Here is a 54,885-nt window from a genome sequence, read left to right on the forward strand (position 1 = left end):
CCGCCGGCGCGAAGCGGGTGGTCGAGCTGCACGGCGGGCTGGACCGGGTGATCTGCCTGGACTGCGGCGAGGTCGGCCCGCGCGAGGCGCTCGACGCCCGGCTGGCCGCGGCGAACCCGGCGTTCACGGCCGAGGCGATCGAGATCAAACCGGACGGCGACGTCGAGATCGACGAGGAGTTGGAGGCGGGCTTCCGCGTGCCGCCGTGCGAGTCGTGCGGCGACGGGCTGCTCAAGCCGGACGTGGTGTTCTTCGGCGAGACCGTGCCGCGCGAGCGCGTGCAGGAGTGCTTCGCGCTGGTCGAGTCGGCCCGGTCGCTGCTGGTCCTCGGCTCGTCGTTGACGGTCATGTCCGGCCGCCGATTCGTGCTGCGCGCGGCCAAGCGGGGCATCCCGGTGGCGATCGTGAACCGCGGGGTGACCAGAGGGGACGCGTACGCGCAGCTGCGCCTGGACGCGCCGCTGGGCAGCACGCTGAGCACGCTGGCCCGTCAATTTCAGCCTTGACTTATATAAGCCGCAACGCTAGAAATGCGATGGTACGCATGTTCTAGCGAGGGGAAACGGCACATGATCGACGTAACGGCCGAGGTCAGCGCGGTGCGGCGGCGGGTCGGCGGGCGCACGCTGGAGGCGGGGGAGGCGCGCGTGGTCAGCGCCAGCCGGGTCTACGAGGCGCCCCTGGACGACGTGTGGGAGGCGTGCACCTCGGCCGAGCGGCTCGCGCGCTGGTTCCTGCCGGTCAGCGGCGACCTGACGCTGCACGGGCGGTACGAGTTGCGGGGCAACGCGTCCGGCACGGTCACCGCGTGCGACCCGCCCAAGGGCTTCGACGCCACCTGGGAGTTCGGCGGCGAGGTGTCCTGGATCGAGCTGCGGCTGACGCCGGAGTCGGCGCAGCGCACCCGTTTCACGCTCGACCACATCGCGCACGTGGACGACGAGCGGTGGACGCAGTTCGGCCCGGGCGCGGTCGGCGTCGGCTGGGACCTCAGCCTGATGGGCCTCGGCCTGCACCTGGCGGCGCCGGACTCGATCAACGACCCGGCCGAGATGGAGGCGTGGTCGCAGTCACCGGAGGGGCGGCGGTTCATCACGCTGGCCAGCGAGGACTGGGGCCGGGCGAGCACGGAGGCGGGCACGCCGGCCGCCGAGGCGACCGAGGCGGCGGCGCGCACGACCGGCTTCTACGCCCCGCCGGCGTAGCGCGCCGCCGGGCCGCGGAGGCCGGCGACCGGGCGGCACCGCCCGCCGCCGATGGTCCGGACGTGCCGGCCGGCGAGCGGCGGTTCCGGGGTCGCGGCGGGGAGCGTGGCCCACGGCGGACGTCGCGTGGGTTGTGGCGCGACCATCCGCGGGACCGGTGCCCGCTCCGAGCATGCGGGCCGCACCACGCCGGAAGCGGGAAGATGACGGTCTTCGTCCTGAAAGGACGGAACCGCCGCACCGCCGGCGCCCCGGTCGGGTCGCCCGGAGCGCCGGCGGACTGTGCGGCGGTTGCAGCGGCTGGTCTGGTGGGGACACGCTACCCGGGCGCGGAGATCGTTCTCTATTGGACGGAACGTGAACGCTATGCCAACTTCCGCAGGCGCTGGTAGGCCGCGAGCCCGTCCGGTACCCACTCCCACTCCGGCAGGCGAGCGTCCAACTCGGACTGCGTGAGAAACGCGTGCCAGGCCACCTCCTCCGGCTGCGGCGCGACCGGGGAGGTGCAGCGCACCTGGTAGACGGCGGACCACCAGGTGTGCTCGGGCGTCTCGTAGAGGAACCTGAACAGCGGCTCCGGCTGCGGCAGATCGGTCACGCCCAGGTCCTCCGACGCCTCGCGGTGCGCGGCGAGGTCGTAGGACTCGCCCGCCCCGACCACGCCGCCGACGAACATGTCGTAGTGCGACGGGAAGACCAGCTTCTGCGCGGTGCGCCGGTGCACGAAGATCCGGTCCTCGGCGTCCCGGGCCAGGATGAAGACGGCGCGGTGCCGCAGCCGCCGCGCGTACGCCTCCGCGCGCGGCGCCTGGCCGACCACCACGTCGTTCTCGTCGACGATGTCCAGAATCTCGTCCTCGTTCACGCCCTCCATCCTCTGCCATCCGCAGAAACCGTGGCCCGCCGGGTACGGATGGGCCACGCTGGGCCGGTGACGACGTTCTCGCTGCAGGCCGTGCCGCGCGACGGCGCGAAGGCCTGGCTCGACCTGGCCCGCCGCGCCGAGGAGGCCGGGTTCGACACGCTGCTCACCGCGGACCACCCGGGCGTGTGCCCGGACCCGTACCCGGTGCTCGCCGCGGCCGCCGCGGTCACGTCCCGGATCCGGCTCGGCGTCTACGTCTCCAACGCCGGCATCCGCGAGCCGATGCCGCTCGCCTCCGCGGTCGCCACGCTGGACCTGCTCTCCGGCGGGCGGGCCCGGTTCGGCATCGGCGCGGGGCACACGCCCGCGGAGTGGGCCGCGGTCGGCCGGTCGCGGCCCGGCGTCGCGGGCCGGGTGCGGCGCTGCATCGCGGTCGCCGAGGCCGTGCGGCGCCTGCTCGACGGCGAGGAGGTCACGGTCGACTCGCCGGAGCTGACCATGACCGGCGCCCGGCTGGACGACCCGCGGCCGGTGCAGGACCGGATCCCGATGACGTTCGGCGGCGGCAACACCGAACTGTTGCGCTGGGCCGGCCGGCACGCGGACGTGGTCGGGCTGAGCGGGCTCGGCCGCACGCTGCCGGACGGCCACCGGCACACCGCGCGCTGGTCGCTCGACGAGATCGACGCGCAGGTGGCGCTGGCGCCCGGCGCGGTGCTGGAGGCGCTGGTCCAGATCGCGGTGGTGACCGACGACGCGGACTCGGTGCTGGCGGAGAGCGCCGCGGAGCTCGGCCTGTCCGTGCCGCAGTTGCTGCGGACGCCGTTCGTCCTGGTGGGAACGGAGGACGAGATCGCCGCCGCGATCGCGCGCCACCGGGAGCGCTGGGGCATCGACCGGTACGTGATCCGCGCCCCCGCGCTGGAGTCCTTCACCCCGATCGTGGCGCGGCTGTCCTGCTAGGCTGCCGCCCGTGGAACCGATGCTGTGGTCGTTCGTGCTGGTCGTGGGGCTGTTGACGATCACGCCGGGGCTGGATACCGCGCTCATCCTGCGCACCGCCGCGGTCGGCCACGTCCGCCGCGCCTGGGGCACCGCCGCGGGCATTCAGCTGGGCACGCTGACCTGGGGCGTGCTCACGTCCGCGGGCGTGACCGCGCTGCTGACCGCGTCCCGGCTGGCGTACGACGTGCTGCGCTGGGCCGGTGCGGCGTACCTGCTGTGGATGGGCCTGCGCATGATCTGGGCCGCGCGGCGCGGGCACGGTCTCGACACCACCGGTCCCGCCGCGGGCGGCGGTCTTCTCTCCGGGGTACGGCAGGGAGCGCTGACCAACCTGCTCAACCCCAAGGTGGGCGTGTTCTACGTGGCGCTGCTGCCGCAGTTCATCCCGGAGTCGGCGCCGCACTTCGCCTGGGGCGTGCTGCTGGCGGGCATCCACATCGCACTGGGCACGGTGTGGTCCGCGCTGCTGATCGCGTTCGCGGCGCGCATTCGCGTGCTGCTCCGCGCGCCGTCGGCGACCCGCGTCCTGGACCGGATCACCGGCACGGTCATCGCCGCCTTCGGCCTCCGCCTGGCCCTCACCGACTGACCGCGCGCGGGGGAGCGTCAGATCCAGCCGAAGCCCTGGGCGATGCGGGCGGCCTCGTGGCGGTTGGCGGCGTTGAGCTTGCCGGCGGCGGAGGAGAGGTAGTTGCGGACCGTGCCGGGGGAGAGGGAGGCGCGGCGGGCGATCTCGTCGATCGGGGCGCCGGCGGCGGCCAGGGACAGCACCTCGGACTCGCGGGCGGTGAGCGGGCTGTCGCCGACGCTGATCGCCTCGGCGGCCAGTTGCGGATCGACGTAGCGGCCGCCGTCGTGGACGGTGCGGACCACGGTGGCCAGGATGTCGGCGGAGACGGTCTTGGAGAGGAAGCCGCGCACGCCGGCGGAGAGCGCGCGCTTGAGGTGGCCGGGCAGTCCGTGGCTGGTGACGATCACCGTACGGCAGATGGGGTGGATCTGTTCGGCCACGGCGACGCCGTCGGTGTCCGGCAACTGGAGGTCCAGCAGCGCGACGTCCGGCTTGAGCGCGCGCGCCATCCGGATCGCCTCCGCGCCGGTGGCCGCCTGGCCGGCGACGGTCAGGTCGTCCTCGAGCGAGAGCAGCGCGGCCATCGCGCCGCGGATCAGGTGTTCGTCGTCGGCGAGCAGGACGCTGATCATCCGCGCGGCACCGTCGCGGTGAGCCGGAACCGGCCGGGGGTCTCGCCGTCCGCGGTGAGCGCGCCGCCGAGCGCGCCGACGCGCTCGGTCAGGCCGAGCAGGCCGCCGCCGAAGCGGACGCGGCCGGTGGTGCGGGTGCCGTCGTTGTCCATGGTGAGGGTAACGGTATCGGGTGCGTCCGCGCGCAGCGTGATGGTGCAGCAGCGGGCGTCGCTGTGCCGCAGCACGTTCGTCACCCCCTCGCGCACCACCCAGCCGAGCGTGGCCTGGTTGCTCTCCGGCAGGTCGCGGCCCTCGCCGATCACGCGGCACTCGATGCCGGCGGAGGCGAGGAGCGCGCGGGCACCGGCCAGTTCGTCGCCGAGGCCGGCGCTGCGGTAGCCGCCGACCACGGCGCGGACGTCGGTGAGCGCGTCCTGGGCGATCCGGCGTACCTCCAGCATCTCGTCCACGGCCTGGTCACGGCCGCGCCGGGCGAGCTGCGCGGCCAGCTCCGCCTTGAGCGCGATCACGGACAGGTTGCGGCCGATCACGTCGTGCATGTCCCGGGCGATGCGCAGCCGCTCCTCGGTGACCGCGAGGCTCGCCTGTACGGTCCGGGAGCGGTCGAGCTCCCACACCACCGCGAGCATCCAGAGCGACGACCGGTAGCCCACGAACAGCATGCTCGCCCCGAACAGCAGCGACAGCGCGTGCGGCACCGTGTCCGCGGGGTCGTCCACGATGCCGAGCACGAGCAGGGTCAGGAAGCCGATGACGGTCACCACCAGCGACGGCCACAGGCTGCGCAGGGCGGCGGCCCCGACGAGGTACGAGCAGGTCAGCCCCGCGATGACCGGGCCGGCGTCCATGCCGCCCGGGAACCAGACGATCGAGGCCGCCGCGCAGAGCACCGTGGCCGCACCGGCGGCCACGAGCAGCCGGACCGGGCGGCCACGTCGGCCGAGGTAGTGCTCGATGCCCGCGTGCATCAGCAGCGAGACGAGCGCGGTGTAGCCGATGGCGACCAGCACGAAGGTGACCGCGGCCCGCGCGTCGCCGTCGGCCGACACGGCGCCGCTGAACAGCAGCGGCAACGCCAGCAGCGCCACGTAGAACGAGGTGCGGAACGAGATGTCGAACCGTTCCGCCTGGCTGCGTGCGTGCCACCACGCCAGCGGGTTCATCGGCGGGCCTCTCTAGCGTCGCGGTTCCCAGCGGAACCACCGCTGGATGATCGTGATGCCGGCCGCGGTCCAGGCCGCGAGCAGCAGCAGCGGGCGGAACGCGTCCGACAGCGTCTCCGTACCGGCCCAGCCTAGAGTGATCAACTCGATCACCGGTCCGAGCGGTAGCAGTTCGAAGACGGTCCGCACCGGGGCGGGCAGGTCGTCCAGCGGGAACCACAGGCCGGCACCGAGGAAGCAGGCGAGCAGCATCGGCGTGGTGGTGATCTGCGCGAGCTCGATCGTGCTGGTGACGATCGCGGACGCGGCGGCCAGCACCACGAACACCGCGACGCCGCCGAACAGGCCCACGGCCAGCAGCAGCGGGTTCGCCGGTACGGGCAGCTCCAGGTACACGGCCGCGACCACCACCGTGAGCAGCGACTGGGCCAGCGCGATCGAGACCGCGGGGCTGGCGGTGCCGGCCAGGATCTCCGCCGCGTTCGGCGTGCCGGCACGCAGCCGCTTGAGCGTCAGCTCCTCGCGGCGGGCCACGTACGCGCCGACCAGGTTGTGGTAGACGACGATCGCCAGGATGACGCCGATCATGCCGCCGATCAGCGTCGCGGCGGCCGCGGGCGAGATTCCGGTCCCGGACATCCTCGGGACGAACAGCAGGCCGAAGACCGGCGGCAGCAGCAGCGCGTTGAACAGGGCGAGGCGGTTGCGCCAGAGCAGCAGCAGCTCGGCGCCGCCGATCGAGACGACGCGGTTCATCGGTGTCCTCCGGCGATGGTCAGGAACGCCTCTTCGAGCGAGGCGGAGCGGGCGTCGAGGTCGCGCAGCGTGACGTCGTGGTCGTCGGCCCAGCGGAGCAGCGCACTCAGCGTGGCCTGCAACTCGTCCGTCTTGATCACCACGTCCGGGCCGTCGCGGTCGATCGTCGGCGCGCCCGGCAGGTCCGGGATGTCGGTAGGGTCGCCGAGCCGGAAGATGATCCGCGCCGGGTACGCGCCGACCACCTGCGCCACCGTGCCGGACGTGACGATCGATCCGGCGTCCATGATGGCCAGCCGGTCCGCCAGCGCCTGCGCCTCGTCCAGGTAGTGCGTGGTGAGCAGCACCGTGGTCCCGGCCACCAGCAGGTCGCGGATCACCCGCCAGGTGTTCTGCCGGCTCTCCGGGTCGAGCCCGGTGGTCGGCTCGTCCAGGAACAGCACGTCCGGCCGGCCCAGCACCGCCAGCGCCAGGTCCAGCCGGCGGCGCTCGCCGCCGGAGAGCTGCTTGACCCGGACCCGGGCGCGGTGCCCGATCCCGGCGAGCTCCAGCGCCTCCGGCACCGGCCGCGCGTCGGGCAGCGTGCCGGCCCACATCCGCGCGGTCTCGGCCACGGTCAGGTCGGCCGGGAAGCCCGCGTCCTGGAGCATCACGCCGATCCTGGCGCGCACCGCGGCACGCTCCGCGAACGGGTCGTGGCCGAGGAGCCGGACCGTGCCGCCGCTCGGCCGGTCCAGCCCCTCCACCAGCTCCATCGTGGACGTCTTGCCGGCGCCGTTCGTGCCCAGCAGCGCGAACAGCTCGCCGCGCGCGACGTCGAAGGAGATGCCCTTCACCGCCTCGAACCCGCGGGGTCCGCCGTACCGGCGGCTGAGGCCCCGCACCTCGATCGCCTGTGTCATGCCGATGAGTCTGGTCGGCGCGGCGGCCCGGGATCAGTACGCCGGATCATCGGTATTCACGGCGCCGTCACGGCCGGGCGATGACAAATGTCAGTCGCTCACGTCCCGCCGGGCGAGCAGCACGGAGCCGAGCAGCGCGCCGGCCCCGGCGCCGACCACCCGGCCGCGCGAGATCACCACCACGTCGTCGACCAACTGGGACAGCTCGGCGAGCAGGTGGCTGGAGATCAGCACGGTGCCGCCCGCGTCCGCGTGCCCGCGCGGCAGCCCGCGCATCCAGGCGATGCCCTCCTGGTCGAGGCCGTTCGCGGGCTCGTCCAGGATCGGCACCGGTGGCTCGGTGAGCGGCGCGGTCGCGACCGACAGCCGCTGCCGCATGCCGAGCGAGGAACCGGCAGTGTGCCGCCGGCCCGCGGCCGTGAAGCTCGCCCCGTCCACGGCGGTGGTACTCCCGTACCACGTGGTCGGCCCGACTGCCTCGATCATCGCGCCGTCATGCCGGTTCCGAGGATCGCGCGGGGACGCGCCGTAGGATCGTCACCGTGAATCTTGATCTTGTTGCGGTAGTGGTGTCGGACTATGACGAGGCGATCCGGTTCTTCGTGGAGGTGCTGGGGTTCGCCCTGGTGGAGGACTCGCCGTCGGTGACGAACGACGGGCGGGCGAAGCGGTGGGTGGTGGTGCGGCCGCCGTCGGGCGGAACCGGGCTGCTGCTGGCCAAGGCGGACGGGGCGGCGCAGCAGGCGGCGGTGGGGAACCAGACCGGTGGGCGGGTCGGGTTCTTCCTGCGGGTGGACGACTTCGACGCGACGCTGGCGCGGCTGCGGGCGTACGGCGCGGAGATCCTGGGCGAGCCGCGGCACGAGGAGTACGGGACGGTCGTGGTGTTCCGGGACCTCGCCGGGAATCGATGGGATCTGCTGGGGCCGCGGCCCGCCTAGCGGCGGATGTTCCACTGTAGGCGATTCCCGCGCGAGCCTGCGCGCTGCGCAGACGTGCCTTAGATTGATGGGCACTGGTGCGCGCGGAGGGGGATCGGCATGGATCGGACGCGGATCGGCCGGCGGAGTCTGCTGGCGCTCGGGGCGGGGGCGGCGGCCGCGCCGTTGCTCACCGCCTGCGCGGGCGCCTCGACCACCGGCGCGGGCGGGGAGGGCACGGTCACGCTGCTGTCCAACCAGTTCAGCCCGGTGGAGGAGCGGCAGCGGTTCGAGGCGATCCTGAAGGCGCGGGTGACGGCGGCGCCGGTCGCGTTCAACCAGGTGGAGACCGGGTCTTCGCGTCGACGGTGCAGAGTCAGGTGGATTCCGGCAAGCCGCAGATCAGCCTGGTCGGCGCGCAGCACGGCGACCTGGCGCCGCACGCGAGCCGGCTGATCGACCTGGACGACGTGCTCATCGGGCTCGCCGACCGCGGCTTCTCCGCGGAGCTGAGCGGCCTGGCCAAGCTGGGCGGCGCCACCACGAAGTACATCCCGTGGATGCAGGCCAGCTACGTGCTCGCGGTGAACAAGCGGGCGCTGGAGTGGCTGCCGTCCGGCGCGGACGTGTGGAAGCTGACCTACGACCAGCTGCTCGACTGGGCCACGGCCGGCCGGCAGGGCAACGGCGGCAAGCCGATCTTCGGGCTGCCGGCCGGCGCCAAGGGCCTCTACCACCGGTTCCTTCAGGGATACCTGGTGCCGAGCTTCTCCGGCGGGCAGATCACCACGTTCCGGTCCGCGGACGCGGTGGCCGGCTGGCGGTACCTCAAGGAGCTGTGGGCGCAGACCGCGCCGGCCTCCACCGGCTGGGACAACATGCAGGACCCGCTGCAGCGCGGCGAGGTGCTGGTCGGCTTCGACCACTCGGCCCGGCTGGTCGGCGCGCCCGCGGACAAGCCCGGCGACTGGCTGATGGTGCCGGCGCCCACCGGGCCGAAGGGGCTCGGTTACATGGCGGTCGTGGTCGGCCTCGGCATCCCGAACGGCGCGCCGGAGACCGACCGGGCCAAGGAGGTCATCAAGGCGCTCACCGCGCCGGAGACCCAGCTCGACGTGCTCCGCCAGAACGCGTTCTTCCCGGTGACGAACGCGCAGGTGCCGGCGGACCTGCCGGGCGCGGTGGCGCTGGCGGACGCGGCGATCCGGGCCCAGCGCGAGGCGCCGGACGCGATCCTCTCGCTGCCGCCGGTCGGGCTCGGCGCGCGCGACGGCGAGGTGGCGCAGGTCTTCAAGGACACGTTCAAGGAGGTCCTGATCGACGGCCGGGACGCGCAGCAGGTGGTCGGCGCGCAGGGGGCCAGGCTGGACGGGATCGTGGCGGAGGCGAACGTGCCGTGCTGGCAGCCGGACCCGGCCGGAGCACCGTGCCGTGTCGCGTGAGCCCACCCGGAGCCCGGCGATCTGGCTGATCCTGCCGTCACTGGTCTTCATGACGCTGCTGTTCCTCTGGCCGCTGCTCACCGGCCTGGCGCAGGCGTTCAGCGGCGCGGACGGGCCCACCACCGCGCACGTCCAGCGCATGATCGAGGACTCCTACTTCTGGGAGGCGATGCGCAACACCGCGCTGCTGATCGTGGTGCTGATCCCGCTGCAGTTCGCGCTCGCGATCACCATGGCGCTGCTGCTGCGGCAGAACCCGCGCTTCGCCGGCCTGTACTTCTACGTCTGGGTGGTGCCGCTCGCGATCAGCGACCTGGCGGCCGGGCTGATCTGGCTGTCCATCTTCACCGACCGCGGCTACCTGAACTCGGTGCTGGAGCTGCTCGGCATCGCGCCGTACGCGTGGCTGTCCTACGAGAACCCGGCCACCATGTTCCTGGCGATCCTGCTGGCCGAGCTGTGGCGGGCCACCGCGCTGGTCTTCGTGATCCTGGTGGCCGGCATGCAGGGCATCCCGCGCGACTACGAGGAGGCGGCCGAGGTGCTCGGCGCCGGTTACTGGAAGCGGCTGCGGTACGTGATCCTGCCTCAGCTGCGGCCCAGCCTCCAGGTCGCGCTGATCCTGCGGACCATCCTGGCGCTGGAGACGTTCGCGGTCGCGCAGGCGCTCACCGCGCGCAGCTTCCCGCTGCTCGTCGGCGAGACGTACCAGTGGTACTACTTCCTGCAGAATCCGAACGTCGCCACCGCGATCGCGCTGGTGGTGCTGCTGCTGTCGCTGACCGCCGCGTTCGGTTACCTGCGGCTGATGCGGGGAGCGGCGCGATGACCCGGCAGCGGGTGCTGGTGCAGGCCGGCTGCGTGCTGGTCACGCTCTTCATGGGCGTGCCGCTCTACCTGATCGCGCTGGCCTCGTTCACGTCGCGGGAGGCGCTCAACCGCTTCCCGCTGCCGATGCTGCCGACCGCGGTCTCCGGCGAGACCATGAACACGTTCCTGCAGACCACGGGCATCGTCGGCGGCATGATCAACTCGCTGACGGTGGGGCTGAGCACGGTCGCGCTGGCCACGCTGCTCGGCGTGCCGGGCGGGTACGCGCTGGCCCGGTTCGCGTTCCGGGGCCGGGACGCGTACCAGATCGTCATGCTGCTGACTCGGGCGCTGCCGATCGTCGTGCTCTCCGTACCGCTCGCGACGATCTTCATCGACGCCGGGCTGTACGACACGACGTACGCGGTCACGCTGCTGCACACGGCGCTGGCGCTGCCCAGCACCATCCTGATCACCTCCGCGGTGTTCGCCGGCGTCTCGGTCGAGCAGGAGGAGGCCGCGATGGTCTTCGGCGCACGCCGGTGGACCGCGTTCCTGCGGGTGGTCGCGCCGCAGGCGCTGCCCGGCATCGCGGCCGCCGCGGTGTTCACGTTCGTCACCTCGTGGAACGAGGTGCTCGGCGCCAGCATCCTCACGCTCAACCGGCGCACGCTGCCCGCCCACCTGCTCGCCACGCTGGCCGACTCCCCGCTGGCCTTCCGGTTCGCCGGCGGCCTGGTGCTGGTCGTGCCCGCGCTCGTCTTCATCGCCCTGGTACGCCGATACCTGCTCAACATGTGGGGGACGACGCTTCGATGAACGTCACCATCACCAACCTGGTGAAGAGCTACCCCGCGCGCCGCGCCACCGACGACGTCTCGCTGACCGTCGAGGAGGGCGAGTTCCTGGTGCTGGTCGGGCCCAGCGGCTGCGGCAAGACCACGCTGCTGCGCATGGTGGCCGGCCTGGAGACCCCGGACTCCGGCACGATCTCCATCGGCGGCCGGGACGTGACCCGCACGCCGGCCCGCGAGCGCGGCCTGTCCATGGTCTTCCAGTCGTACGCGGTGTTCCCGCACATGCGCGTGCGCGACAACATCGGCTTCGGCCTCACCATGCGGAAGGTCGAGAAGGCCGAATGGCAGCGGCGGGTACGCGAGGCGGCCGAACTGCTCGACCTCACCGACGTGCTGGACCGCTACCCCGCGCAGCTCTCCGGCGGCCAGCGGCAGCGCGTCGCGGTCGCGCGCGCCATCGTGGTCGACGCGGCCGTGCTGCTGATGGACGAGCCGCTGTCCAACCTGGACGCGCTGCTGCGCCTGCAGTTCCGCGCGGAGCTCAAGAAGATCGTCGGCCGGCTCGGCACCACCACGCTCTACGTCACGCACGACCAGGCCGAGGCGATGTCGCTCGGCGACCGGGTGGCGGTCATGCGCGACGGCCGGATCGCCCAGCTCGGCCCGCCGCTGGAGGTCTACGACCGCCCGTCCGAGCGCTTCGTCGGCGGCTTCCTCGGCGCGCCGCCGATGAACTTCTTCCCCGCCCGGGTCTCCGGCACCGCGCTGACCACCGGCGAGGCGACGGTCCCCGGGCCGGCCGGGCTCGCCTCCTGGGACGGCCGGGAGATCCTGGTCGGGGTGCGCGCGGAGAACATCGCGGTCGCGTCCGGCGACGACGGTGACGACGGGCTCAAGGCCACCGTGGAGGTGGCCGAGCCGACCGGCGCGACCGTGCTGCTCACCACCCGCTGGGCCGGCCACGAGCTGAAGGTCAGCACCGGACCCGGTTTCCGGGCCGGGCCCGGCGACACCGTCCGGCTGCGGCTGCCGGCCGGCTCGCTGCGCTTCTTCGACCCGGAGACCGGGCTCGCGCTCACGCCGTGATCCCGGGCGAGGCATGATGTGGAGGTCGCTGCACCCCGACCTCGATCACCGATGGGCAGGAAACCACAGATGAGCACAGCCGCCGACAGCGTGATCACCGTGCTGCGGGACGGGCACGACGCGCTCGCCGCCCGCGTGGCGACGCTGACGCCGCAGGACCTGACCGCGCGGTCCGCCGCGGACGAGTGGACGATCGCGCAGACGCTGAGCCACCTGGGCAGCGGCGCGGAGATCGGGCTGGCCACGCTGGTCGCGGCGCGGGACGGCGGACCGGCACCGGACCGTGACTTCAACCTGGGCGTGTGGTCGCGGTGGGACGCGATGACGCCGCAGGAGCAGGCGGACGCGTTCCCGACGTCGAACGAGCGGCTGGTCGCGGCGTTCGAGGCGCTGGACGAGACCGCGCGCCGGGAGCTGCGGGTGACGTACGGCTGGCTGCCCGCACCGGTCGGCGTGGACGTCTCGGCCCGCATGCGGCTGAGCGAGTTCGCCATGCACCGCTGGGACGTCGAGGCCGGGCTGGACGAGGGCGCGACGGTCAGCCCGGACGCGGTGCCGCCGCTGGTCGACCACGCGCTCGGCGGCCTGCTGAGCTGGGCGGCGAAGACGGAGTCGCTGGGCGGCGCGGAGCACCTGCTGGCAGTGCGGGTGAGCGACCCGGACCGGTCGTTCGGGCTGCGCCTGGGCGGGTCGGTCGAGGTGACGGAGACGCCGGCGGAGCCGGACGGCACGCTCACGCTGCCCGCGGAGCGACTGCTGCGGCTCGCCTACGGCCGGCTCAAGGAGCCGTACCGCACGGACGGCGTGGCGGTGACCGGGCCGCTGAGCCTGGACGACCTGCGCCGCGTCTTCCCGGGCTTCTGAGCGTGACGGACCTGCAGCGGTTCGTGGACGCCCAGCACGGCGTGCACGAGCGCGTCCTGGCGGAGCTGGCCGCGGGCGAGAAGCGTACCCACTGGATGTGGTTCGTCTTCCCGCAACTGGCCGGCCTGGGCCGCAGCGACATGGCCCGGCGGTACGCGCTGGCCTCGCTTCCCGAGGCCCGGGACTACCTGGCCCATCCGGTGCTCGGCCCGCGGCTGCGCGAGTGCGCGCGGACCGTGCTGGCCGTGCGCGACCGCTCGGCCGAGGAGATCTTCGGCACCGTCGACGCCACCAAGCTGCGCTCCTCGATGACGCTGTTCGCGCTGGCCGCGCCGGACGAACCGGTCTTCACCGAGGTGCTCGCCCGCTACTTCGGCGGCGAGCCCGACCCGCTCACCGCGCAGCGGCTGGCCTGAACGCCGTACCGGGTTGGTAGCGGCGCCGCCCGGTGGGTAAGGGGATGCGGGTGACGACGCCCCAGCCGGAACCCGGGCCCACCACCGACGTGCGTGAGCTGTTCCTCAGCTACCTCGACTACTACCGGTCGGCGATCGCGGACGCGGTCGCCGGGCTGAGCGAGGAACAGCTGCGCGAGTCTCGCCTGCCGACCGGCTGGTCGCCGATCGAGCTGGTCAAGCACCTGATCCACATGGAACGCCGCTGGCTCGTCTGGGGCGTGGCCGGCGCGGCGGTGAAGGAGCCGTGGGCGGACAGCGTGGACGAGCGGTGGACCGTCCGGCCGGACGAGTCGATCGGCGACCTGCTGGCGGAGCTGCGCGCGGCCGGCGCCAGCACCCGCCGGATCATCGGCAGCCGCGCGCTCTCCGCGTCCTCCGCGACCGGCGGGCGGTTCCCGAAGGGCACGCAGCCGCCGCCGAGCGTGGTGGCGGTGCTGTTCCACGTGCTCCAGGAGTACGCGCGGCACGCCGGGCACCTGGACATCGCGCGCGAGCTGATCGACGCCGGTCAGCTCACCCGCAGCTCCAGCACGGAGTAGCCGTACTGGCCGTTGCGCGCGGTGCAGTAGAGCCGGACGTAGCGCGCGGTCGCCCGCTCGTCCACGGTCACCGTGCCGCCGCTGCCGCTGGCCGTCTGGTAGAGCACGGTCCAGGTGCCGCCGTCGGTCGACGCCTCCACCCGGTAGGCGGTCGCGTACGCGTGCTCCCAGGCGACCTGCACCCGGCTGACCGACCACTCCTCGCCCAGGTCCACGGTCAGCCAGCCCGGGTCGGTGAACGCGCTGCTCCACCGGGTGGCCAGGTCCCCGTCGACCGCGTTCGACGCCTTCCACGGGTCGCCCTCGACGCCGGAGACCTCGACGGGGCGGTTCAGCGCCAGGTTGGTGCCGCCCGCGTTCGGCCGCGGCCTCGGCTTCTTCGGCGGGATCACGGCCGCGGTGGGGCTCGTGGCCGGGCTCGCCGGCGAGGCGGCCGGGCTCGCGGACGCGTCCGGCGACGCGGAGACGGCCGGGGTGGCGGACGCGCCCGGCGCGGTGGACGCGCCCGGCGTGGCGGACGCGGTCGGCGGGACCCACACCTCCACGGTCGTCACCGGCACCACCACGCCCGTGCGGTCGTCGCGCGGCGCGGCCCTCGACGCGAGGAACACCGCCGCCGACGCGGCGACGACCAGCACCAGCGCCAGAGCCCCGCCGATCAGCAGCGGCTTCCGGCCACGTCGTTCCGGATCATCAGCCGGTACGGTGGACGACTCCCCGGCGTCGCCCGGCGCCGAGGCGGGACCGGGCGCCGGCGGTGCGGTGTCCGGCCCGTCCGGGACGTCCGCCACCCGGCGCGGGAACATCGTGCGCAACGCGTGCGCCCGGTCCGCCGCGTACCCCGCCCGGTCCGCGTCGTCGTCCGGTGTCGTCCCGTGCTCCGCAGGTGTGCCGGCCACGTCGTCGTGCCTCCGAGGGTTGTTCGGGTGGGAACGCTCCCGCCGCACGGCGGGCCGCCCGAGGCTACGGACGCGCACGGCCCGGCGGACAGCCCACCCGATGTCCACCGCTGCTCATCCCGCCGTTCACCCCGGCGTTCGGTCCGCGACCGCGGTCGGGGCCGACTGATCCCGGTCGGCCCGGATTCTTCACAGGCGAGGCGGGTATGAACGGCGGATGCACGTTCCGACCGAAGACTCCCGGACCTGGTGGGCGCGCCGGCTCGACCCGCACAGCTCGCTCGGCCCGCGCCTGACGCTCGCCGCCGCGGCGGCCGCGGTGGTCCTGATCCCGTTCTCCGTGATCGCCATGCTGGTGGTCTCCCGCTGGTCGCCGCTGCGCGCGCTGGACGAGCGGGTGGCGCACGCGCTGCACGCGTTCGCCCGCAGCCGCCCGGACTGGGTCGGCGCGGTGCAGACCTGGACCGACGTGTTCGCGCCCACGCCGCTGCGGCTGCTCGTGGTGCTGCTCGCGGCGTGGCTGTGGTGGCGCGGGTCCCGGCGGGTCGCGCTCTGGGCGGTCACCACGATCGCCGCCGGCGGCGCGCTGGGCCTGCTGCTCAAGCTGCTGTTCGGCCGCGCCCGCCCGGAGTTCCTGGAGCCGGTGTCGTCCGCGCCCGGCTACTCGTTCCCGTCCGGGCACTCGATGACCGCCGCGCTGGCGTCCGCCGTGCTGCTGCTCATGCTGCTGCCGCTCACCGACCGGCTGCCGTACCGCGGGCTGGTCCGCGCCGCGATGTGGGCCGCCGCGCTCGCGGTCGCGATCGGCACCGGGCTCAGCCGCGTCGCGCTCGGCGTGCACTGGATGAGCGACGTGCTCGGCGGCTGGACCGTGGGCATCGCCGTGGTCGCGGCCACCACCGCCGCGTTCGAGACCTGGCGCGGCGCCGCGCACCGCCCGGTCACCGAGGGCCTCCGCGAGGCACGCCCGGTCACCCGCTGAGCGCTCGCGATCATCGACGCGGGGTGGCAGGCTGCGGGTCGTGGGTTTCTTCGACGACCTTCCGCCGCCGCCGGTCGCGCCGAGCCCGCCGGAACGGCCGAGACCGGCGTGGGCGATGCCGGAGGACGCGATCGGCGTGGCGGTGCCGCTCGACATCGCGCTCGCGTTCGGCGACGGCGTGGCCGTGGGCGTCACCGCGCTGACCGCGTTCGCGAACGGGTTCGAGGTCACGGTCTCCGCGGTGGCCCGGGTGGACGATCGCCGTGGCCGCGTGCTGCGCGACGGGTTCCGCCGCGCCTATCCGCCGGACGAGCCGCCCGGCCCGGAGTTCCTGCGGTTCGGCCTGCGGTACGCGGACGGCGGCGTCGCCACGAACCTGACCTTCCCCGGCGCGCTGGACGCGGAGCCGGCCGGCCCGCTGCTGATCCACCACAGCGGCACGGGCACGCAGCGACGGCAGACCGTGACCTACTGGGCGTGGCCGCTGCCGCCGCCGGGCCCGCTCACGGTGGTGTTCTCCTGGCCGGCCCGGGGCATCGACGAGTTCCGTACGGAGATCGACGCCGGTGCGGTCCGGGCCGCCGCGGACCGGGCCGTGGTGGTCTGGAGGGACGCGTGACACGTGGGGTTTGATCGCGCGTAACGTCCGGGTATGGACTCGGCCATGTCTCTCGCCGGAACCTGGGCCGTGGTCCGGCAGGCCGCCGTACGGCTGGTGCTGCCGCTCGCCCTCCTGTACGCGATCATGGTCGGTCTGGGTCTGCTGATCACCCGGGTGCTCGACGACGTCTGGCCGCTCACGCTGGAGGACGACGTCAACCGCCGGTTGGAGGACGAGCGCGGCGGTGCCGCGGACGCGATCTCGCTGGTGTTCAGCACCGTCGCCAGCACCCAGGTGATCATCCTGGTCACCGCGATCGTCGCGCTGGTGCTGGCGCTGACCCGGCGCGACTGGCGGGAGCCGGCGTTCCTGATCGGCGCGGTCGCCGCCCAGTCCACCGTGTTCGTGCTGACCACGCTGGTGATCGACCGCGGGCGCCCGGCCGTGGAGCACATGGACGCCTCGCCGCCGACCTCCAGCTTCCCCAGCGGGCACACCTCGGCCGCGATCGCGCTCTACGTCGGGCTGGGGCTGGTGCTGGCGTCCCGCGCGGCGTCCCGGCGCGGGCGGTGGACGTGGCTGTCGATGCTGGTCGCGGTCCCGATCGGGGTGGCGCTGGCCCGGATGTACCGCGGCATGCACCACCCGAGTGACCTGATCGGCTCGGTGCTCAACGGGGCCACCTGCCTGGTCATCATGGCCCGCAACTTCCTGGACCGCGGCGTCCGGTGGGGACGGGACGGAGTGAGCACCGCGCGCGAGACGGTCGCGAGGTCGTTAACGCTCACGCCTGGACGCCCGCGCTGAGCGTACTAGCGTGTCTCCTGACCGACGGTTTATATTGCACTGACAGTGCACAAACTGGCGCGGAGGAGAGGCACCGATGGCGGAGCAGCAGCGGGTGGCGATCGTGACCGGGGCGGCGCGGGGGATCGGGGCGGCCACGGCCGTCCGCCTCGCCGCGGACGGGCTCGCCGTCGCGGTTCTCGACCTGGCCGAGGCGGACGCGAAGGGCACCGCGGACGCGATCGTCGCCGCCGGTGGCCGCGCGCTCGCGGTCGGCGCGGACGTGTCCGACACCGCGCAGGTCACCGCGGCCGTCGACCGCGTCGCGGCCGAGCTGGGACCGCCGCTGGTGCTGGTCAACAACGCCGGGGTGATCCGGGACAACCTGCTGTTCAAGATGACCGACGCGGACTGGGACACGGTGCTCGGCGTGCACCTGCGCGGTGCGTTCCTGATGAGCCGGGCCGCGCAGGCGCACATGACGGCCGCGAAGTGGGGCCGGATCGTCAACCTGTCCAGCACGTCCGCGCTCGGCAACCGGGGCCAGGCCAACTACGCGGCCGCGAAGGCCGGCATGCAGGGCTTCACCAAGACGCTCGCACTGGAGCTGGGCCCGTTCGGCGTGACGGTCAACGCGGTCGCGCCCGGCTTCATCGTCACGGACATGACCGCGGCGACCGCGGCGCGCGTCAAGGTCCCGTTCGACGTCTACCAGGAGAAGGCCGCGGAGCAGATCCCGGTACGGCGGGTCGGCCGCCCGGAGGACGTCGCGCACACCATCTCGTTCCTGGCCTCCGAGGGCGCCGGGTTCGTCTCCGGGCAGGTCGTCTACGTGGCCGGTGGGCCGCGTGACTGACGTCCGGGCGCTGACCCGGGAGTTCCTCGCGTCGGCGCCGCCGGTGGACGACCCGCTCGCGTTCCTGCGCGCGCGCTTCGACGCCGGGCTCGCCTGGGTGCACTACCCGGCCGGGCTCGGCGGGCTCGGGCTGCCCCGCGAGCAGCAGGCGATCGTGGACGAGGAACTGGCCGGCACGCCGGCCAACGACCCGCGGCGGATCGCGATCGGGCTCGGCATGGCCGCGCCCACCATCCTGCGGCACGGCACCGACGAGCAGCGACGCCGCTTCCTCCGTCCGCTCTGGACCGGCGAGGAGGTGTGGTGCCAGCTCTTCAGCGAGCCCGGCGCCGGCTCCGACCTGGCCGGGCTGGCCACCCGCGCGGTCCGCGACGGCGACGGCTGGCGAATCACCGGGCAGAAGGTCTGGACCTCGATGGCGCACCTGGCGCGCTGGGCGATCCTGCTCGCCCGCACCGACCCGGACCTGCCGAAGCATCAGGGCCTGACGTACTTCGTCTGCGACATGACCGCGCCCGGCGTCGAGGTGCGCCCGCTGCGGCAGCTCACCGGCGAGGCCGAGTTCAACGAGGTCTTCCTCACCGACGTGCACCTGCCGGACGGCCTGCGGCTCGGCGCGGTCGGCGACGGCTGGGCGGTGGCGCGGACCACGCTGATGAACGAGCGCGTCTCCATCGGCGGGACCCCGCTGCCGCGCGAGGGCGGCCTGATCGGCGTGCTCGCGGCGCTGTGGCGGGACCGGCCGGACGTGCGCACGGCCGCGGCCCACGACGAGATGCTGCGGCTCTGGGTGGCGGCCGAGGCGGCACGGCTGACCGGCGTGCGCGCCCGGCAGCAGCTCGCGGCCGGTGAGCCCGGGCCGGAGGGCTCCGCGGTCAAGCTCGCGTTCGCGGAGCTGGCGCAGCGGATCACCGGGCTGGAGCTGGAGCTGCGCGGCGCGGACGGGCTCCGGCACGACGACTGGACCATGCGGCGCGGCGAGGTGGTCGACTTCGAGGGGCGGTCGCCGACGTACCGGTGGCTGCGGGCGAAGGGCACGTCGATCGAGGGCGGCACCTCCGAGATCCTGCGCACCATCATCGCGGAGCGGGTGCTGGGCCTGCCGGCCGAGCCGCGCACCGACACCACCGTCCCGTGGCGGGAGCTGCCCCGATGAACCTGCTGTACAGCCACGTCGAGGAGTCCCTGCGCGACTCGCTGCGCGACCTGCTGCGCGCCCGGGCCACCGCCGGCGCCCCGGGCGGCGACGGCGGTTTCGACGCGGAGACGTGGCGGCTGCTGGCGGTGGAGCTGGGCGTGGCCGGGCTGGTCGTGCCGGAGGAACTGGGCGGCGCGGGCGCGAGCCTGCGCGAGGCCGCGCTGGTGATGGAGGAACTGGGCCGCTTCCTCGCACCGGTGCCGTACCTCGGCTGTGCCGTGATGGCGGCGACCGCGTTGCGGGTGGCCGGCGACACCGCGCTGCTGGCCCGGATCGCGGACGGGTCCGCCTGCGTGGCGCTGGCGGTGCCGTTCGCCGGGACGCCCGCCACGATCGAGGTCGCGGACGGCGTGCTGACCGGCCGGGTGGGGTCGGTGGCGGACGCCGTCGCGGCCGACGTGCTGCTCGTACCGGCCGGGGGCGACCTCTACGAGGTGGCCGCGGAGGGGCCGGGCGTGGTGCGTACCGCCGTGGTGTCGCTGGACGAGACGCGGCCACTGGTGGATCTGGCGCTGTCCGCGGCACCGGGGCGGCGGATCGGCCCGGCACCGGGCGCGCTGGCCGCGGCGCGCACCGCGGGCGCCGCGCTGCTGGCGTCCGAGCAGCTCGGCGTGGCGGAGTGGTGCCTGGACACCACGGTGGCGTACGCGAAGACGCGCTTCCAGTTCGGCCGCCCGATCGGATCGTTCCAGGCGATCAAGCACCGGCTGGCCGACGTGTGGGTGTCCGTGGCGCAGGCGCGCGCGGTGGCGCGGTACGCCGCGGGCGCGGTGTCCGGCGTGGACCTCGCCGGCCCGGAGCCGCGGCTGGCGGCGGCGCTGGCGCAGGCGCACTGCGGCCCGGTCGCGGTGCGGGCGGCGGAGGAGTGCGTGCAGCTGCACGGCGGCATCGGGTTCACCTGGGAGCACCCGGCGCACCGCTACCTGAAGCGGGCGAAGACCACGTCGATCGCCCTGGGCACGGCCGCGGCGCACCGGGCGGAGCTGGCCGGGCTGCTGGACCTGCCTATCGCGCCCGGGTCGCGGTGATCACCAGGGTCGTGACGTGCATGGTGAACGCGCCGCCGGCCCGGTCGATCGCGGCACCGATCTCGTCCAGCAGCGGGCCGAGGCGCTCGGCGGGCAGGCGGGTGAAGAAGCCCTGCGTCGGCACCTGGTCGAGCCACTCGTCGCGGGTGTAGCGGCGGGTCCGGTCGTACCGCCACTGCTCCGGCTCGGTGAGGCCGCCGGCCGCGCGCATGCCGTCCGCCGCGGTGGCCCCCATCGTCCGGTAGGCCGCGACCGCGTCCGCGACCGTGGGTGCCTGCGGCAGCAGCCGAGCGTTTATCTCTCCGAACGTGCTGGCGACCGCCGGCTCCGGCTGCATCGCGTTCCAGAACACGGCGAGCCGCCCGCCCGGGCGCAGCACCTCGGCCGCGCGCCGCGCGCCGGCCGCCGGGTCGACCCAGTGCCACGTCTGGCCCGCGACGACCAGGTCGAAGACCCGGCCGCGGGCCGGCCACGCCTCGAACGTGGCCTCCTCCACCTCGATGCCGTGCCGCCGCGCGACCGCGGCCATCCGCGGGTCCGGGTCGACGCCGAGCACGCGAGCGCCGGCGTCGGCGAACGGGCGCGCCGAGAGGCCGGTGCCGCAGCCGACGTCCAGCACGTCGAGCGGGCCGTCGCGGTGCGGCGTCGCCGCGATGATCTCCCGCACCATCTCGTCGGGGTAGCCCGGGCGGGCCCGGTCGTAGCGTTCCGCGTCGCCGCCGAAGGACCGCGCGACCTGATGGTGGTGGTGTGGCGCGTCGTTAGTGGGCATGTGCCCACTCTAGTGGGCGGGCGCCCACTAGTCGAGCCGGTAGTGTTCTCGCGGGCGAGGGAAGAGGTGCAGTTCCGTGCCGACTGGCGTGGCCATCCGTGACGTGCGCGAGCACCTGTTCGCCGCGGCCGAGCGGGTCCTGGTCCGGGACGGCGCGGCGGCGCTGACCAGCCGCGCCGTCACCACGGAGGCCGGCGTCGCGAAGGGCGTGCTGCACCGCCACTTCCCGGACTTCGACGGTTTCCTCGCCGAGCTGATCCGGGACCGCGTCGCGCGGCTCGCGGTGGATGCCGAGGCGCTGCACGCCGGTGCCGGTACGGGCTCCGTGGCCGGGCGCCTCGCCGCGACGCTGACCGGCCTGTTCGGCTCCGTGGCGGTCGGGCTGGTCGGTCTGCTGATCTTCCGTGACGACCTGCGGGCGCGGCTGCGCGCGGACTATCCCACCGGCGTGCCGCTGCTCGCGGACATCGTCGAGATGATCGCCGCCTATCTGGAGCTCGAGCGCGCGGCCGGCCGCGTGGCCGCCGACGCCGACCCGACCCTGCTGGCCCACACGCTGATCGGCTCCAGCCACCTGCTCTTCGCCGGCCGCCGGGACGCACCGCCCGCCGAGGCCGAGGTGGCCGAGCTGATCACGTCCATCCTGGCGCCCGTTCTCCGCTGACGCCGCGCGTCGATGCGTCGATGCCGTGTCGGGGGTATTGACGTCGCGTTTCCTGAATATACACTCCCAGTGTAATTACCTCGGCCGGGCCGTCGCAGGGGCGACGGCAGCGCGGCGGGGTGATGGGCGAGGTGACCATGGGAGCACCACCGCACGAGGACGGATCATCACCGCACGACCCGGCGCGGGGCCTCGAACTGGCCGGCGTCGGGGTGCGGTTCGGCGGGCTTACCGCGCTGGAGGACGTGTCGCTGCGGGTGCCGCCCGGGCGGATCGTCGGCGTGATCGGGCCCAACGGCGCCGGGAAGACCACGGTGTTCAACGTGGTGTGCGGGTTCGTGGTGCCGCACGCCGGGACGATCACACTGGACGGCCGGCGGCTGCGGCCGAGGCCGCACCGGCTGACCCGGCTCGGCATCGCGCGCACGCTGCAGGGCGTGGGGCTGTTCGCGGGCCTGACGCTGGCGGAGAACGTGATGGCCGGCGCGACCGGGTCGGCGCGGGCCGGGTTCCTGTCCTCGCTGCTCGCGACGCCGTGGGCGGCCCGGGAAGAGCGGCGGCTGCGAACCGGCGCGGTCGAGATCCTGGAGCGGCTGGGCATCGGGGGGCACGCGGACGCGCTGCCGGCCACGCTGCCGTACGCGATCCAGAAGAAGGCCGGGCTGGCCCGCGCGCTGGCGGCCCGGCCGCGGTTGCTTTTGCTGGACGAGCCGGCCGGCGGGCTCGGCGCGGAGGAGATCGACGAGCTGGCCGCGCTGATCCGCGGGCTGCCGGCCGCGGCGGGCACGGCCGTGCTGCTGGTCGAGCACCACATGGACCTGGTGATGTCGGTCTGCGACGAGATCGTGGTGCTCGACTTCGGGCGCGTGGTCGCCACCGGCACGCCGGACCAGGTGCGCGGCGACCCCGCGGTGGCGGCGGCCTACCTCGGCACCGAGGCGATCACACCGGACGGCACCCCCGGCGCGGTCGCGCCGGAGGAGACCGGGACGGTGACGCGGTGACGGCGCAGACCCGGCAGCGGCCGGGCGCCCGGCACGCCGCGCCCGAGGAGCCGCTGCTGCGGATCGAGGCGGTCACCGCCGGCTACGGCGCCGCCCCGGTGCTGCGCGACGTGAGCCTGACCGTCCCGCCCGGCGCGATCGTGGCCGTGCTGGGCGCGAACGGCGCCGGCAAGACCACGCTGCTGCGTACCGTCTCCGGCCTGCTCCGCCCCGCCGCCGGCGCGGTGCGGCTGGCCGGCGAGGATCTGGCCCGGGTCCCGGTCGAGCACCGGGTGCGGCGCGGCATGGCGCACGTGCCGGAGGGCCGCGGCGTGGTCGCGGAGCTGACCGTGGACGAGAACCTGCGGCTCGGCGGCCTGTGGCGCGCCGACCGGCGGGACGCGCGGCGCGCGCTGGACGAGGTGTACGCGCTGTTCGACCCGCTGGCGCGGCGGCGCGGGCACGCCGGGCACCAGCTGTCCGGCGGCGAGCGGCAGATGCTGGCGATCGGGCGCGCGCTGGTCGGCCGCCCGCGCCTGCTGCTGCTGGACGAGCCGTCGCTCGGCCTCGCACCGCGGGTGACCGCGCAGCTGATGGGCCTGCTCGCCCGGCTGCGGGACGACACCGGACTGGCGGTGCTGCTGGTCGAACAGAACGTGCGCAGCGCGCTGTCGGTCGCGGACCGGGGCGTGGTCATGTCGCTGGGCCGGGTGGTGCGGGACGCGGACGCGGCGCTGCTGCGGGACGACGACGCACTCCGGCACGCCTACCTGGGGTTCTGATGGATCGACTCGTTTTCCTGACCGTGGACGGGCTGTCCCGGGGCGCGGTCTACGCCACGATGGCGCTGGCGCTGGTGCTCATCTGGCGCGGCGCCCGGATCGTCAACTTCGCACAGGGCGCGATGGCGGTGGCGGCCGCGTACGTCGCGCACAGCGTCACGGCCGCGACCGGCTCGTTCTGGCTCGGCTTCGCCGCCGCGATCGCCGCCGGGCCGGCGCTCGGCTGGCTGGTGGAACGCCTGGTCATGCGGCACGTGGGGCACGACCGGCCGCTCAACGCGGTGATCGTCGCGCTCGGCCTGGTGCTGCTGATCACCGCGGTGCTCGGCATCGTGTACGGCAACGAGTTCCGCCCGGCGCCGGCCGCGTTCGACCGGACCGCGCTCCAGCTCGGCGGCGTGCCGCTGCTGTCGCCGTACGACGTGTTCGTGTTCGGCACGGTCGCGGTCACGGTCGGCGCGCTGGCGCTGCTGTTCACGCGCAGCCGGGTCGGGCTGCGGCTGCGCGCGTCCGCGTTCGCGCCGGAGGTGTCCCGGCTGCTCGGCGTGAACGTGAGCGGCATGCTGCTGCTCGGCTGGGTGCTCGCGGCCGGCGTCGGCGCGCTCGCCGGGATGCTGATCATCCCGACCGAGTTCGGCCTGCATCCGAACGCGATGGACCGCTCGTTCGTGGTGGCGTTCACCGCGGCCGTGGTCGGCGGGCTGGACAGCCCGGCCGGCGCGGTGATCGGCGGGCTGGCGGTCGGGCTGGTGCTGTCGTTCGTCGGCGGCTACCTCGGCGACCAGGTCACCCCGCTGGCGATCATCGTGCTGCTACTGGCCGTGCTGCTGATCCGCACGGACGGCCTGTTCGCCACGCCCGCGGCGAGGCGGATATGAGGCGCTACGCCGCGACGCTGGGCGCGGCCGGCGCGCTGCTCGGGCTCACCTACCTGCTGCCCGCGTTCCAGAACTACCAGCTCGCCACCGTGGCGGCCTACCTGTGCGCGACCGCGGGGCTGACCGTCCTCACCGGACAGTGCGGGCAGCTCTCGCTGGGCCACGGCGCGCTGATGGCCACCGGGGCGTACACGGTGGCGCTGATGCAGTCGGCCGTCGGGTCCCTGCCGCTGTCGCTGGCCGCCGGCGTCGCCGTCACCACGGCCGCGGGCGCGGTGATCGGGCTGGCCGCGGCCCGGCTGCGCGGACCCTACCTGGCCGGCGTCACGCTCGCGGTCGCGGTGGTGGTGCCCGGCATCACCACCATGTTCGACGACGTGCTCGGCGGCGACCAGGGCCGCACGTTCTACCTGGCGCCGCCGCCGTTCGGCTACGACTTCCCGTTCGAGCGCTGGCAGGCGTGGATCGCGCTGACCGCGGCGCTGCTCACCATGCTGCTGCTCGGCAACCTGACCGCGAGCCGGTACGGCCGCGCCTTCCGCGCGGTCCGCGACGACGAGGTCGCCGCGCGGCTCTGCGGCATCCACGTCGCCCGGACGCAGATCCTCGCGTTCGTGGTCAGCGCCGCCGCGGCCGGGCTCGGCGGCGGCGTGCTCGCGGTCCTCGCGCTGAGCGTCTCGCCCGGCGCGTTCTCGCTCACGCTGTCGCTGTTCCTGGTGATGGCGATCGTGGTCGGCGGGCTGGGCAGCCTGGCCGGCGCGGTCTGGGGCGCGATCCTGCTGGTCGCGCTGCCGGACCTGACCGCGCGCGTCACCGAGGTGTTCGCGCTGCCGCCCGCGCTGGCCCAGCGGCTGGAGGGCAACCTCCCGCTCGCGGTCTTCGGCATCACGCTGATCGTGGTGATGATCCTGGCGCCGGGCGGCATCCAGGGCCTGGTGCGCCGGGCCCGCTCGCTCCTTCCTCCCGTTCCGTCAGTGAATCGAGGTCGATAATGCGCACGCACGTGTTGCCGCTCGCCATGCTCCTCGCGCTCGTGGGCTGTTCCTCCGATCCCGGAGGCGGCGGGGGCGGCGCGCCCGGCGTGACCGACACCGAGATCGTGGTGGGCACGCACATGCCGCTCACCGGCCCGGCCTCCGCCGGCTACTCGCAGATCGCGCCCGCGACCAAGGCCTACTTCGACTTCGTCAACGCGGCCGGCGGCGTGCACGGGCGGAAGATCACGCTGAAGGTCAAGGACGACGGCTACAACCCCGCCAACACCCAGCAGGTGGTACGTGAGCTGGTGCTCCAGGACCGGGTCTTCGCGATCCTGAACGGGCTCGGCACGCCCACCCACACCGGCGTGCTCGACTTCCTGAACAGCCAGCGTGTGCCCGACCTGTTCGTGGCGTCCGGCAGCCGCAGCTGGGACCAGCCGGGGAAGTATCCGGGGACGTTCGGCTTCAACCCCGACTACACGGTCGAAGGCAAGATCCTCGGGTGGTACGTACAGCGGAACCTGCCCGGGAAGAAGGTCTGCTTCCTCGGCCAGGACGACGACTTCGGCCGGGACAGCCTGGCCGGCGTGACCCGCGTGCTCGGTGACGCCGGCGTGGCGGTGAAGCAGACCTACACCACCAGCGTCACGAACGTCGGGCCGCAGGTGGACGCGTTCAAGTCCGGCGCGTGCGAGGTGGTCGTCCTGGCGACCGTGCCCGGCTTCACCGCGCTCACCATCGGCACCGCGGCCCGGCAGGGTTTCCGTCCGCAGTGGATCGTCTCCAACGTGGGCGGCGACTACGGCACGCTGTCGAAGTCGCTGGGCGACGCGGCGCCGCTGCTGGAGGGCATGCTCGGCGCGAACTACCTGCCCGCCGCGGCGGCGGCGTCGGACCCGTGGGTGCGGCTGTTCCAGCGGATCAACACGCAGTTCAACGCGGGCGCGCCGTTCGACGGCAACACCATCTACGGCATGTCCGTGGGCTACCTGTTCGTGCAGGTGCTCCAGGCCGCCGGCCGCGACCTGACGCGCGAGTCGCTGATCGAGGCGGTGGAGAAGGGCGGCTACACCGGCCCGGGCCTGGGCCCGCTGCGCTTCTCGGCGGACGACCACTCCGGCTACGGCGGCCTGCGGATGACCAGGGTGACCGGAACCGTCCAGGACTACTTCGGCCCCACCTACGAGACCGACTCCGAGGCCGGCCCGGTCACCGAGTACCCGGTCGCGCCGCCCGCCCCACCGGCCAACGGCGTCCCGGCGGCGTGACCGGCGCGGTGGCGTCCCTCGTGCCGTGACGGCGCGCGGGACGCCGCCGGCGTCACGGGTAGACGCGGGACAGCGTCCGCGCCACGCAGACCGGCTTGTCGCCGCCCTCGCGCTCGATGGTGACCTCGGCGGCGATCTGCAGGGCGTCGCCGCCGACCGGGGTGACGGACACGAGCTGGACGCCGGCCCGGACCCGGGAGCCGGACGGCAGCGGCGCGGGGAAGCGGACCCGGTCGAGGCCGTAGTTGATGCCCATGCGCACGCCCTCGATCCGGTAGACCTGCCAGGAGAGCGCCGGGATCAGCGACAGCGTCAGGTAGCCGTGCGCGATCGTGGTGCCGAACGGGCCCTGCGCGGCGCGCGCGGGGTCGACGTGGATCCACTGGTCGTCGCCGGTGGCGGCGGCGAACGCGTCGATCCGGGGCTGGCCCACCACGGTCCAGTCGCTGAAGCCGAGATGCTCGCCCGCGGCCGCGACCAACGCGGCGGGATCATCGAAGACTCTCATCGTGGAGTACCTCCGTAAGCCGTGACACCGGCGACGCTACCCGGGCAGAATCCTCCTAGGAACGATTAAGTTTATGCACCAGGAATGTAAAAATCCATCGTTGACCGCCGAGAAGAAGCCGTCCTAGTATCTGCATCGGCGGTGCACAAACCTGGAGGTGCAGTGACCGACGACAGCAGTGGCCTGAGTGGCCGGACCGCGGTCGTGACCGGCGCGTCCCGTGGCATCGGCTTCGGCATCGCCCGCCGCCTGATCGACGAGGGCGCGAACGTGGTGATCACCGCCCGCAAGGAGGAGCCGTTGCGGGAGGCCGTCGCGCGGCTGGGCGACCGGGCCGTGGGCGTGGCCGGCAAGGCGGACGACGACGAGCACCGGGCGGAGGCCATCGCCACCGCGGTGCGCACGTTCGGCCCGGTCGACATCCTGGTCAACAACGCCGGGATCAACCCGGTCGCCGGGCCGCTCGCCGACCTCGACCTCGGCGCCGCGCGCAAGACGCTCGACGTGAACCTGCTCGGCGCGCTCGGCTGGACCCAGCGCGCCATCAAGGACGGCGGCATGACCCGCGGCGCGGTGGTCAACATCTGTTCGGTCTCCGGCGTGACGCCGTCGCCGGGCATCGCGTTCTACGGCGTCAGCAAGGCCGCGCTCAGCCACCTCACCGCGTGTCTCGCGGTCGAGCTGGCCCCGGGCGTGCGGGTCAACGCGGTCGCGCCCGCGGTGGTCAAGACCCGCTTCGCGGGCGCGCTGTACGAGGGGCGCGAGGAGGCGGTCGCGGAGACGTACCCGCTGAAGAGACTGGGCGTGCCCGAGGACGTGGCCGGCGCGGTCGCGTTCCTCGTCTCCGACGCCGCCTCGTGGATCACCGGGCAGACGCTGGTGCTGGACGGCGGCATCACGCTCACCGGGCGGGTGACCGGATGAGGGCCTGGCAGGTGCACGAGACGGGCGACCTGGCGACCGGACCGCGGCTGGCCGGCGACGTGCCGCGGCCGGTCCCGGGCCCGGGACAGACCCTGCTGCGGGTCCGGGCATGCGCGCTCAACTTCCCGGACGCGTTGCTCGTCCAGGGCCGCTACCAGGAGCGCCCGCCGCTGCCGTTCACGCCCGGCATCGAGTTGTGCGGCGAGGTCGCCGACCCGGGCGGCACCGGGCTGCGGGTGGGTGACCGGGTGGTCGGCGGCGCCGCGCTACCGCACGGCGCGCTCGCGGAGTACGCGCTCGCGGACGCGCGCTTCCTCTACCCGGCCCCGCCCGAGCTGGACGACGTCAAGGCCGCGGCGTACTTTGTGGCGTACCAGACCGGCTGGGTCGGCCTGCACACCCGCGCCCGCCTGCGCCCCGGCGAGACGCTGCTGGTCCACGCCGCGGCCGGCGGCGTCGGCTCGGCCGCGATCCAGCTCGGCAAGGCCGCGGGCGCGCGCGTGATCGGCGTGACCGGCGGGCCGGAGAAGGCGCGCATCGCGCGCGAGCGGGGCGCGGACGAGGTGGTGGACCGCACGGCCTGCGACGACCTGGGCGCCGCGCTCAAGGAGGCCTGCGGGCCCGGCGGCGCGGACGTGGTCTACGACCCGGTCGGCGGCGCCGCGTTCGCCGCGTCCACCAAGGCGGTCGCGTTCGAGGGCCGGATCGTGGTGGTCGGCTTCGCGTCCGGCGACATCCCGCGGGCCGCGGCCAACCACGCGCTGGTCAAGAACTACAGCGTGGTCGGGCTGCACTGGGGGCTGTACCGCAGCCGCCGCCCGGAGGTGGTGCACGAGGCCGCGGCCGCGCTGGCGGAGCTGGCCGCGAAGGGCGCGATCGATCCGTACGTGTCCCGCGTGCTGCCGCTGGACCGGGCCGTCGAGGGGCTGACCGCGCTGGCCGGCGGCGAGACGACCGGACGGGTGGTGATCGAGCCATGAGCGAGCTTGCGAGCGAATCATCGGCTCAGCGCCGACCACACGGATACCGCAGCATGGAGGACGGCCCGGCATGAGCGAGCCTGCGAGCGAATCATCGGCTCAGCGCCGACCACACGGATACCGTGGCTGGAAGGCCGGTGCGGCATGAGCGCGCTGGACCTGGACGGCGCGGTCGTGGTGATCACCGGGGGTGGCTCCGGGATCGGCGCGGCGATGGCCCGGCGGTTCGCCTCCGGCGGCGCCACCGTGGTGGTCAACGACGTGGACCCGGTCGCGGCCCACCACGTGGCGCACGAGGTGGGCGGCCGGGCGTTCTCCGGCGACGCCGCCGACCCGGACTTCGTGGAGCGGCTGGTGTCGTTCGCCTGGGGTTCGCTCGGCCGGCTGGACCTGTTCTGCGCGAACGCGGGCGTGGCGACCGGCGGCACCGAGGCCGCGCCCGCGGCGGACTGGGACCTGGCCTGGCGGGTGAACGTGCTGGCCCACGTGCACGCGGCCCGCGCGGCGCTGCCTCGCTGGCTGGAGCGGGGCAGCGGCCGGTTCCTGGTCACCGCGTCCGCGGCCGGGCTGCTCACCATGCTCGGCGCGGCGCCGTACTCGGTGACCAAGCACGCGGCGGTCGGGTTCGCCGAGTGGCTGCGCGCCACGTACGCGCACCGCGGCATCGTGGTGCAGGCGCTCTGCCCGCAGGGGGTGCGCACGCCGATGCTCTCCGGCACCGGGCCGGTCGGCACGCTGCTGCTCGGCCGCGACGCGATCGGCGCGGACGAGGTCGCGGAGCGGGTGGCGGAGGCGCTGGCCGGCGACCGCTTCCTGATCCTGCCGCACCCCGAGGTCGCCGAGTTCTACGCGCGCCGCGCCGCCGACCCGGACGGCTGGCTCGGCGCCATGAACCGCCTCCAGCGCAAGGCCGAGACGAGGGTGACGACGTGAGCGAGCTTGCGAGCGAACCATCGGCTCAGCGCCGGCCATGGCGTGACCGCGGCGTGCCGGGGAGCCCGGCATGAGCGGCCCGCCGGGACTCGATCTGGAGGCGCTGCGGAAGTACCTGGACCGGGTGCTGCCGGGGCTGGTCACCGGGCCGCTGGACGGCGCGCTGATCGCGGGCGGGCGGTCGAACCTCACGTACACGGTCACGGACGGCGCCACCACCTGGGTGGTGCGGCGGCCGCCGCTCGGGCACGTGCTCGCCACCGCGCACGACATGGGACGCGAGCACCGGGTGATGGCCGCGCTGCGCGGCACGGCCGTACCCGTACCGGCGATGCTGCACCTGTGCTCCGATCCGGCCGTGCTCGGCGCGCCGTTCTACCTGATGGAGCACGTGCGCGGCGCGGTGCTGCGGGACCCAGAGTCGCTGGCCGCGCTCGGGCCGGACCGCGTGCGCGCGCTGGCGTTCCGGCTGGCCGACACGCTCGCCGACCTGCACGCGGTGGACGCCGCCGCGGCCGGGCTCGCGGACTTCGGGCGGCCGGAGGGGTTCAACGCGCGGCAGGTCGCCCGCTGGAAACGGCAGCTCGACGGCTCGCGCAGCCGCGAACTGCCCGGCGTCGACGCACTGCACGAGCGGCTCGCCGCGACCGCGCCGGAGGTCTCCGCCGCGAGCATCGTGCACGGGGACTTCCGGCTGGACAACACGCTGATCGACACGGATGGCGGCGACCGGATCGCGGCCGTGCTGGACTGGGAGATGTCCACGCTCGGCGACCCGCTGGCCGACCTCGGCCTGCTCGCGGTCTACCTCGACACGCCGATGCCGGCCGCGCGCGGCTCGCACGACCCGGTCACCACGGTGCCCGGGCACCCCACGACCGAGGAGCTGATCCACCGGTACGCCGCGCGCGCCGGCCGCTCCGTCGACGGTCTGGCCTGGTACACGGCGATGTCCGCGTTCAAGCTCGCCGTGATCCTGGAGGGCGTCCACTACCGCTACACGCAGGGCAAGACCGTCGGCGCGGGCTTCGACACGATCGGCGCGCGCGTGCTGCCGCTGGTCGACCGTGGACTCGCCGCGCTCGGGCCGGAGAAGGGGTGACCATGGACTTCGCGTTCGACGAGACCACCAGGGACTACCATGCGCGGCTGAGTGACTTCCTGGACCGGCACGTCTATCCGGCCGAGGCCGCGTACGCCGCCCACCCGCGCGGCGACTGGCGCCCGCCGCCGGTGCTGGCCGCGTTGCGGGCGGAGGCGCGGGCGCGCGGGCTGTGGAACCTCTTCCTCCCCGGCGAGCACGGCGCCGGCCTGACCAACCTGCAGTACGCGCCGCTGGCGGAGCTGACCGGGCGCAGCCCCGCGCTCGCGCCGGCCGCGCTCAACTGCGCCGCGCCGGACACCGGCAACATGGAGCTGCTGGCCGAGTTCGGCACGCCCGCGCAGCGCAAGGAGTGGCTGGAGCCGCTGCTCGACGGCCGGATTCGGTCCGCGTTCGCGATGACCGAGCCGGACGTGGCCTCCTCCGACGCCACGAACATCACCACCAGCATCGTGCGCGACGGCGACGAGTACGTGATCAACGGCCGGAAGTGGTTCATCACCGGCGCGATGAACCCGGACTGCGCGATCCTGATCGTGATGGGCAAGACCGATCCGTCCGCCGAACGGCACCGGCAGCAGAGCCAGATCCTGGTCCCGCGCGACACGCCCGGCGTCACGATCGTGCGCGGCATGCACACGTTCGGCTACGACGACGGCGCGCACGGCGGGCACGCGGAGATCATCTTCGACGGGGTACGCGTACCGGCGGAGAATCTGATCGGCGCCGAAGGCGACGGTTTCGCCATCTCCCAGGCGCGCCTCGGCCCCGGGCGGATTCACCACTGCATGCGGCTGATCGGCATGGCCGAGCGTGCGATCGAGCTGATGTGCCGGCGGGTCACGTCCCGCGTCGCGTTCGGCCGGCCGCTCGCCGACCAGGGCGTGGTCCAGGACTGGATCGCCGAGTCGCGGGTACGGATCGAGCAGTTGCGCCTGCTGGTGCTCAAGACCGCCTGGCTGATGGACACCGTGGGCAACCGCGGCGCGCACACCGAGATCCAAGCCATCAAGATCGCCGCGCCGTCCACCGTGGAGTGGATCCTGGACAAGGCGGTGCAGGCGCACGGCGCGGGCGGCGTCAGCCAGGACACGCCGCTGGCCCAGCTCTGGGTCGCCGCGCGCACGCTGCGGCTGGCCGACGGCCCCGACGAGGTGCACCGCCGGTCCCTGGCCCGCCGCGAGCTGGCGAGGTGGACGTCGTGAACCTGGCCCGGCTGTTCGAGACCGCCCGCGAGCGGCACGGCGATTACCCGGCGATCCGCGCCGCGGACCGGTGGTACTCCTCCGGCGAGCTGTTCGACCGCGCCGTCCGGTTCAGCGCCGGCCTGCGCGCGCTCGGCGTGAAGCCCGGCGACCGGGTCGTGGTGTTCATGGCGAACTGCCCCGAGGTGGTGATCAGCTACCACGCGATCTGGCGCGCCGGCGCGGTCGTCACGCCGATCGTCTTCCTGGTGACGCCGGCCGAGCTGCGGCACATGGTCGACGACTCCGGCGCGGTCGCGGTGATCACCACGGCCGAGCTGGTGCCGAAGGTGACCGCCGCGCTCACCGGGCTGGACCTCCCGGTCATCGTGGACCTCGCGCCGCACGAGACCACGCCCGGCCCGCTGGCCGACCGCGGCGAGGACGAACTGGCCGCACTGCTCTACACCGGCGGCACCACCGGGCGCAGCAAGGGCGTCGCGCTCACCCACGCCAACATCGACGCGGCCTCGTCCGCGTCCCGGCAGGTCAGCTTCGTGCCGGGGATCTCCCGGTCGGTGACCGCGCTGCCGCTGTCGCACTCCTACGGGATGCTGGTCACGGTGGGGACGCAGCAGATCCCCGAGCCGGAGTCGACCGTGCTGCTGCGGTTCTTCGACGCGCCGGCCTGGCTGCGCGTGGCCGAGCAGCACCGGGTGCAGCAGGCCGCGGTCGTACCGTCGATGCTCGCCATGCTGTTGGCGGAGCCGCTCGAGGACTTCGACCTGTCCTCGCTGCGCAACGTCTTCTCCGGTGCGGCCCCGCTGCCGCGCGCGGTCGCGGAGGAGTTCACCCGGCGGGTGCCGTCCGTGCAGATCCTGGAGGGGTACGGGTGCACGGAGACCGCGGGCATCCTCACCTCGACGCCGCCGGGGCGGGCACGGCCGGGGACGGTCGGGCTGCCGGTGCCCGGGGTGTCGCTGCGGCTGGTCGACTTCGACGACTCCCCGGTGCCGCCGGGGGAGCCGGGCGAGATCGTCGCGTCCGGGCCGAACGTGATGTCGGCGTACTGGGACGGGACCCGGGACTTCACGCCGGACGGCTGGCTGCGCACCGGGGATGTGGGGACCTTCGACGACGACGGCTATCTGTCCATCATCGATCGGAAGAAGGATGTGATCATTCGTGGCGGTTACAACGTGTATCCGCGCGACGTGGAGGAGGCGCTGATCCGGCATCCGGCGGTGACCGGGTGCGCGGTGGTCGGCCGGCCGGACAACCGGCTGGGCGAGGAGGTGGTTGCGATGGTGACGGTCTCGTCGCCGCTGACCACGCCGGAAGACCTGATCGAGTACGCGAAGACGGTGCTGTCGGCGAACAAGTACCCCCGCGAGATCCGCATCGTGGAGGCTATCCCGTTGACGTCGGTCGGCAAGGTCGACCGCAAGCGCCTCCGCGCGGGAGTCACGTCGGGGTCGTGAATCCGGCGAGCGGCGACCCGGGTCGGCGCGGCCGGCGCCCGAGCGGGGCTGGTCGTGCGCCGCCCGGTGCCGTGGTGGGGTCCGGGTCCGGCGTGGGTCGTGCCGGGCGGGTCGCGGCCCGGTGCTGTGGTGGGATCGGAGGCCCGGCGTGGGTCGTGCCGGGCGGGTCGCGGCCCGGTGCCGTGGTGGGGTCCGGGTCCGGCGTGGGTCGTGCCGGGCGGGTCGCCGCCGGGTGTCGTGGTGGGATCGGAGGCCGGGCGTGAGGCCGGGGCGGATCTCGGAGATCGAAGCCCGGCCTTTAAGGTCGGGAACGAGGTCCCGCGCCGGGGCCGGCCCGTGGCGTCTCCGGGGCTGCTGCTCCCGGCCGGTCGGCGGTACCGGCGGGGACCGCGGCCCGGGCGGTCATGCCGCCGTGGGCGGGTCGTTCCGGCGGCCCGCATCCCCGGCGCGCCCGCGCCGGGGATGAACGACGACACTCCGGTGCCCCGGCGCCGGCGACAGAGGCGGGGGGACATGGCTGACTCGCACACGGCCTTGGCGAACGGTGGGAATTCCACTCCGGGCAGGGTCGACGGCCGTACCGCCCGCGCCGAACGCACCCGCCGCGCCATCGTCGAGGCCCACTACGCGCTGATCTCCGAGGGTGACCTCAAGCCCACCGGCGAACGCATCGCCGACCGCGCCGGCGTCTCCCTCCGCGCGCTCTGGACCAACTTCAAGGACCTGGAGACGCTCTTCGCCGCCACCGACGCGCTGCTCGTCTCCCGCCAGGAGGCCGCCTGGACCGAGATCAGCCCCGCGCTCCCGTTCACCACCCGCGTCGACGAGTTCTGCCGTCAGCGCGCCCGCATGCTGGAGATCGTCGCCCCGCTGGCCCGCGCCGCCACGATCAAGCAGCCGTTCTCCGCCCAACTCCGCGACAACCGCAAACGGCACATCGCGCGCGTCCGTACCGAGATCGAGGCCCTCTTCGCCCACGAACTGGCCGCCGCCGGCGCCGGCCGCGCCCAACTCCTCGACGCCCTCAGCGTCACCACCACCTGGGCCGGCTGGTCCCTCCTCCGCGACGAACTCGCCCTCAGCACCGACGAGGCCCGCGCCACCATGTCCCGTACCGTCACCGCGCTCCTGGTGACGGCGATGGCCACACCCATGTAGCGGCTCGGCCTCGCGGGGCGGCTCCCGGAACCGGCCGCCTGCCGGCGGGATGCCGGCCATGCGGTCGCCGGAGTCGGTGGTGGCCGCTCAGGTCCCGGCCCGGGCCGCGACGGCTGCCGGGACCCGCACCGCGGCGCACACCGGTCCTCAACCCGCGTGCGCGACGCGGTCCTGCCGCCGGCTCGGAGTTGCCTGTAGCTCCGGCCTCTTGAGGGGGGAGACGATTCCCCACTTTGTGAGCCTCAGGCACCTAATTTCTGCGGAATAACGTGCCTGAGCCTCACAAAGTCGCAGTGGAGGGCTGCGGCGGTCCTCAATATGGTGAAATTTCGGGCGACGAGCGCCCGTACTCGCGCCGTGCGCTCGTCGTCCACATTGCCGCAGGCTATTCGTCCGCGTCCGCGTCCGCGTCCGCGTCCGCGTCCGCGTCTAGGCTGTCTCGCGGTTCTCGTCGGGTCTCGCTGGTGTCGTCGGGTCTCGCTGGTGTCGTCGGGTCTCGCTGGTGTCGCCGGGTCTCGCTGGTGTCGCCGGGTCTCGCTGGTGTCGCCGGGTCTCGCTGGTGTCGCCGGGTCTCGCTGGTGTCGCCGGGTCTCGCTGGTGTCGCCGGGTCTCGCTGGTCTCGGCGGGTCTCGCTGGTGTCGCGGGGTCTCGCTGGTCTCGCCGGGTCTCGCCGGGTCTCGCCGGAATGGCAGCGGGTCGCCGACCGTGCCTAGGTGATCGCCGGGGATTCAGCGGCGGCGAGCACCTTCGGGCGTACCGCGAATCAGGAATCTCCGCCGCATGTGCCGCGTCTTGGCACCGAGAGTGCGTTTTGTCACCCGGCCGCTTCACCGGGGTCTTCCCGCGGGCGTCACTTCTGCGCCACACTGTCCCGATGGATGATGCATTGTCGGTGCAGATATCCAGCGTCCGCGGGTCGGATCTGCGCGCCGCGCTGTCCGCGTTGGCGTCGGCGGCGATCGATGTGTCCGGTGGCGATCCGGCGATGCTCACGGCGCTCGCCGAGGGTCTGCGCGACGGCCGGATCGTCACGGAACCGGTCGGGCTGCCGGTCGCTTCGGGCCGGGCGGGCGGCGACCCGGGAGGCCGTGAGACGTGGCGTGTGCGGTGGCTGATCGGCGAGGCGCGGCGGGCCTGGGCGGCCGGTGACGCCGCCCGCACGGCGTCGTTCCTGCGCCGGCTGGACCCGGCGCTCGGCGGGATGCCCGTTGCCGGCGCGGCGGGCGACCACCTGCCGTCCGGCGAGCAGGCGGGCCGGCGCCGGCCCGCGCGCGGAGGCCGGCACCACGACCGGGCCGCGATCTCCCGGATCGCGCGGGCGAATGGGGCGGGCATGGTTCTCGCGGGCCCCGGGGAAGACGACGCCGAGGCGCCGTCGGCGGGTGCGGCCGTGACCGGCGGCGCCGTGGCGGCGGAGGCGCGGCTCCTGGCCGGAGAGGTGGCGCTGCGCGCCGCCGAGCCCGACGAAGGGCTTCTGCTCCTGCTGGCCGCGGCGGACCTGTTCGCCGCGACGCCCCCGCCCGAGCTGGTGGGGAAGCTCGATGCGCTGGTGCGGGCCGGTGAGGCGATCTGTTTCCTCGGTGATCCGTTCCGCTACGCGGAGGTGACCCGCAGAGCGGCGCGGTTCCCGCGCGCACGCCCGGCCGATCCGGAAGACGGCGGGCCGCGTGGCCGCCTGCACGGGTCACCGGCGGGGCCGGCGGCGGCCGCGGCCGATCCGGGAACCGGGCGGCCGGCGAATCTGCTGGCACAGATCGACGGGTTCGGCGCGCTCTTCGAGGGGCGCTATCGGGATGCTACGGCCGCGCTACGCCCCGTCGTCACGGTGGCGGAGAGGCCGGGGACGGACGCGGCCGAGCTGGTCAGGGCCAGCGCGGCGGCGCTGGTCTGTGGTGATGACGGCGCGGCGCTGCGGCTGGCGGTGCGTGCGGAGGCGGTCGCGCGGGCCGGCGGCGACGCGTCCGTGGCGCCCCGCGCGCTGGAGTTGAAGGGCGTGGCGGAGCTGTGGCGGGGTGCGCACGACGCGGCGGCGAGCACGGCGCTGGCCGGGGTGCGCGCGGCGGAGCGGGCCGGTCAGCCGAACGAGGCGGACAACCACCTCGCGATGCTGGCCCTGCTGGCCGCGCTGCGGGGCGACCGCGCGGCCTGCCGGTGGCGGCTGGCCCAGGTCGGCTCGCGGCACGGACGGGCGGCGCAGGCCGGGTCGCGGCGCGGGCGGCCCCGGGCGCTGGGCCGGTGGGCGCTCGGCGTGCTGGACCTGCTGGCCGGGCGCGCGCACGAGGCCGCCGCCCGGCTCGGTGGCATCGCCGATCCGCGAGCCGGGCGTGGGCACGTGCTGGTCCAGGTGATGGCCGCGCCCGACCTGGTGGAGGCGGCCGTGCTGGCCGGTGATCCGGGGGCGGCGCGGGCGGCGCTGACCGCGTTCGACCGGTGGGCGGCGAGCACGGGGGAGCCGCTGCGCCGGGCGCTGTCCGCGCGGTGCCACGCGCTGCTGGCCCGGCGGGGGAGCGCGGAGGCGGAGGCGCACTTCCGGGAGGCGCTGCGACTGCACCTGGCCGGGGAGAGCGAGTTCGAGCGGGCGCGTACCCAGCTGCTCCTCGGTCGTGATCTGCGCCGCCGCAGGCGGCCACGGCAGGCCCGCGAGCAGGTCGGGGCGGCGCTGGACGCGTTCGTGCGGTGCGGTGCCCGGCCGTGGGCCGAGCAGGCGCGGGCCGAGCTGCGGGTGTGCGGCGGCGACGCGCGGCCGGCGGGTGGCACCGTGCCGCTCACCGCGCAGCAGTTGCAGATCGCCCGCCTGGTCGCGGCCGGCGCGACGAACCGGGAGGTCGCGACCCGGCTGTTCCTGAGCACCCGGACCGTCGATCACCACATGCGCAACATCTTCCACCGGCTCGGGATCAGCTCCCGCGTCGCGCTGGCCAAAATGATCACTTAGCGTGGCAAGCGCTCTTGCCACCACGGCAAACTGGGGGGCATGGACGACGACCTCGACAGGACGCTCGACGCGGTCGGCCCGCGGCTGCGGGCGCTGCGCAAGCAGCGGGACATCACGCTCGCCACGCTGTCCGCCGCGACCGGCATCTCGGTCAGCACGCTCTCCCGCCTGGAGTCCGGCGACCGCCGCCCCACGCTGGAGCAGCTCCTGCCGCTGGCCCGCGCGCACGGCGTCACGCTCGACGAACTGGTCGGCGCGCCGGAGACCGGTGACCCGCGCATCCACCTGCGGCCGGTCCAGGCGCACGGCATGACCGTCATCCCGCTGACCAAGCGTGCCGGCGGCATCCAGGCGTTCAAGATGGTGATCGGCGCCGGCAGCGGCCGTCGCACGCCGGAGCTGAAGACCCATGAGGGGTACGAGTGGCTCTACGTGCTCAACGGCCGCCTCCGCGCGCTCCTCGGCGACCACGACCTGATCCTGCAGCCCGGCGAGGCGGCCGAGTTCGACACGCGCGTCCCGCACTGGTTCGGCGCCGCCGACCGCGACCCGGTCGAGTTCCTGAGCCTCTTCGGCGGCCAGGGCGAACGCGCCCACCTCCGCGCCCGCCCCAGGTCGGCCTGATCCGTCCCCGCAACCGCGATTTCGCCTCAGCGACCGGGTCGAGCGGCCGAAGTCTCCTCGGTACGAGCGATCTGTCCCGACAGCGGAGGCGAGCAGATGATCCGGTGGGGTATGCGAGGCGCCGTGGCCGCCGCCGGAGCCGCGGCCGTGCTCGCCGCGGCGGTGATCTCACCCGTCTCCCCGGCACCCGCGGATGATCCGTTCGCCCTGGCGTGCCCGATGCGCGACGACGCCCAGCTCGAGCTGATCGCCGAGGAGGCCGCGCTGGTCCGCCCCGGCGTCGCCGGCCCGGGAACCTCGCCCATCGAGCGCTACATCGCGGACCGCTGGAGCGCCGGCGCCCCCGTGGACGACAGCTGGTACCCGGCGGGCGGCGACGCGGGCCCCGTGGACCCGGACAGCGGCGACGCCGATTCCTGGGAGTCGGACCCGGTCGACGGCGATGTGTGGGAGCCGGACAGCGACGATTCCGGCGTCTGGGATGAGGAGACCGGCGACGCGGACGTCCGGGCGCCGGATGGCGGCGACGCGGGCGGGACCGGGGAATCGTGGGACGCCGGGTCTCCGGGCGTGCTCGGGCCGGACGACCTCGTGGTCGGCGCTTCGACGACCACCGAGACAGACGCTGCACCGTCCGAGGTCGAGTCGAGGGTCGCCTGCGCGGTGGCGATCGGACCGGCCGTCCGCGCCGGTGTCGTGGTGACGAACGGCCACCGCGAGGTGACCGCGTGGACCTTGATCCCGAAGGCCCGCGATGGCCGCATCACGGATGGACCGGCCACCCTCCCATGACCACGGCGGGCGAAGCCCGAAGACGTGAGCGGATGGGTTGCCCGGTCGGGCCGGAAACGGTGGGTGACGAGGCCACGGGATTCGGCCACGCGACCCGCCGGTATCGGCGGGGCGAAGCCCGGGAGACGTGGGTGAGCGGGCCGGTCGGGGTGGGACGCGGCGGATGACGAGCCCCACGAGAGGGAACTGGCGACCGGCCGGTCCCGCCGGGATGCGGCGGCGAAGCCGAGAGACGTGGCAGGCGGGTCAGCCGGGGCCGGGTGGGATGTGGCGGGGGACGAAGCGCCAGAGGGTAGCGACGGCCGCGGCGCCGACGGCGGCCATGGTGAGGACGGCGGCCGGCAGGGAGACGGTGGCGATGATGGCGCTGATCAGGAGGGGGCCGGCGCCGTTGCCGAGGTCGGCGACGAGGCGCCAGGCGCCGAGGAACTGGGCGCGGCCGGCGGTGGGGGAGGCGTCGGCGCCGAGGGTCATCACGATGCCGGCGGAGAGGCCGTTGCCGAGGCCCATCAGCATCGCGACCAGCGCCAGTGACCAGGGGCCGGAGCTGAGCGGGAGCAGGGCGTGCGCGGCGGCGAGGGTGGACATGGAGGGCAGGGCGACGGCGCGGCGGCCGAAACGGTCCATGATCGCGCCGCCGGGGTAGAAGAGGAGCATGTCGACGGCGCCGGAGATGCCGAAGATGATGGCGAGCGTGGTGGGGGACAGGCCGAGGTGGGTGCCCCAGAGCGGGATGACGGTCTGGCGGGACGCGCGCATCACGGAGATCATCAGGGCGCCCGCGCCGACCGTGCCGAGGGTGCGGCGGTGGGCGACGATCACGTCGCGGAGGCGGGTGGGCGGTGTGGCGGCGCGGCGGTCGTGGGAGACCGGGGGGAGTGCCATCAGCAGCGCGCCGGCGAGGACGCCGCAGGCCACGTAGACCCAGTAGGCGCCGGCCGTACCGAGGAAGATCATGACGGCGGCGGAGACGAACGGGCCGATGAACGCGCCGATGCGGCTCACGCCGCCGAGGGTGGAGAGCGCGCGGGCGCGCATCGCGATCGGGACGGCCTCCGCCATGTACGCCTGACGGGCGACGCCCCAGAGCGCGGCGGCCAGCCCGATCGCGAAGACGGCGGCGCCCAGCGCCCAGACCGCGGTGGCGAAGACCGCGACCAGCAGCGCGGGCAGCAGTACGGCGGTGGCCAGCAGCATGGCGGTGCGTTCACCGAACCGGGTGATGAGCGCGCCGGACGGCAGCGCGCCGGCCACCTGGCCGAGCCCGATCAGGCCGACCATCAGGCCGCCGACGCTCAGCGACGCGCCGAGTTCCACCGCGCTGACCGCGATGACGGGCAGGATGGAGGCGTGCCCGATCGAGTAGACGGTGGCCGGAAGGTAGACGGTGAGCCCCAGTCTCCGGAGCGAGAAACCGGAATGTCCAAGATCACCCATGTACTTAACCTAACCGGCTCCCGCCGGGCGTTCTCTTTGGGAAGACTTGAACCGGATGCGCCCCGGCACACGTGACAGTGGGGGTGTCAGTGATCATGCCCGGCTCGGTCCGGCGAGCGGCCGGACCGACAGAATGTCGTGTGTCCCGCATTAATCGTGGAGGTCTTGATGACTGACGAACTGCCGGCTCCGGAAACCGTTTTCCCCGAGGATCACCGCCGCGCGCCCGCCGGCGTGCTGGTGATCTTCGGTGCGTCCGGCGACCTGACCGCCCGCAAGCTCGGGCCCGCGGTCGAGAACCTCGCGCGCCACAAGCGGCTTCCGTCGCAGTTCGCGGTGGTCGGCGTGGCCCGATCGCCGATGTCCGACGAGGATTTCCGTACCCGGATGACCGGCGGGCAGTCGGTCTTCCCCGAGCTCAACGACGGCTTCCGGTACGTCTCCGGCGGCTACGACGACCCGGAAACGTACCGCCGGCTCCGTGAGCTTCTGGACACCCTCGACGCCGAGCGCGGCACGGCGGGCAACCGCGCGTTCTACCTGGCCACGCCGCCGGAGGCGTTTCCGCACGTGGTGAACGGGCTGAAGGACGCGGGCCTGAACGAGCCGCGGCCCGGCGCGTTCTCCCGCATCATGATCGAGAAGCCGTACGGTCACGACCTCGAGTCCGCCCGCGAGCTCGACGGCACCGTGCACAACGCGTTCGACGAGTCCCAGGTCTTCCGGATCGATCACTACCTGGGCAAGGACACGGTCCAGAACCTGCTGGCGCTGCGCTTCGCCAACGCGATCTTCGAGCCGATCTGGAACCGCACCTGGGTCGACCACGTGCAGATCACGGTCGCCGAGACGCTGGGTGTCGGCACCCGTGGCAGCTTCTACGAGACCGCCGGCGCCACCCGGGACATCCTGCAGAACCACGTGCTGCAGGTGCTCGCGCTCGCGCTGATGGAGCCGCCGTCCTCGTTCGACGCGGAGAACGTGCGCAACGAGAAGGTGAAGCTCCTGCAGGCGATCCGGCTTCCCACCAACCGGGACATCTCCCGGATCGCGGTCCGCGGCCAGTACACCCGCGGTGGCACCGAACAGGACCTGATGCCCGGATACCGGGACGAGAAGGGCGTCAACCCGCTCAGCCGTACGGAGACGTTCGCGGCGCTGCGCCTGGACGTCGACAACTGGCGCTGGGCCGGCGTGCCGTTCTACATCCGCACCGGCAAGCGCCTGCCGAAGCGGGTCACCGAGGTGGTGCTGCAGTTCCAGCGCCCGCCGCACCTGCCGATCCCGGTCGGCCAGGCCAAGGACCTCGCACCGGACGCGCTGATCCTGCGCATCCAGCCGGACGAGGGCATCACGCTGCGGTTCGGTGCGAAGGTGCCGGGCCACGACTTCCGGGTGCGCTCGGCCACCATGGAGTTCTCCTACGGCGGCGCGTTCCGCGAGGAGTCCCCGGAGGCGTACGAACGACTGCTGCTCGACGCGCTCAAGGGTGACCCGACGCTGTTCATCCGTTCCGACGAGGTCGAGCAGTGCTGGCGGATCGTCGATCCGATCCTCCAGACGTGGGCCGAGGACCGCAACCCGGTCCCGCTCTACGAGGCCGCGTCCTGGGGCCCGGCCGAGGCCGACCGGCTGCTCGAGCGCGACGGCCGCACCTGGCACAACAGCTGAGCTCTCCGCACGGGCGAGCCCTCGGCGCGCCGAGGGCTCGCACTGTGGACGGTCGCGTGGTGAGATGTGCGCGACACCGTCTCGCCAGGGAGAGCCATGTTCGAGAGCCTTCGGCGCAACCCGATTCTCCTGGACTTCGTCGAACGGGCCGGCTGGTCCGCCGGCGAGGTCTTCTTCGCCACGCTGCTGGCCGGCGGCACCGCCGTCGGCGTCGCCGACCTGCCGTGGGTCTACGCGATCACCATCTCGGCCAGCGCCGCGCTGGCGTCCGTGCTGCTCACCGCGTTGCAGTACCTGGGCCGCTTCACCAACCTCACGTTCTGGCCGGACGTGTTCGTCCGGCTGACCAAGACGTTCATCGGGTCGCTGGTCGCCTCGATCACCGCGGCCGGCGTGTTCAACGCGGTCGAGTTCGACTGGACGACCGCGCTCAACGTCGCGGCCGTGACCACGATCGCCGCGCTCGGCAAGGCGCTGCTCGCCCGGGAGAAGCCGACGCCGGTGTCCGGCGGGCCGGAGTCGGCCGGCGAGCCCGCGCCGGTGCACACGTCCAGCCCGTCCACGCTGGCACCCGCGGTCTACCGCAAGGCGGTCTCCCGGAGCTGAGCGTGACGCCGCTCCCACCTCGGGAAATCACTTCGGTACCGGCCGGCACTTACCGGATCATGGAGGGCTGGCGACCGAGAGGGAGTGGGGCATGTCCGGGCTGTCGCGGCGCGCGGAGGCGGTGGCGACGGTGGCGCTGGCCGCCATCGCGTTCATCATCGTCACCGGCGAGACGCTGCCGATCGGGCTGATCGCCGAGGTGGCGGACGGCATCGGCGCGACCGAGAGCCGGGTCGGGCTGACCGTGAGCTGGTACGCGCTGATCGCGGCCGCGTCCGCGGTGCCGCTCACCCGCTGGTCGTCGCGGTTCGACCGGCGGCGGGTGCTGCTGGTCAGCGCGGCCGTCTTCGGCGCCGGGCACCTCCTGGCCGCGGGCGCGCAGGACGTGGTGATGCTCGCGGCCGGCCGCGGGCTGGCCGCGCTCGGCCACGGCGTCTACTTCGCGGTGGCCGCGCCCGCCGCGATGCGGCTGGCCCGCCCGGAGGCGCGCGGCCGGGCCGGCGCGCGCGTGATGGTCGGCGGCTCGGCCGCGCTGGTGGTCGGCACGCCGCTGGCCACGCTGCTCGGCCAGGTGACCAGCTGGCGGATCGCGATGCTGGCCGTCGGCGTGGTCGCGGTCGTGCTCGGCATGCTGGTGGCGCGGCTGATGCCGGCGCTGCCGGGCTCGTCCGTGCGCGGCGGCGGCGCCAGCGTGCTCTCCACCGTGCGGCTGCCGGGCGTGCTGGCCATCCAGGGCGTGGTGCTGTTCGCGGTCACCGGGCACTTCACGCTGTACACGTACGTGGCGCCGTTCGTCGAGCAGCGGTTCGGGATCACCGGCACCGGGCTGACCGTGCTGCTGCTGGCGTACGGCGCGGCCGCGGTGGTCGGCAGCACGCTCGCCGGCCGGATGGCGGACCTGCGGCCCATCGCCGGGGTACGGGTGGCGGCCGGCACGTTCACGGTCGCGCTCGCCGGGGTGTGGGCGGCCGGCCTGCTCGGCACCGCGGTCGCCGGCGTACCCCTGGTGATCATCTGGGGTGGCGCGTTCTCCGTGCTCAACGTGTGCGTGGCGCTGGCCGTGCTGCGCCGCGCGCCCGGACCGCGCGCCGAGACCGCGAACGCGTTCACCGGCATCGTCTTCCAGGTCGGCATCGTCTCCGGGTCCGCGCTCGGCGCCGCCGCCTCCGAGGCCGGGCTGCTCGCCACCGTGCCGCTGCTCACCGCCGCGGCCGGCGTGCTGGTCATGGCGATCACGCTGCTCGGCGGCCACGCGTTCGCGCCCGCGGAGGTCGAGCCGATCGAGGACCTGAAGCCCGCGGAGGTAGGGGTAGGCCTACCCCGGATGTAGCCACAGGGCGGTGTTCCGGCGCGGCGCCGGCGCATAGCGTCTGACGGCATGAGCGAGCTTGCGAGCGAATCATCAGCACAGCGCCGGCCACCGCGCGACCGCACCGGTGCCGGCGAACCCGGCACGGGCGAGCTTGCGAGCGAATCATCAGCACAGCGCCGGCCACCGCGCGACCGCACCGGTGCCGGCGAACCCGGCACGGGCGAGCTTGCGAGTGAATCATCAGCACAGCGCCGGCCACCGCGTGACCGCACCGGTGTGGCTCCGACGAACGCGATCACCGCGATGAGGAGCCCGGCCTACCTGTTCACCGCGTGGCCGTGGCGGTCGCTGCTGTACGTGCTCACCACGCTGGTGACCGCGGCGCTGGCGTGGCCGCTCGCGATCCCGCTGGTCCCCGCGGTCGCGCTGATCATGGCGCTGACCGGCGAATCGACCGTGGAGATCGGCACCGCGCTCGCCGTGACCAGCGTCTGCGTGGCCTTCTACGCGGCCGGTGCGCCACTGCTGGCGCTGCCGCTGGCGATCCTGGAGCGATACCGGCTGCGGCTGATCAGGCACGAGCCGGTCCGGTCGGGGCACCGCATGCCGCCGGAGACCGGGCCCTGGTCGTGGCTGATCACCCGCTACACCGAGTCCGCGACCTGGCGCGCCGTGGTCTACGGCACGCTGCTGGCCGCGGTCGCGCCGGTGTTCTGCCTGGTCGCGCTGGTCTACGTCGGGTTCGCGGTGGCGCTGCTGCTCGGGCCGTTCCTGGTCACGCGGGACAACGCGATGCAGATCGTCACGTTCACCATCGACACGCCCGCCGAGGCGCTGCCGTGGACGCCGCTCGGGGCGGTGCTGCTGGCCGGCGTGCCGTACCTGGTCGGCCTGACCGCCGGGCTGCACGGCCTGGTCGCGACCGCGCTGCTGAACGAGCCGCCGGCCAACGCCAACCTGCACACCGAGCTGGTGGAGGTGTCCCGTTCCCGGGCGCGCCTGGTGGACGGCTTCGAGGCGGAGCGGCGGCGGATCGAGCGCGATCTGCACGACGGCGCCCAGCAGCGGCTGGTCGGCCTCACGCTGCAGCTCGGCCTCGCGAAGCTGGACGTGCCGGGCGACTCGCCGGCCGCGGCGTCGGTGGCGAGGGCGCACGAGGAGGCGAAGCGGCTCATGGCGGAGCTGCGCGACCTGATCGCCGGCATCCACCCGCAGGTGCTCACCGACCTGGGTCTGCCGGCCGCGCTGCGCGACCTGGCGGACCGCACCGCGCTGCCGGTGACGGTGCGCAGCGACCTGGGCGAGCGCCCGGCCGCGCAGGTGGAGAGCACCGCGTACTTCGTGGTCGCGGAGGCGCTGACGAACGCGGTCCGGCACGGGCACGCGCGGCAGGCCTGGGTGCGCGCCTTCCGCGAGCGCGGCCTGCTGATCGTGGAGGTGACCGACGACGGGCGCGGCGGCGCCAGCCCGGACCTCGGCACCGGGCTGACCGGGCTGGCGGACCGGGCCGCGGTCGCGGGCGGCCGGATGCTGCTGTCCAGCCCGCCCGGTGGCCCGACCGTGGTCCGCGTGGAGCTGCCCTGGGTCTCCGCGTCCGCGGACGCCGGGGCGGCGTCGTGACGGTACGGGTGGTGCTGGCCGAGGACGGCGTGCTGCTCCGCGAGGGCCTGGCCGGGCTGCTGGACCGCTTCGGACTGCCGGTGGTGGCGTCCGTCGGCGACGCGCCCGCGCTCGTCGAGGCCGTCGCCGAGCACGCGCCGGACCTGGTGGTGACGGACATCCGGATGCCGCCGCAGATGTCCGACGACGGGTTGCGTGCCGCGCTGGAGCTGCGCGAGGCCCGGCCCGGCCTGCCGGTGGTGGCGCTCAGCCAGTACGTGGAGCGCTCCTACGCCTCCGCGCTGCTCGACTCCGGCGGCGGCCGGGCGGTCGGCTACCTGCTCAAGGACCGGGTCGCGGACGTGGAGGAGTTCGTGGAGGTGCTGCGCGGCGTGGCGGCCGGCGGCACGATCATCGACCCGACCGTGGTACGCCAGCTGCTGCGCCGCCCGCCCGCGGACCCGGTGGCGTCGCTGTCGGCCCGGGAGCGCGAGGTGCTGGCGTCGATGGCGGAGGGGCGGTCCAACGTGGCGATCGCGCGGGCCCTGCACGTCTCCGAGGCCGCGGTCGGCAAGCACGTCGGCAACATCCTGGCCAAGCTGGGCCTGCCGCCGGACGACGACTCCAACCGGCGCGTGCTGGCGGTGCTGGCCTATCTGCGCGGATCGCATCGACGTCCTTGACTTAACCCGTGTGAGCGCTAACACTGTCTCCCGAATGCCTCGCCGATACATCGATGCAACATGCATGTCATGTGCGTGTTCGCTGCCATGGAGGCTGTCGTGAGACGTACCGTCGCAGGGTTTCTGATCGTTCTTCTAACGGCCGCGCTGGCGGTCGCCGGACCGGCGCGCGCGGCCGCACCCCCGGCCGGTTCGTGGACGCGCTACACCATGACCGCGTTCACCAACAGCAGCGAGTCGAACATGTACGTGTACGAGTCGCCGGACGCGACCGGCTTCCGGCTGCTGCGCGGCCCGGCCTACACGCCGCCGAGCGGGCTGATCCGCGACCCCAGCATCATCCGGCACACGGACGGGCGGTACTGGGTCGTCTACACCACGAACTGGACCGGCAACACCATCGGGTTCGCCACCAGCACCGACCGTCTCAACTGGACGTTCGTGCGGAACGTGACGATCCCGCTGACCGTGCAGAACACCTGGGCGCCGGAATTCTTCATCGACTCCGACGGCAGCGTGAACGTGATCGTGTCGCTCTCCACGAACGGGGCGGACTTCAAGCCGTACAAGCTGACCGCGACGAACTCGGCACTCAGCGCCTGGTCGGCGCCGCAGGTGCTCAGCGGCATCGGGCCGAACTACATTGACACGTACATCGTCAAGGTCGGCTCCACGTACCACGCGTTCACCAAGAACGAGACGACCAAGTTCATCGAGTACGCCACCGCGTCCTCGCTGACCGGGCCGTACACCATCTCCCGCACCGGCAACTGGGCCGGCTGGGGCGGGCCGCGCGAGGGTCAGGCGCTGATTCCGCTGGACAACGGCGGCTGGCGGATCTACTACGACGGATACACGGTCGGGCAGTACTACTTCAGCGACTCCTACGACGGGTTCGCCACCTGGTCGGCGCCGCAGACACTGCCCGCGCTGTCCGGGTTCGCCCGGCACTTCACGGTGCTGAGGGAGGTCGTGCCCGGGGGTGCGTCGCTGCCGGTCGACGTGACCCGGTCGTTCCAGTCCGTCAACGCCACCGACCGGTACGTACGGCACCGCGACTACCTCGGCTACGTCGATCCGGTGTCGGCGTCGTCCGCGGCCACGGTCAAGCAGGACGCCACGTTCACGGTCGTGCCGGGGCTGGCGGACGCGAACTGCTACTCGTTCCGCGCGGCGAACGGGTCGTACCTGCGGCACTGGAACTTCCGGCTGCGGCTGGACCCCGGCGACGGCAGCGCGACCTACGCGCGGGACGCCACCTACTGCGCGCGGCCGGGCTCGGTGTCCGGGTCGGTGGCGCTGGAGTCGTACAACTATCCGGGCCGCTACGTCCGGCACTACAACTACGAGCTGCGCGTGGACCTCTACCAGGACTCGGACACGTTCCGCGCGGACAGCTCGTTCCGCCCGGTGACCGCCTGGGCCTAGCCGCCGCTCAACCGCCGCTCGATGCGCGCGGCGAGTTCCGTGTGGGCTCGCCGCGCCTGCCCGAGGGCGAACCCGAACAGCGGCGTGGGCGCGGTCAGCGTCACGTGGCAGTCGATCCGGGTGTGCCCGTCGCCGCCGGGCGTGACCGTGGTCCGGTTCCGCACCGTCACGCGCGGGCGCTGGCGGGCCACGGTGTCCAGCTCGGTGCCCGACTGGCGCAGCACGTCGGCCTGGTAGCGGATGGTGAACCGGACCGGCCCGAGGGCCAGCACGTCCGTGATCGTGTAGCTGCGGAGCGCGCCGGGCCGCGGCGGCTCCGGGTCGACCGCGACGATCAGCGGGTGCAGCTCGCCCTGCCGGGTCAGGTCGGCGAGCAGCCCCATCGCCGCCTCCGGCGAGCAGCGGGGCCGTGCCGTGTACCGGAAATCGCCCGTCCGCACGGAAGTCATCCTATGTGGACGGGCAATTCCCTCAGCGGCCGCTCTGGGACAGCGCCTCGAGCAGGTCGCCGACCGGGCGGTCGGACATCGCGCGGGCCACGTCGGCGAGCGCGATGATGCCGACCAGGCTCTGCCCGTCGATCACCGGCAGCCGGCGCACCTGGTGCTGCGACATGGTGCGCAGAATCTCCTGCGCGTCGTCGTCCGCGCCGATCGTGACCGCCTCGCCCTGCGCGAGGGTGCCCGCGGTGATCGACGCCGGGTCCTTGCCCTTGCCGAGCACCTTGACCACGATGTCGCGGTCGGTGATCACACCTTTGATCTTGTTGTCCACGCCGCAGATCGGCAGCGACCCGACGTCCAGGTCGGCCATCTTCTTGGCCGCGGCCGACAGGTACTCGTTCTCGCCGACGCAGGTCACGTCGGTCGTCATGATCTCGCGTGCCGTCGTCATGACTTGCCACACCTCCGGGTTCGACGCACTTGTCCTCAGTGATACCGCGCCCAAGGTGCGAACCGGTGTAAAACGCGTCGATTCACCGCCGCATCGCGTCGTCGATCAGGCTCAGCTGACGCGCGACGTGCTCCGGCGTGAGGTCCGGGCGCCCGCCCGGGTGGCCGAGCGTGGCGGACGCGGCGGCGACCGCGTGCCGCGCGGCCGTGACCGGGTCCGCGTCCCGCAGCAGCGCCGCCACCAGGCCCGCGACCAGCGAGTCTCCGGCGCCGGTGGTGTCCACCGTCGCGGTCCGCACGGCCGGGACCACCACGTGGCCCGCCGTGCCCCACGGCGACCGGCCGGACCAGGCGAACAGGTTGGCGCCGTCGTCCAGCGCCAGCACGGCCAGCCAGGGGCCGCGCCGGTGGATCTCGCCGGCCGCGCGCAGGCCGCGCTCCTCCGTGCCGACCTGCTCGCCGGCCAGCATGGCGGACTCGCGCTCGTCCGCGCGGATCACGTCGGCCCAGGAGAGCAGCGCGCCGTCGGAGGGCGCGCCGTCCAGCACCACGACCGGGCCGGGCCGGTCCTTCGCCGCCCGGGCGGCCGCGGTCAGTGCCTCGGCCGGCTGCTGCAACTGGAGGACCACCGCGTCCGCCCGCGCCAGCCGGTCCGCGGCGGCGCGCACGTCGTCCGCGGTGAGCAGCGACTCCGGTGGCAGGTGCTGGACGTACCGCCACCCGCCCTCCGCGTCGAGCACCTCCACGATCACCGCGGTCAGCCCGCGGACCAGCACCGACGACACGTCGATCCGGTCCTGCCGGGCCTGGTCGAGCAGGGCCGCGCCGGTGTCGTCGTCGCCGACCACGCCGAGCAGGCCGACGTCCACGCCGAGCTGCGCGAGCGCCACGGCCTGGTTCGCGCCCTTGCCGCCGAGCATCTCCCGGCGGTCGTGGGCGTCCGCCGCCTCGCCGCCGCCGGGCGCCTTGTCCACCGTCAGTACGAGATCGCGGGCGATCTGCCCGGCCACCATCACCGTCATGCCCCGCCCATACCCGGGTACCCGGGGTGGATCACGCGGCCAGGCCGTCGCTTCCGGCGTCGTGCGCGATCGGGGCGGACGCGGCGGAGACCGTGTCCAGCGACAGGCCGAGCGCGCCGGCCAGCGCCGCGACCGTGAAGAACGCGGGTGTCGGGATGCGGCCCGTCTCGATCTTGCGAAGCGTCTCCGGGGAGATGCCGGCCGCGGAGGCGACCTCCACGATGCTGCGCGTGCCGCGGGCGTCGCGCAGCACGCGGCCCAGTCGCTCGCCGCGCTCCCGCTCTTCCTCGCTCAACGGCACCCGTACCATGCCTCCGATAGTAATACCGGTATAGTTATCGGCGGGATGCGAGACGGGAGTTCCGCATGATCGAGCTGAAGTCGCCCACCGAACTGGCGGCGCTGCGCGAGGCCGGCCGCGTCGTCGCGCACGCGCTGGCCGCGGCCCGCGAGCACGCCGCGGTCGGCGTCAGCCTCCTCGACCTCGACGAGATCGCCGCCAAGGTCATCGCGGACGCCGGGGCCACGCCGTCGTTCCTGGCCTACCGGCCGCGGGCCGCGCCCACGCCGTACCCGGCGGTGATCTGCGCCAGCGTCAACGACGCGATCGTGCACGGCATCCCCACCGGCTACCGGCTGGCGGACGGCGACCTGATCACCATCGACTGCGGCGCCCACCTGGACGGCTGGTGCGGCGACGCCGCGGTCAGCTTCGTGGTGGGCGAGCCGCGCGCGGCCGACCTCGCGCTGATCGACGCCACCGAGCGCGCGCTCGCCGCCGGCATCGCCGCGGCCCGGCCCGGCGCCCGGCTCGGCGACGTCGCGCACGCGGTGGAGAGCGTCGCGCGGGCCGCCGGCCTCGGCATCATGGCCGATCACGGCGGGCACGGCGTCGGGCGCGCGATGCACGAGGCCCCGCCCGTGCCGAACGTGGGCCGCCCCGGCACCGGCCTGCCGATCGAGCCCGGCCTGGTGATCGCGATCGAGCCGATGCTGATCGCGAACGGCCGCGACGGCTACCGCACCGACGCGGACGGCTGGACGCTGCGCACCCGCGACGGCGCCCGCGCCGCGCACGCGGAGCACACCATCGCGGTCACCGACGCCGGCCCGGTCATCCTGACCGCCCCCTGAGGCGCGGTCCCGGCCCCACCGCACCGGCCCGCCCGGCTCCCGCCGCCGGGCCCGGAGACCGCGACCGGGACATGGCCCGGCGATGCTTCTTCCCGCTGTGGGGTTCGAGGCGCCGCGGAACCGGCAGGAAGGCCGGCCACGGCCGACCGGTGCCCGCGGGAGCACCGTGACCCCGCCACGCCGGAAGCGGGTCGATGAATTGTGATCGTCGGGTCGTCTGTACGCCGGGTGCCGGTGCACGGCAGGCTGGCACCCATGCGGAAACTGACCTACGGCATGAACGTGAGCCTGGACGGCTACATCGCCGCGCCCGGCGACGACCTCGGCTGGACCGCGCCGGGCGACGAACTGTTCCAGTGGTGGTCCGACCGGGTGGCGGCGACCGGCACGGCGCTGTACGGGCGCAGGGTGTGGGAGGGGATGAGCTCCCACTGGCCGACCGCCGACCAGCGGCCGGGCGTCACGCCGGCGCACGTGGAGTACGCCCGCCGCTGGCGGGACATGCCGAAGGTGGTGTTCTCGTCCAAGCCCCTCGCGGTCGACTGGAACACCCGTCTGGTCACCGGCGACGCGGTCACCGAGATCACCCGGCTGAAGGCGGAGGACGGCGGGCCGATGGACATCGTCGGCGCCACGCTCGCCGCGGCGGCCATGCGCGCCGGGCTGATCGACGAGTACGTGGTCGTCACCCATCCGGTCCTGATCGGTGGCGGCACGCCGTTCTTCACCGCCCTGGACGGCTGGGTGAACCTGGCCTTGGCGGAGACCCGCACGTTCTCCGGCGATGTGGTGCTGACCAGGTACGAGACGCGGGGCTGACCATGATGCTCGACCTGCGGATCGAGAACGGGACGATCATCACGATGGATCCGGCCCGGCCGGTGGTGCGGGCGCTCGGCGTCTGGCGCGGGCGGGTGTTCGCGACCGGCGACGAGGTGGCCGGGCTGGCCGCGCGCGAGGTGCTGGACCTGCGTGGCGCCACCGTGGTGCCCGGGTTCGTCGACGCGCACGTGCACCTGGCGTGGACCGGCCTGAAGGCGCGGGCCGCCAGCGTGGCGCCGTCGGTCGACGCGGGCGCGATGCTGCGGGTGATCGCGGAGGCGGCGCGCCGGGTGCCGGAGGGCGGCTGGGTGGACGTCGGCGGCTACGACCAGCGGCCGCTCGGCCGGCACCTGACCGCCGCGGAACTGGACGCGGTCAGCGCCGGGCGGAAGGTGTTCGTCACCCACGACTCCGGGCACGCGTGCCTGGTCAACAGCGCGGTGCTGGCGATGCTGCCGGCCGGCGTGCGGCACCGGGACGGGCTGCTCACCGAGGGCGACATGGCCGTGGCCCGGCGGCTGCGCTGGCCGTACGCGGTGGACGAACTGGTCGCCGCGATCGCGCACGCGGGACGCGAGGCCCGGTCGCAGGGCGTGACCGCGGTGTCCGAGGCGGGCATCGCGGGCGGGCTGATCGGGCACTCGCCGGTGGAACTCGGCGCCTACCAGACCGCGCGCGAGCGGGGACTGCTGCCGGTGCGGGCGCGGCTGATGGTGGCCTCGGACGTGCCGCACGCGGTGGCCGCGCACCCGGACGACGACATCCCGCGCGCGCTGGACCTGGGCCTGCGCACCGGGTTCGGCGACGAGTGGCTGTCCGTGGGCGCGCTCAAGGTGTTCACCGACGGCGGCATGATGGCCCGGACCGCGGCGCTGACCGCGCCGTACGTGGGGCTCGATCACGCGGGGGAACTGGCCGGCGATCCGGCCGCGCTCACCGCGACGATCGTCGACGGACACCGCGCCGGGTGGCAGCTCGCCGTGCACGCGATCGGCGACCGGGCCGTGGACCTGGCGCTGGACGCGATCGCGCGGGCGCAGGCGGTCAAGCCGGGCCGGCGGCACCGGATCGAGCACGCCGGGCTGGTACGGCCGGATCAGCTCGCCCGGTTCCGGGACCTGGACGTGACCGCGGTGGTGCAGCCGAACTTCCTCTGGTACCTCGGCGACGACTACGCGGAGATCATGGGGCCGGAGCGCGCGGACTGGCTCTACCGCGGCGCCGGGTTCCTCGACGCGGGCGTACGGCTGGCGGCCAGCTCGGACCGGCCGGTGACGGACGGCGCGCCGCTGCGCGCCATCCAGTTCATGGCGTCGCGGCTCACCGCGGGCGGCCGGGTCGTCGGCGCCGCGGAGCGGCTGAGCGTGGCGGACGCGCTGCGCGCCTACACGGTCGGCGCGGCCGAGGCCTGCGGCTGGGCGGACGAGCTGGGCGCGCTCACGCCCGGCCGGCTGGCGGACTTCGTGGTGCTGGAGGAGAACCCGCTCGACACGCCGGTGTCCCGGATCGCGGACATCACGATCCGGGACACCTATGTGGACGGCCGGTCACTCGCCTGACGGGCCGGCCAGGCTCACGCCGAGCCGGACCGGCGTGCCGAAGTTCGGCGTGCCGTCCGCGTTCCAGGTGAAGCGCTGCGCGCGGGTCGAGCGGTTCATGTCGCAGCCGCCGGACGCGGAGCTGTTCGCGTGGTAGACGAGCCAGTCCTCGGTGCCGTCCGGGCTCTTGAAGAAGCCGTTATGGCCGGGCGCGTAGACGCCGTTCGCGTCGTTGCGCTGGAACACCGGGTTCGGGCTCTTGGTCCAGTGCGCCGGGTTGAGCGGGTCCGACCCGGTGAGCGTGAGCAGGCCCAGCTTGTAGTCCGGGCCCCAGCACGCGGACGCGGAGTAGACCACCATCACCCGGCCGTCGTGGTAGAGCGGCTCGGGCGCCTCGTTGACCGGCGCGGTCTGCCGCTCCCAGGACAGCGTGGGCGAGCTGAGCCGCACCCGCGGGCCGGTGAGCGTCCACGGGTTCGACAGCCGCTGGATGAAGTTGCTCTGCCCGTAGCCGCCGCCGGCCTGGTAGGTGCCCATCAGGTACAGGTTGCCGCCGACGGTGAGCACGCTGGCGTCGAGCTGCCAGTCGTTGCCCAGATCGGCCTTGAACGCGTACGGCCCCATCGGGTCGGAGCCGGCGCTCTCCAGCACGTGCAGCCGCTGCGTCGGGTTGTAGTCGGCCACGTTCTGCCCGGCCACGTAGTACAGGTACCACCGGCCGTTGACCAGGTGGAACTCGGGTGCCCACATGTTGCAGCAGCCGTTCGCCCGGCCGGCCAGGTTGAAGATCACCTGGTCGGTCGCGGTGGACAGCCCGGCCAGCGTGGTCGCCCGGCGCATCGTGATCGTCGAGTTCCAGGTGGTCGTGGCCAGGTAGTAGGACCCGTTGTGGTAGGTCATCCAGGGGTCCGGCCCGCCGCGCTTGATCGGGTTGGTGAAGCCGGCCGGGGCCCGCTCCCGCGCCGCGGCGACGGTCGTGCCGGTCAGCACCACGACCACGGCCAGCGCGGCGGCGAGAAGGAGTCTGCGCATGGTCGTCCTCCTCAGTAGACGAACGGCCAGCCGGCCGTGTCGTAGCCGATCAGGTTGATGCCGAGCTGGGACGCGCCGCTGGTGGTGTAGTAGTGGTAGACCAGCACCTCCGCGTCCGTGTCCGCGAACACCGCCTGATGCCCCGGCCCCTTGATGCTGCCGTGCCCGGCCAGCACCTGCGTGCCGCCGCCGCTGGTCATCGCCACCCCGTTGCGGTCCACGAACGGCCCGGTGGAGCTGGTCGACCGGCCCACCATGATCCGGTACGTGCTGGCGGCCCCGCGGCAGCACAGGTCGAACGACACCCACAGGTAGTAGTAGTTCCCGTGCCTGAACACCACCGGCGCCTCGATCGCGCCGCCGTTGCGCCCGGCCAGAGCGCGGATCGTGTT

59 protein-coding genes and 1 pseudogene (2 of these 60 cut by a window edge) are annotated in these 54,885 nt (G+C 73.9%); 44 read left to right on the forward strand and 16 right to left on the reverse strand.

The window, feature by feature from the left end:
• Together J2S41_RS07130 and J2S41_RS07135 are read left to right on the forward strand one after the other, a co-directional pair.
• Nucleotides 1–506 carry the 3' portion of an NAD-dependent protein deacetylase gene (locus J2S41_RS07130; protein ID WP_374728248.1) on the forward strand. Its footprint begins 331 nt before the window's first position, so only the last 506 of its 837 coding nucleotides appear in the window; the start codon falls outside the window, past its left edge; the stop codon is at nt 504–506.
• Between the two features lie 63 nt (nt 507–569).
• On the forward strand, nt 570–1,205 hold the full coding sequence (locus tag J2S41_RS07135; protein WP_310364610.1) for an SRPBCC family protein: 636 nt from the start codon (nt 570–572) through the stop codon (nt 1,203–1,205).
• Nucleotides 1,206–1,569: 364 nt separating this feature from the next.
• On the opposite strand, the gene J2S41_RS07140 is transcribed toward J2S41_RS07135, so the two are convergent.
• Nucleotides 1,570–2,070 carry an NUDIX hydrolase gene (locus J2S41_RS07140; RefSeq protein WP_310364612.1) on the reverse strand — a complete coding sequence of 167 codons (501 nt, stop codon included), beginning with the start codon at nt 2,068–2,070 and terminating at the stop codon, nt 1,570–1,572.
• 66 nt (nt 2,071–2,136) lie between these two features.
• Here J2S41_RS07140 and J2S41_RS07145 point away from each other — a divergent pair, with 66 nt between their 5' ends.
• Nucleotides 2,137–3,033, forward strand: coding sequence for an LLM class flavin-dependent oxidoreductase (locus J2S41_RS07145; RefSeq protein ID WP_310364618.1), 897 nt, complete (start codon nt 2,137–2,139; stop codon nt 3,031–3,033).
• A gap of 19 nt (nt 3,034–3,052) precedes the next feature.
• Nucleotides 3,053–3,664 (forward strand): LysE family translocator, encoded by a 612-nt coding sequence (locus J2S41_RS07150; protein WP_310376318.1) that lies wholly within the window; start codon nt 3,053–3,055, stop codon nt 3,662–3,664.
• A gap of 17 nt (nt 3,665–3,681) precedes the next feature.
• Here the strand turns inward: J2S41_RS07150 and J2S41_RS07155 are convergent, their stop codons facing one another.
• The 5 genes and pseudogenes from J2S41_RS07155 to J2S41_RS07175 all read right to left on the reverse strand — a co-directional run.
• Complete coding sequence (locus tag J2S41_RS07155; RefSeq protein WP_310364619.1) at nt 3,682–4,278, reverse strand: response regulator transcription factor; 597 nt, start codon at nt 4,276–4,278, stop codon at nt 3,682–3,684.
• On the reverse strand, nt 4,275–5,444 hold the full coding sequence (locus tag J2S41_RS07160) for a sensor histidine kinase (RefSeq protein ID WP_310364620.1): 1,170 nt from the start codon (nt 5,442–5,444) through the stop codon (nt 4,275–4,277). Before J2S41_RS07160 ends, J2S41_RS07155 begins: the two co-directional genes overlap by 4 nt.
• Nucleotides 5,445–5,456: 12 nt before the next feature.
• Complete coding sequence (locus tag J2S41_RS07165; protein ID WP_310364621.1) at nt 5,457–6,200, reverse strand: ABC transporter permease; 744 nt, start codon at nt 6,198–6,200, stop codon at nt 5,457–5,459.
• Nucleotides 6,197–7,102 carry an ABC transporter ATP-binding protein gene (locus J2S41_RS07170; protein WP_310364622.1) on the reverse strand — a complete coding sequence of 302 codons (906 nt, stop codon included), beginning with the start codon at nt 7,100–7,102 and terminating at the stop codon, nt 6,197–6,199. Before J2S41_RS07170 ends, J2S41_RS07165 begins: the two co-directional genes overlap by 4 nt.
• Nucleotides 7,103–7,246: 144 nt before the next feature.
• Nucleotides 7,247–7,534: pseudogene (locus J2S41_RS07175) on the reverse strand (P-loop NTPase family protein); the annotation flags it as partial.
• A gap of 110 nt (nt 7,535–7,644) precedes the next feature.
• Here J2S41_RS07175 and J2S41_RS07180 point away from each other — a divergent pair.
• The 9 genes from J2S41_RS07180 to J2S41_RS07220 all read left to right on the forward strand — a co-directional run bounded on the left by J2S41_RS07180 (nt 7,645) and on the right by J2S41_RS07220 (nt 14,018).
• The gene (locus J2S41_RS07180) at nt 7,645–8,043 is read left to right on the forward strand and encodes a VOC family protein (RefSeq protein WP_310364623.1); all 399 of its coding nucleotides are present in this window, start codon (nt 7,645–7,647) and stop codon (nt 8,041–8,043) included.
• A gap of 99 nt (nt 8,044–8,142) precedes the next feature.
• Nucleotides 8,143–8,478, forward strand: coding sequence for a hypothetical protein (locus J2S41_RS07185; RefSeq protein WP_310364624.1), 336 nt, complete (start codon nt 8,143–8,145; stop codon nt 8,476–8,478).
• The gene (locus J2S41_RS07190) at nt 8,403–9,464 is read left to right on the forward strand and encodes an ABC transporter substrate-binding protein (protein ID WP_310364625.1); all 1,062 of its coding nucleotides are present in this window, start codon (nt 8,403–8,405) and stop codon (nt 9,462–9,464) included. The genes J2S41_RS07185 and J2S41_RS07190 overlap by 76 nt, the downstream gene beginning before the upstream one ends.
• Nucleotides 9,454–10,293, forward strand: coding sequence for a carbohydrate ABC transporter permease (locus J2S41_RS07195; protein ID WP_310364626.1), 840 nt, complete (start codon nt 9,454–9,456; stop codon nt 10,291–10,293). Before J2S41_RS07190 ends, J2S41_RS07195 begins: the two co-directional genes overlap by 11 nt.
• Nucleotides 10,290–11,093 (forward strand): carbohydrate ABC transporter permease, encoded by an 804-nt coding sequence (locus J2S41_RS07200; protein ID WP_310364627.1) that lies wholly within the window; start codon nt 10,290–10,292, stop codon nt 11,091–11,093. The genes J2S41_RS07195 and J2S41_RS07200 overlap by 4 nt, the downstream gene beginning before the upstream one ends.
• Nucleotides 11,090–12,157: an ABC transporter ATP-binding protein gene (locus tag J2S41_RS07205; protein WP_310364628.1), complete on the forward strand. Its 1,068-nt coding sequence runs from the start codon at nt 11,090–11,092 to the stop codon at nt 12,155–12,157. The genes J2S41_RS07200 and J2S41_RS07205 overlap by 4 nt, the downstream gene beginning before the upstream one ends.
• A gap of 69 nt (nt 12,158–12,226) precedes the next feature.
• Nucleotides 12,227–13,021 carry a maleylpyruvate isomerase family mycothiol-dependent enzyme gene (locus J2S41_RS07210; protein WP_310364629.1) on the forward strand — a complete coding sequence of 265 codons (795 nt, stop codon included), beginning with the start codon at nt 12,227–12,229 and terminating at the stop codon, nt 13,019–13,021.
• A 2-nt stretch (nt 13,022–13,023) separates the two neighbouring features.
• Nucleotides 13,024–13,437 carry a DUF1810 domain-containing protein gene (locus J2S41_RS07215; protein ID WP_310364630.1) on the forward strand — a complete coding sequence of 138 codons (414 nt, stop codon included), beginning with the start codon at nt 13,024–13,026 and terminating at the stop codon, nt 13,435–13,437.
• Between the two features lie 50 nt (nt 13,438–13,487).
• Nucleotides 13,488–14,018, forward strand: coding sequence for a DinB family protein (locus J2S41_RS07220; protein WP_310364631.1), 531 nt, complete (start codon nt 13,488–13,490; stop codon nt 14,016–14,018).
• On the opposite strand, the gene J2S41_RS07225 is transcribed toward J2S41_RS07220, so the two are convergent.
• Nucleotides 13,988–14,917: a discoidin domain-containing protein gene (locus J2S41_RS07225; protein WP_310364632.1), complete on the reverse strand. Its 930-nt coding sequence runs from the start codon at nt 14,915–14,917 to the stop codon at nt 13,988–13,990. The genes J2S41_RS07220 and J2S41_RS07225 overlap by 31 nt on opposite strands.
• A 217-nt stretch (nt 14,918–15,134) precedes the next feature.
• Here J2S41_RS07225 and J2S41_RS07230 point away from each other — a divergent pair, with 217 nt between their 5' ends.
• The 6 genes from J2S41_RS07230 (at nt 15,135) to J2S41_RS07255 (ending at nt 20,368) form a co-directional block, all read left to right on the forward strand.
• Nucleotides 15,135–15,899, forward strand: coding sequence for a phosphatase PAP2 family protein (locus J2S41_RS07230; protein ID WP_310364633.1), 765 nt, complete (start codon nt 15,135–15,137; stop codon nt 15,897–15,899).
• A 40-nt stretch (nt 15,900–15,939) separates the two neighbouring features.
• Nucleotides 15,940–16,518: a hypothetical protein gene (locus tag J2S41_RS07235; protein WP_310364634.1), complete on the forward strand. Its 579-nt coding sequence runs from the start codon at nt 15,940–15,942 to the stop codon at nt 16,516–16,518.
• Nucleotides 16,519–16,563: 45 nt separating this feature from the next.
• A complete protein-coding gene (locus tag J2S41_RS07240) occupies nt 16,564–17,307 on the forward strand; it encodes a phosphatase PAP2 family protein (protein WP_310364635.1) in 744 nt (247 codons plus the stop codon).
• A 76-nt stretch (nt 17,308–17,383) separates the two neighbouring features.
• Complete coding sequence (gene fabG, locus J2S41_RS07245) at nt 17,384–18,142, forward strand: 3-oxoacyl-ACP reductase FabG (protein WP_310364636.1); 759 nt, start codon at nt 17,384–17,386, stop codon at nt 18,140–18,142.
• Nucleotides 18,135–19,298, forward strand: a complete 1,164-nt coding sequence (locus J2S41_RS07250; protein WP_310364637.1) for an acyl-CoA dehydrogenase family protein — start codon at nt 18,135–18,137, stop codon at nt 19,296–19,298. The genes fabG and J2S41_RS07250 overlap by 8 nt, the downstream gene beginning before the upstream one ends.
• Nucleotides 19,295–20,368, forward strand: a complete 1,074-nt coding sequence (locus J2S41_RS07255; protein WP_310364638.1) for an acyl-CoA dehydrogenase family protein — start codon at nt 19,295–19,297, stop codon at nt 20,366–20,368. Before J2S41_RS07250 ends, J2S41_RS07255 begins: the two co-directional genes overlap by 4 nt.
• On the opposite strand, the gene J2S41_RS07260 is transcribed toward J2S41_RS07255, so the two are convergent.
• Complete coding sequence (locus J2S41_RS07260; RefSeq protein ID WP_310364639.1) at nt 20,346–21,140, reverse strand: class I SAM-dependent methyltransferase; 795 nt, start codon at nt 21,138–21,140, stop codon at nt 20,346–20,348. The genes J2S41_RS07255 and J2S41_RS07260 overlap by 23 nt on opposite strands.
• Before the next feature lie 76 nt (nt 21,141–21,216).
• Between J2S41_RS07260 and J2S41_RS07265 the strand changes: the two genes are divergently transcribed.
• The 6 genes from J2S41_RS07265 to J2S41_RS07290 all read left to right on the forward strand — a co-directional run bounded on the left by J2S41_RS07265 (nt 21,217) and on the right by J2S41_RS07290 (nt 26,695).
• The gene (locus tag J2S41_RS07265; RefSeq protein ID WP_310364640.1) at nt 21,217–21,804 is read left to right on the forward strand and encodes a TetR/AcrR family transcriptional regulator; all 588 of its coding nucleotides are present in this window, start codon (nt 21,217–21,219) and stop codon (nt 21,802–21,804) included.
• Nucleotides 21,805–21,941: 137 nt separating this feature from the next.
• The gene (locus J2S41_RS07270; RefSeq protein WP_310364641.1) at nt 21,942–22,808 is read left to right on the forward strand and encodes an ABC transporter ATP-binding protein; all 867 of its coding nucleotides are present in this window, start codon (nt 21,942–21,944) and stop codon (nt 22,806–22,808) included.
• 53 nt (nt 22,809–22,861) lie between these two features.
• Complete coding sequence (locus tag J2S41_RS07275) at nt 22,862–23,569, forward strand: ABC transporter ATP-binding protein (RefSeq protein WP_374728249.1); 708 nt, start codon at nt 22,862–22,864, stop codon at nt 23,567–23,569.
• The gene (locus J2S41_RS07280; RefSeq protein ID WP_310364643.1) at nt 23,569–24,447 is read left to right on the forward strand and encodes a branched-chain amino acid ABC transporter permease; all 879 of its coding nucleotides are present in this window, start codon (nt 23,569–23,571) and stop codon (nt 24,445–24,447) included. Before J2S41_RS07275 ends, J2S41_RS07280 begins: the two co-directional genes overlap by 1 nt.
• Nucleotides 24,444–25,439, forward strand: coding sequence for a branched-chain amino acid ABC transporter permease (locus J2S41_RS07285; protein ID WP_310364644.1), 996 nt, complete (start codon nt 24,444–24,446; stop codon nt 25,437–25,439). Before J2S41_RS07280 ends, J2S41_RS07285 begins: the two co-directional genes overlap by 4 nt.
• Nucleotides 25,439–26,695 (forward strand): ABC transporter substrate-binding protein, encoded by a 1,257-nt coding sequence (locus J2S41_RS07290; RefSeq protein WP_310364645.1) that lies wholly within the window; start codon nt 25,439–25,441, stop codon nt 26,693–26,695. The genes J2S41_RS07285 and J2S41_RS07290 overlap by 1 nt, the downstream gene beginning before the upstream one ends.
• Nucleotides 26,696–26,747: 52 nt before the next feature.
• On the opposite strand, the gene J2S41_RS07295 is transcribed toward J2S41_RS07290, so the two are convergent.
• Nucleotides 26,748–27,203 (reverse strand): MaoC family dehydratase, encoded by a 456-nt coding sequence (locus J2S41_RS07295; protein ID WP_310364646.1) that lies wholly within the window; start codon nt 27,201–27,203, stop codon nt 26,748–26,750.
• A 162-nt stretch (nt 27,204–27,365) separates the two neighbouring features.
• Here J2S41_RS07295 and J2S41_RS07300 point away from each other — a divergent pair, with 162 nt between their 5' ends.
• The 10 genes from J2S41_RS07300 (at nt 27,366) to J2S41_RS07345 (ending at nt 39,316) form a co-directional block, all read left to right on the forward strand.
• The gene (locus tag J2S41_RS07300) at nt 27,366–28,127 is read left to right on the forward strand and encodes an SDR family oxidoreductase (protein ID WP_310364647.1); all 762 of its coding nucleotides are present in this window, start codon (nt 27,366–27,368) and stop codon (nt 28,125–28,127) included.
• On the forward strand, nt 28,124–29,107 hold the full coding sequence (locus tag J2S41_RS07305) for an NADPH:quinone oxidoreductase family protein (RefSeq protein ID WP_310364648.1): 984 nt from the start codon (nt 28,124–28,126) through the stop codon (nt 29,105–29,107). The genes J2S41_RS07300 and J2S41_RS07305 overlap by 4 nt, the downstream gene beginning before the upstream one ends.
• Nucleotides 29,108–29,260: 153 nt before the next feature.
• On the forward strand, nt 29,261–30,040 hold the full coding sequence (locus tag J2S41_RS07310) for an SDR family oxidoreductase (RefSeq protein ID WP_445343947.1): 780 nt from the start codon (nt 29,261–29,263) through the stop codon (nt 30,038–30,040).
• Nucleotides 30,041–30,110: 70 nt separating this feature from the next.
• On the forward strand, nt 30,111–31,142 hold the full coding sequence (locus tag J2S41_RS07315; protein WP_310364653.1) for a phosphotransferase family protein: 1,032 nt from the start codon (nt 30,111–30,113) through the stop codon (nt 31,140–31,142).
• A 2-nt stretch (nt 31,143–31,144) separates the two neighbouring features.
• Complete coding sequence (locus tag J2S41_RS07320) at nt 31,145–32,347, forward strand: acyl-CoA dehydrogenase family protein (RefSeq protein WP_310364655.1); 1,203 nt, start codon at nt 31,145–31,147, stop codon at nt 32,345–32,347.
• Entirely contained in the window at nt 32,335–33,807 is a 1,473-nt protein-coding gene (locus J2S41_RS07325; protein ID WP_310364658.1) for a class I adenylate-forming enzyme family protein, read from the forward strand. Before J2S41_RS07320 ends, J2S41_RS07325 begins: the two co-directional genes overlap by 13 nt.
• Nucleotides 33,808–34,320: 513 nt before the next feature.
• Nucleotides 34,321–34,965 (forward strand): TetR/AcrR family transcriptional regulator, encoded by a 645-nt coding sequence (locus J2S41_RS07330; protein ID WP_310364660.1) that lies wholly within the window; start codon nt 34,321–34,323, stop codon nt 34,963–34,965.
• 874 nt (nt 34,966–35,839) lie between these two features.
• Nucleotides 35,840–37,900: a LuxR C-terminal-related transcriptional regulator gene (locus J2S41_RS07335; protein ID WP_310364663.1), complete on the forward strand. Its 2,061-nt coding sequence runs from the start codon at nt 35,840–35,842 to the stop codon at nt 37,898–37,900.
• A gap of 39 nt (nt 37,901–37,939) precedes the next feature.
• Nucleotides 37,940–38,524 carry a helix-turn-helix domain-containing protein gene (locus tag J2S41_RS07340; protein WP_310364664.1) on the forward strand — a complete coding sequence of 195 codons (585 nt, stop codon included), beginning with the start codon at nt 37,940–37,942 and terminating at the stop codon, nt 38,522–38,524.
• Between the two features lie 123 nt (nt 38,525–38,647).
• Entirely contained in the window at nt 38,648–39,316 is a 669-nt protein-coding gene (locus J2S41_RS07345) for a hypothetical protein (protein ID WP_310364665.1), read from the forward strand.
• 246 nt (nt 39,317–39,562) lie between these two features.
• Here J2S41_RS07345 and J2S41_RS07350 read toward each other — a convergent pair whose 3' ends face one another.
• Nucleotides 39,563–40,753, reverse strand: coding sequence for an MFS transporter (locus J2S41_RS07350; RefSeq protein ID WP_310364667.1), 1,191 nt, complete (start codon nt 40,751–40,753; stop codon nt 39,563–39,565).
• Nucleotides 40,754–40,921: 168 nt separating this feature from the next.
• Here J2S41_RS07350 and zwf point away from each other — a divergent pair, with 168 nt between their 5' ends.
• The 6 genes from zwf to J2S41_RS07380 all read left to right on the forward strand — a co-directional run bounded on the left by zwf (nt 40,922) and on the right by J2S41_RS07380 (nt 48,052).
• Nucleotides 40,922–42,424 (forward strand): glucose-6-phosphate dehydrogenase, encoded by a 1,503-nt coding sequence (gene zwf / locus J2S41_RS07355; protein ID WP_310364670.1) that lies wholly within the window; start codon nt 40,922–40,924, stop codon nt 42,422–42,424.
• A gap of 96 nt (nt 42,425–42,520) precedes the next feature.
• Nucleotides 42,521–43,030 (forward strand): hypothetical protein, encoded by a 510-nt coding sequence (locus J2S41_RS07360; RefSeq protein WP_310364673.1) that lies wholly within the window; start codon nt 42,521–42,523, stop codon nt 43,028–43,030.
• Nucleotides 43,031–43,121: 91 nt separating this feature from the next.
• Nucleotides 43,122–44,360: an MFS transporter gene (locus J2S41_RS07365; RefSeq protein WP_310364675.1), complete on the forward strand. Its 1,239-nt coding sequence runs from the start codon at nt 43,122–43,124 to the stop codon at nt 44,358–44,360.
• Nucleotides 44,361–44,645: 285 nt separating this feature from the next.
• Nucleotides 44,646–45,962 (forward strand): sensor histidine kinase, encoded by a 1,317-nt coding sequence (locus J2S41_RS07370; protein ID WP_310364677.1) that lies wholly within the window; start codon nt 44,646–44,648, stop codon nt 45,960–45,962.
• Nucleotides 45,959–46,624, forward strand: coding sequence for a response regulator transcription factor (locus tag J2S41_RS07375; protein ID WP_310364679.1), 666 nt, complete (start codon nt 45,959–45,961; stop codon nt 46,622–46,624). The genes J2S41_RS07370 and J2S41_RS07375 overlap by 4 nt, the downstream gene beginning before the upstream one ends.
• A gap of 99 nt (nt 46,625–46,723) precedes the next feature.
• Nucleotides 46,724–48,052: a glycoside hydrolase family 43 protein gene (locus tag J2S41_RS07380; protein ID WP_310364682.1), complete on the forward strand. Its 1,329-nt coding sequence runs from the start codon at nt 46,724–46,726 to the stop codon at nt 48,050–48,052.
• Here J2S41_RS07380 and J2S41_RS07385 read toward each other — a convergent pair.
• The 4 genes from J2S41_RS07385 to J2S41_RS07400 form a co-directional block, all read right to left on the reverse strand.
• The gene (locus J2S41_RS07385) at nt 48,049–48,492 is read right to left on the reverse strand and encodes an SRPBCC family protein (protein WP_310364685.1); all 444 of its coding nucleotides are present in this window, start codon (nt 48,490–48,492) and stop codon (nt 48,049–48,051) included. The two genes, J2S41_RS07380 and J2S41_RS07385, sit on opposite strands and share 4 nt — an antisense overlap.
• 31 nt (nt 48,493–48,523) lie before the next feature.
• Entirely contained in the window at nt 48,524–48,946 is a 423-nt protein-coding gene (locus tag J2S41_RS07390) for a CBS domain-containing protein (RefSeq protein WP_310364692.1), read from the reverse strand.
• An 82-nt stretch (nt 48,947–49,028) separates the two neighbouring features.
• The gene (locus J2S41_RS07395; protein ID WP_310364695.1) at nt 49,029–49,967 is read right to left on the reverse strand and encodes a PfkB family carbohydrate kinase; all 939 of its coding nucleotides are present in this window, start codon (nt 49,965–49,967) and stop codon (nt 49,029–49,031) included.
• A 31-nt stretch (nt 49,968–49,998) separates the two neighbouring features.
• On the reverse strand, nt 49,999–50,277 hold the full coding sequence (locus tag J2S41_RS07400) for a helix-turn-helix domain-containing protein (RefSeq protein WP_310364697.1): 279 nt from the start codon (nt 50,275–50,277) through the stop codon (nt 49,999–50,001).
• A 56-nt stretch (nt 50,278–50,333) separates the two neighbouring features.
• On the opposite strand from J2S41_RS07400, the gene map reads away from it, so the two are divergent.
• The 3 genes from map to J2S41_RS07415 all read left to right on the forward strand — a co-directional run bounded on the left by map (nt 50,334) and on the right by J2S41_RS07415 (nt 53,482).
• A complete protein-coding gene (map, locus tag J2S41_RS07405; protein ID WP_310364699.1) occupies nt 50,334–51,101 on the forward strand; it encodes a type I methionyl aminopeptidase in 768 nt (255 codons plus the stop codon).
• Nucleotides 51,102–51,356: 255 nt separating this feature from the next.
• Nucleotides 51,357–51,920, forward strand: coding sequence for a dihydrofolate reductase family protein (locus tag J2S41_RS07410; protein WP_310364700.1), 564 nt, complete (start codon nt 51,357–51,359; stop codon nt 51,918–51,920).
• A gap of 2 nt (nt 51,921–51,922) precedes the next feature.
• Nucleotides 51,923–53,482, forward strand: a complete 1,560-nt coding sequence (locus tag J2S41_RS07415) for an amidohydrolase (RefSeq protein ID WP_310364703.1) — start codon at nt 51,923–51,925, stop codon at nt 53,480–53,482.
• Here the strand turns inward: J2S41_RS07415 and J2S41_RS07420 are convergent.
• Nucleotides 53,471–54,493, reverse strand: coding sequence for a glycoside hydrolase family 43 protein (locus J2S41_RS07420; protein ID WP_310364705.1), 1,023 nt, complete (start codon nt 54,491–54,493; stop codon nt 53,471–53,473). The genes J2S41_RS07415 and J2S41_RS07420 overlap by 12 nt on opposite strands.
• An 11-nt stretch (nt 54,494–54,504) precedes the next feature.
• Nucleotides 54,505–54,885 carry the final stretch of an arabinan endo-1,5-alpha-L-arabinosidase gene (locus J2S41_RS07425; RefSeq protein ID WP_310364708.1) on the reverse strand. Its footprint extends 642 nt past the window's final position, so the window shows 381 of its 1,023 coding nt (coding positions 643–1,023); the start codon falls outside the window, past its right edge; its stop codon occupies nt 54,505–54,507.

The organism is Catenuloplanes atrovinosus, assembly GCF_031458235.1.
GTDB classification, from domain to species: Bacteria; Actinomycetota; Actinomycetes; order Mycobacteriales; family Micromonosporaceae; genus Catenuloplanes; species Catenuloplanes atrovinosus.

What these genes read in the sequence shown, in the direction of transcription:
- J2S41_RS07255 (WP_310364638.1), top strand. Translation starts at nt 19,295, where the DNA reads ATGAACCTGCTGTACAGCCACGTCGAGGAGTCCCTGCGCGACTCGCTG.
- J2S41_RS07365 (WP_310364675.1), top strand. Translation starts at nt 43,122, where the DNA reads ATGTCCGGGCTGTCGCGGCGCGCGGAGGCGGTGGCGACGGTGGCGCTG.
- J2S41_RS07160 (WP_310364620.1), bottom strand. Translation starts at nt 5,444, where the DNA reads ATGAACCCGCTGGCGTGGTGGCACGCACGCAGCCAGGCGGAACGGTTC.
- J2S41_RS07205 (WP_310364628.1), top strand. Translation starts at nt 11,090, where the DNA reads ATGAACGTCACCATCACCAACCTGGTGAAGAGCTACCCCGCGCGCCGC.
- J2S41_RS07135 (WP_310364610.1), top strand. Translation starts at nt 570, where the DNA reads ATGATCGACGTAACGGCCGAGGTCAGCGCGGTGCGGCGGCGGGTCGGC.
- J2S41_RS07155 (WP_310364619.1), bottom strand. Translation starts at nt 4,278, where the DNA reads ATGATCAGCGTCCTGCTCGCCGACGACGAACACCTGATCCGCGGCGCG.
- J2S41_RS07165 (WP_310364621.1), bottom strand. Translation starts at nt 6,200, where the DNA reads ATGAACCGCGTCGTCTCGATCGGCGGCGCCGAGCTGCTGCTGCTCTGG.
- J2S41_RS07270 (WP_310364641.1), top strand. Translation starts at nt 21,942, where the DNA reads ATGGGAGCACCACCGCACGAGGACGGATCATCACCGCACGACCCGGCG.
- fabG (WP_310364636.1), top strand. Translation starts at nt 17,384, where the DNA reads ATGGCGGAGCAGCAGCGGGTGGCGATCGTGACCGGGGCGGCGCGGGGG.
- J2S41_RS07400 (WP_310364697.1), bottom strand. Translation starts at nt 50,277, where the DNA reads ATGGTACGGGTGCCGTTGAGCGAGGAAGAGCGGGAGCGCGGCGAGCGA.
- J2S41_RS07335 (WP_310364663.1), top strand. Translation starts at nt 35,840, where the DNA reads ATGGATGATGCATTGTCGGTGCAGATATCCAGCGTCCGCGGGTCGGAT.
- J2S41_RS07200 (WP_310364627.1), top strand. Translation starts at nt 10,290, where the DNA reads ATGACCCGGCAGCGGGTGCTGGTGCAGGCCGGCTGCGTGCTGGTCACG.
- J2S41_RS07395 (WP_310364695.1), bottom strand. Translation starts at nt 49,967, where the DNA reads ATGACGGTGATGGTGGCCGGGCAGATCGCCCGCGATCTCGTACTGACG.
- J2S41_RS07340 (WP_310364664.1), top strand. Translation starts at nt 37,940, where the DNA reads ATGGACGACGACCTCGACAGGACGCTCGACGCGGTCGGCCCGCGGCTG.
- J2S41_RS07320 (WP_310364655.1), top strand. Translation starts at nt 31,145, where the DNA reads ATGGACTTCGCGTTCGACGAGACCACCAGGGACTACCATGCGCGGCTG.
- J2S41_RS07280 (WP_310364643.1), top strand. Translation starts at nt 23,569, where the DNA reads ATGGATCGACTCGTTTTCCTGACCGTGGACGGGCTGTCCCGGGGCGCG.
- J2S41_RS07230 (WP_310364633.1), top strand. Translation starts at nt 15,135, where the DNA reads ATGCACGTTCCGACCGAAGACTCCCGGACCTGGTGGGCGCGCCGGCTC.
- J2S41_RS07370 (WP_310364677.1), top strand. Translation starts at nt 44,646, where the DNA reads ATGAGGAGCCCGGCCTACCTGTTCACCGCGTGGCCGTGGCGGTCGCTG.
- J2S41_RS07240 (WP_310364635.1), top strand. Translation starts at nt 16,564, where the DNA reads ATGTCTCTCGCCGGAACCTGGGCCGTGGTCCGGCAGGCCGCCGTACGG.
- J2S41_RS07150 (WP_310376318.1), top strand. Translation starts at nt 3,053, where the DNA reads ATGCTGTGGTCGTTCGTGCTGGTCGTGGGGCTGTTGACGATCACGCCG.
- J2S41_RS07350 (WP_310364667.1), bottom strand. Translation starts at nt 40,753, where the DNA reads ATGGGTGATCTTGGACATTCCGGTTTCTCGCTCCGGAGACTGGGGCTC.
- J2S41_RS07295 (WP_310364646.1), bottom strand. Translation starts at nt 27,203, where the DNA reads ATGAGAGTCTTCGATGATCCCGCCGCGTTGGTCGCGGCCGCGGGCGAG.
- J2S41_RS07415 (WP_310364703.1), top strand. Translation starts at nt 51,923, where the DNA reads ATGATGCTCGACCTGCGGATCGAGAACGGGACGATCATCACGATGGAT.
- J2S41_RS07410 (WP_310364700.1), top strand. Translation starts at nt 51,357, where the DNA reads ATGCGGAAACTGACCTACGGCATGAACGTGAGCCTGGACGGCTACATC.
- J2S41_RS07390 (WP_310364692.1), bottom strand. Translation starts at nt 48,946, where the DNA reads ATGACGACGGCACGCGAGATCATGACGACCGACGTGACCTGCGTCGGC.
- J2S41_RS07305 (WP_310364648.1), top strand. Translation starts at nt 28,124, where the DNA reads ATGAGGGCCTGGCAGGTGCACGAGACGGGCGACCTGGCGACCGGACCG.
- map (WP_310364699.1), top strand. Translation starts at nt 50,334, where the DNA reads ATGATCGAGCTGAAGTCGCCCACCGAACTGGCGGCGCTGCGCGAGGCC.
- J2S41_RS07260 (WP_310364639.1), bottom strand. Translation starts at nt 21,140, where the DNA reads ATGCCCACTAACGACGCGCCACACCACCACCATCAGGTCGCGCGGTCC.
- J2S41_RS07185 (WP_310364624.1), top strand. Translation starts at nt 8,143, where the DNA reads ATGGATCGGACGCGGATCGGCCGGCGGAGTCTGCTGGCGCTCGGGGCG.
- J2S41_RS07170 (WP_310364622.1), bottom strand. Translation starts at nt 7,102, where the DNA reads ATGACACAGGCGATCGAGGTGCGGGGCCTCAGCCGCCGGTACGGCGGA.
- J2S41_RS07210 (WP_310364629.1), top strand. Translation starts at nt 12,227, where the DNA reads ATGAGCACAGCCGCCGACAGCGTGATCACCGTGCTGCGGGACGGGCAC.
- J2S41_RS07330 (WP_310364660.1), top strand. Translation starts at nt 34,321, where the DNA reads ATGGCTGACTCGCACACGGCCTTGGCGAACGGTGGGAATTCCACTCCG.
- J2S41_RS07290 (WP_310364645.1), top strand. Translation starts at nt 25,439, where the DNA reads ATGCGCACGCACGTGTTGCCGCTCGCCATGCTCCTCGCGCTCGTGGGC.
- J2S41_RS07360 (WP_310364673.1), top strand. Translation starts at nt 42,521, where the DNA reads ATGTTCGAGAGCCTTCGGCGCAACCCGATTCTCCTGGACTTCGTCGAA.
- zwf (WP_310364670.1), top strand. Translation starts at nt 40,922, where the DNA reads ATGACTGACGAACTGCCGGCTCCGGAAACCGTTTTCCCCGAGGATCAC.
- J2S41_RS07285 (WP_310364644.1), top strand. Translation starts at nt 24,444, where the DNA reads ATGAGGCGCTACGCCGCGACGCTGGGCGCGGCCGGCGCGCTGCTCGGG.
- J2S41_RS07315 (WP_310364653.1), top strand. Translation starts at nt 30,111, where the DNA reads ATGAGCGGCCCGCCGGGACTCGATCTGGAGGCGCTGCGGAAGTACCTG.
- J2S41_RS07420 (WP_310364705.1), bottom strand. Translation starts at nt 54,493, where the DNA reads ATGCGCAGACTCCTTCTCGCCGCCGCGCTGGCCGTGGTCGTGGTGCTG.